This window comes from Limosilactobacillus reuteri subsp. porcinus, from assembly GCF_036621895.1.
Taxonomy (GTDB): Bacteria; Bacillota; Bacilli; order Lactobacillales; family Lactobacillaceae; genus Limosilactobacillus; species Limosilactobacillus reuteri_J.
In genome coordinates this window covers 1-48,567 of sequence record NZ_LN887416.1, presented here as the reverse complement: position 1 = coordinate 48,567, position 48,567 = coordinate 1, and the positions used below count along the sequence as shown (strand labels likewise).

General features: G+C 38.6%; 49 protein-coding genes, 2 pseudogenes and 1 other annotated feature. Of the genes and pseudogenes, 27 read left to right on the top strand and 24 right to left on the bottom strand.

Annotated features, from left to right (window positions below):
• Positions 1 to 239: 239 nt before the first annotated feature.
• Entirely contained in the window at positions 240 to 1,157 is a 918-nt protein-coding gene (locus tag AACL61_RS05835; protein ID WP_003669776.1) for a magnesium transporter CorA family protein, read from the bottom strand.
• 146 nt (positions 1,158 to 1,303) lie between these two features.
• On the opposite strand from AACL61_RS05835, the gene AACL61_RS05830 reads away from it, so the two are divergent.
• The 3 genes from AACL61_RS05830 to trxA are packed head-to-tail and all read left to right on the top strand — an operon-like array spanning position 1,304 to position 3,317.
• Positions 1,304 to 2,224, top strand: coding sequence for an RluA family pseudouridine synthase (locus tag AACL61_RS05830; RefSeq protein ID WP_102816347.1), 921 nt, complete (start codon positions 1,304 to 1,306; stop codon positions 2,222 to 2,224).
• 18 nt (positions 2,225 to 2,242) lie between these two features.
• Complete coding sequence (locus tag AACL61_RS05825; protein WP_102816346.1) at positions 2,243 to 2,998, top strand: TerC family protein; 756 nt, start codon at positions 2,243 to 2,245, stop codon at positions 2,996 to 2,998.
• Between the two features lies 1 nt (position 2,999).
• Positions 3,000 to 3,317: a thioredoxin gene (gene trxA / locus AACL61_RS05820; protein WP_003669309.1), complete on the top strand. Its 318-nt coding sequence runs from the start codon at positions 3,000 to 3,002 to the stop codon at positions 3,315 to 3,317.
• A gap of 70 nt (positions 3,318 to 3,387) precedes the next feature.
• On the opposite strand, the gene AACL61_RS05815 is transcribed toward trxA, so the two are convergent.
• From AACL61_RS05815 to AACL61_RS05770, 10 genes are all read right to left on the bottom strand, one after another.
• On the bottom strand, positions 3,388 to 4,710 hold the full coding sequence (locus tag AACL61_RS05815; protein WP_102816345.1) for an MATE family efflux transporter: 1,323 nt from the start codon (positions 4,708 to 4,710) through the stop codon (positions 3,388 to 3,390).
• Positions 4,711 to 4,880: 170 nt separating this feature from the next.
• Positions 4,881 to 5,213 (bottom strand): ArsR/SmtB family transcription factor, encoded by a 333-nt coding sequence (locus tag AACL61_RS05810; RefSeq protein ID WP_102816344.1) that lies wholly within the window; start codon positions 5,211 to 5,213, stop codon positions 4,881 to 4,883.
• 47 nt (positions 5,214 to 5,260) lie between these two features.
• Complete coding sequence (locus AACL61_RS05805) at positions 5,261 to 5,824, bottom strand: cadmium resistance transporter (RefSeq protein WP_003669784.1); 564 nt, start codon at positions 5,822 to 5,824, stop codon at positions 5,261 to 5,263.
• A 65-nt stretch (positions 5,825 to 5,889) separates the two neighbouring features.
• Positions 5,890 to 6,654: an ABC transporter ATP-binding protein gene (locus tag AACL61_RS05800; protein WP_003669785.1), complete on the bottom strand. Its 765-nt coding sequence runs from the start codon at positions 6,652 to 6,654 to the stop codon at positions 5,890 to 5,892.
• Entirely contained in the window at positions 6,647 to 7,546 is a 900-nt protein-coding gene (locus AACL61_RS05795; RefSeq protein ID WP_003665032.1) for an ABC transporter permease, read from the bottom strand. Before AACL61_RS05795 ends, AACL61_RS05800 begins: the two co-directional genes overlap by 8 nt.
• Complete coding sequence (gene trpX, locus AACL61_RS05790) at positions 7,543 to 8,538, bottom strand: tryptophan ABC transporter substrate-binding protein (RefSeq protein ID WP_102816343.1); 996 nt, start codon at positions 8,536 to 8,538, stop codon at positions 7,543 to 7,545. Before trpX ends, AACL61_RS05795 begins: the two co-directional genes overlap by 4 nt.
• A 524-nt stretch (positions 8,539 to 9,062) precedes the next feature.
• A complete protein-coding gene (locus AACL61_RS05785) occupies positions 9,063 to 10,091 on the bottom strand; it encodes a C40 family peptidase (RefSeq protein WP_019252924.1) in 1,029 nt (342 codons plus the stop codon).
• A gap of 817 nt (positions 10,092 to 10,908) precedes the next feature.
• Positions 10,909 to 11,532, bottom strand: a complete 624-nt coding sequence (locus AACL61_RS05780; protein WP_102816341.1) for a DUF3278 domain-containing protein — start codon at positions 11,530 to 11,532, stop codon at positions 10,909 to 10,911.
• The gene (locus AACL61_RS05775; protein WP_020843384.1) at positions 11,501 to 11,725 is read right to left on the bottom strand and encodes a helix-turn-helix transcriptional regulator; all 225 of its coding nucleotides are present in this window, start codon (positions 11,723 to 11,725) and stop codon (positions 11,501 to 11,503) included. The genes AACL61_RS05780 and AACL61_RS05775 overlap by 32 nt, the downstream gene beginning before the upstream one ends.
• Positions 11,726 to 12,533: 808 nt before the next feature.
• Complete coding sequence (locus AACL61_RS05770; RefSeq protein ID WP_339111118.1) at positions 12,534 to 13,046, bottom strand: helix-turn-helix domain-containing protein; 513 nt, start codon at positions 13,044 to 13,046, stop codon at positions 12,534 to 12,536.
• A gap of 199 nt (positions 13,047 to 13,245) precedes the next feature.
• Here AACL61_RS05770 and AACL61_RS05765 point away from each other — a divergent pair, with 199 nt between their 5' ends.
• The 3 genes from AACL61_RS05765 (at position 13,246) to AACL61_RS05755 (ending at position 16,277) form a co-directional block, all read left to right on the top strand.
• The gene (locus AACL61_RS05765) at positions 13,246 to 14,787 is read left to right on the top strand and encodes an ABC-F family ATP-binding cassette domain-containing protein (RefSeq protein WP_020843382.1); all 1,542 of its coding nucleotides are present in this window, start codon (positions 13,246 to 13,248) and stop codon (positions 14,785 to 14,787) included.
• A gap of 40 nt (positions 14,788 to 14,827) precedes the next feature.
• Positions 14,828 to 15,607, top strand: coding sequence for a putative ABC transporter permease (locus AACL61_RS05760; protein WP_102816338.1), 780 nt, complete (start codon positions 14,828 to 14,830; stop codon positions 15,605 to 15,607).
• A 76-nt stretch (positions 15,608 to 15,683) separates the two neighbouring features.
• A complete protein-coding gene (locus AACL61_RS05755; protein WP_102816337.1) occupies positions 15,684 to 16,277 on the top strand; it encodes a glycoside hydrolase family 73 protein in 594 nt (197 codons plus the stop codon).
• Positions 16,278 to 16,349: 72 nt separating this feature from the next.
• On the opposite strand, the gene brnQ is transcribed toward AACL61_RS05755, so the two are convergent.
• Positions 16,350 to 17,723, bottom strand: coding sequence for a branched-chain amino acid transport system II carrier protein (gene brnQ / locus AACL61_RS05750; protein ID WP_339111117.1), 1,374 nt, complete (start codon positions 17,721 to 17,723; stop codon positions 16,350 to 16,352).
• Between the two features lie 51 nt (positions 17,724 to 17,774).
• Positions 17,775 to 18,014 (bottom strand) — a binding site (T-box leader).
• Positions 18,015 to 18,077: 63 nt separating this feature from the next.
• Complete coding sequence (locus tag AACL61_RS05745; protein ID WP_339111116.1) at positions 18,078 to 19,313, bottom strand: DUF2325 domain-containing protein; 1,236 nt, start codon at positions 19,311 to 19,313, stop codon at positions 18,078 to 18,080.
• A 135-nt stretch (positions 19,314 to 19,448) separates the two neighbouring features.
• Here AACL61_RS05745 and AACL61_RS05740 point away from each other — a divergent pair, with 135 nt between their 5' ends.
• The 6 genes from AACL61_RS05740 (at position 19,449) to AACL61_RS05715 (ending at position 23,813) form a co-directional block, all read left to right on the top strand.
• Positions 19,449 to 20,528, top strand: a complete 1,080-nt coding sequence (locus AACL61_RS05740) for a DHHA1 domain-containing protein (RefSeq protein WP_102816335.1) — start codon at positions 19,449 to 19,451, stop codon at positions 20,526 to 20,528.
• Between the two features lie 177 nt (positions 20,529 to 20,705).
• Positions 20,706 to 21,533, top strand: coding sequence for an Rpn family recombination-promoting nuclease/putative transposase (locus AACL61_RS05735; RefSeq protein ID WP_331232055.1), 828 nt, complete (start codon positions 20,706 to 20,708; stop codon positions 21,531 to 21,533).
• 104 nt (positions 21,534 to 21,637) lie between these two features.
• Positions 21,638 to 22,597 carry an Lreu_0056 family protein gene (locus AACL61_RS05730; RefSeq protein ID WP_339111115.1) on the top strand — a complete coding sequence of 320 codons (960 nt, stop codon included), beginning with the start codon at positions 21,638 to 21,640 and terminating at the stop codon, positions 22,595 to 22,597.
• Between the two features lie 30 nt (positions 22,598 to 22,627).
• Positions 22,628 to 22,948: a DUF7671 family protein gene (locus AACL61_RS05725; RefSeq protein ID WP_102816333.1), complete on the top strand. Its 321-nt coding sequence runs from the start codon at positions 22,628 to 22,630 to the stop codon at positions 22,946 to 22,948.
• Between the two features lie 5 nt (positions 22,949 to 22,953).
• Positions 22,954 to 23,637 carry an NAD(P)H-dependent oxidoreductase gene (locus AACL61_RS05720; RefSeq protein ID WP_339111114.1) on the top strand — a complete coding sequence of 228 codons (684 nt, stop codon included), beginning with the start codon at positions 22,954 to 22,956 and terminating at the stop codon, positions 23,635 to 23,637.
• A 2-nt stretch (positions 23,638 to 23,639) separates the two neighbouring features.
• Positions 23,640 to 23,813: a hypothetical protein gene (locus tag AACL61_RS05715; RefSeq protein ID WP_003669277.1), complete on the top strand. Its 174-nt coding sequence runs from the start codon at positions 23,640 to 23,642 to the stop codon at positions 23,811 to 23,813.
• A 294-nt stretch (positions 23,814 to 24,107) separates the two neighbouring features.
• Here AACL61_RS05715 and AACL61_RS05710 read toward each other — a convergent pair whose 3' ends face one another.
• Positions 24,108 to 24,485 (bottom strand): DUF488 domain-containing protein, encoded by a 378-nt coding sequence (locus AACL61_RS05710; RefSeq protein WP_019251962.1) that lies wholly within the window; start codon positions 24,483 to 24,485, stop codon positions 24,108 to 24,110.
• A 62-nt stretch (positions 24,486 to 24,547) separates the two neighbouring features.
• On the opposite strand from AACL61_RS05710, the gene AACL61_RS05705 reads away from it, so the two are divergent.
• From AACL61_RS05705 to cls, 9 genes are all read left to right on the top strand, one after another.
• Positions 24,548 to 25,180 carry a DNA-3-methyladenine glycosylase gene (locus tag AACL61_RS05705; RefSeq protein ID WP_102816331.1) on the top strand — a complete coding sequence of 211 codons (633 nt, stop codon included), beginning with the start codon at positions 24,548 to 24,550 and terminating at the stop codon, positions 25,178 to 25,180.
• Between the two features lie 3 nt (positions 25,181 to 25,183).
• Positions 25,184 to 26,329 carry an AAA family ATPase gene (locus AACL61_RS05700; protein WP_102816330.1) on the top strand — a complete coding sequence of 382 codons (1,146 nt, stop codon included), beginning with the start codon at positions 25,184 to 25,186 and terminating at the stop codon, positions 26,327 to 26,329.
• Entirely contained in the window at positions 26,326 to 27,618 is a 1,293-nt protein-coding gene (locus tag AACL61_RS05695) for a vWA domain-containing protein (protein WP_102816329.1), read from the top strand. Before AACL61_RS05700 ends, AACL61_RS05695 begins: the two co-directional genes overlap by 4 nt.
• A gap of 3 nt (positions 27,619 to 27,621) precedes the next feature.
• Positions 27,622 to 27,915 carry a hypothetical protein gene (locus AACL61_RS05690; protein WP_019251966.1) on the top strand — a complete coding sequence of 98 codons (294 nt, stop codon included), beginning with the start codon at positions 27,622 to 27,624 and terminating at the stop codon, positions 27,913 to 27,915.
• A 73-nt stretch (positions 27,916 to 27,988) separates the two neighbouring features.
• Positions 27,989 to 29,893, top strand: a complete 1,905-nt coding sequence (locus tag AACL61_RS05685; protein WP_339111113.1) for a M13 family metallopeptidase — start codon at positions 27,989 to 27,991, stop codon at positions 29,891 to 29,893.
• 144 nt (positions 29,894 to 30,037) lie between these two features.
• Positions 30,038 to 30,658 carry a helix-turn-helix domain-containing protein gene (locus AACL61_RS05680; RefSeq protein WP_339111112.1) on the top strand — a complete coding sequence of 207 codons (621 nt, stop codon included), beginning with the start codon at positions 30,038 to 30,040 and terminating at the stop codon, positions 30,656 to 30,658.
• Positions 30,659 to 30,663: 5 nt separating this feature from the next.
• The gene (locus tag AACL61_RS05675) at positions 30,664 to 31,167 is read left to right on the top strand and encodes an O-acetyl-ADP-ribose deacetylase (RefSeq protein WP_102816515.1); all 504 of its coding nucleotides are present in this window, start codon (positions 30,664 to 30,666) and stop codon (positions 31,165 to 31,167) included.
• A 101-nt stretch (positions 31,168 to 31,268) separates the two neighbouring features.
• Positions 31,269 to 32,429 carry an MFS transporter gene (locus AACL61_RS05670; protein WP_339111111.1) on the top strand — a complete coding sequence of 387 codons (1,161 nt, stop codon included), beginning with the start codon at positions 31,269 to 31,271 and terminating at the stop codon, positions 32,427 to 32,429.
• Positions 32,430 to 32,504: 75 nt separating this feature from the next.
• Positions 32,505 to 33,998, top strand: a complete 1,494-nt coding sequence (gene cls, locus AACL61_RS05665) for a cardiolipin synthase (protein WP_339111110.1) — start codon at positions 32,505 to 32,507, stop codon at positions 33,996 to 33,998.
• A gap of 54 nt (positions 33,999 to 34,052) precedes the next feature.
• Here the strand turns inward: cls and AACL61_RS05660 are convergent, their stop codons facing one another.
• From AACL61_RS05660 to AACL61_RS09930, 4 genes and pseudogenes are all read right to left on the bottom strand, one after another.
• The gene (locus AACL61_RS05660) at positions 34,053 to 34,757 is read right to left on the bottom strand and encodes a MerR family transcriptional regulator (protein WP_231125385.1); all 705 of its coding nucleotides are present in this window, start codon (positions 34,755 to 34,757) and stop codon (positions 34,053 to 34,055) included.
• A gap of 114 nt (positions 34,758 to 34,871) precedes the next feature.
• On the bottom strand, positions 34,872 to 35,795 hold the full coding sequence (gene cysK, locus AACL61_RS05655; RefSeq protein ID WP_102816511.1) for a cysteine synthase A: 924 nt from the start codon (positions 35,793 to 35,795) through the stop codon (positions 34,872 to 34,874).
• 5 nt (positions 35,796 to 35,800) lie between these two features.
• Positions 35,801 to 36,628, bottom strand: a complete 828-nt coding sequence (locus AACL61_RS05650) for a homoserine O-acetyltransferase/O-succinyltransferase family protein (protein WP_102816510.1) — start codon at positions 36,626 to 36,628, stop codon at positions 35,801 to 35,803.
• Positions 36,629 to 36,867: 239 nt separating this feature from the next.
• Positions 36,868 to 38,224: pseudogene (locus tag AACL61_RS09930) on the bottom strand (ABC transporter permease); the annotation flags it as partial.
• Between AACL61_RS09930 and AACL61_RS05635 the strand changes: the two are divergent.
• A pseudogene (locus tag AACL61_RS05635) lies at positions 38,201 to 38,854 on the top strand (aldo/keto reductase); the annotation flags it as partial. The pseudogenes AACL61_RS09930 and AACL61_RS05635 sit on opposite strands and share 24 nt — an antisense overlap.
• Before the next feature lie 51 nt (positions 38,855 to 38,905).
• Here the strand turns inward: AACL61_RS05635 and pnuC are convergent.
• Positions 38,906 to 39,658 carry a nicotinamide riboside transporter PnuC gene (gene pnuC / locus AACL61_RS05630; RefSeq protein WP_102816509.1) on the bottom strand — a complete coding sequence of 251 codons (753 nt, stop codon included), beginning with the start codon at positions 39,656 to 39,658 and terminating at the stop codon, positions 38,906 to 38,908.
• A gap of 251 nt (positions 39,659 to 39,909) precedes the next feature.
• Positions 39,910 to 40,407 carry a transcription elongation factor GreA gene (greA, locus tag AACL61_RS05625; RefSeq protein ID WP_102816508.1) on the bottom strand — a complete coding sequence of 166 codons (498 nt, stop codon included), beginning with the start codon at positions 40,405 to 40,407 and terminating at the stop codon, positions 39,910 to 39,912.
• 106 nt (positions 40,408 to 40,513) lie between these two features.
• Here greA and AACL61_RS05620 point away from each other — a divergent pair, with 106 nt between their 5' ends.
• Together AACL61_RS05620 and AACL61_RS05615 are read left to right on the top strand one after the other, a co-directional pair.
• Positions 40,514 to 41,635: a hypothetical protein gene (locus AACL61_RS05620; RefSeq protein WP_339111109.1), complete on the top strand. Its 1,122-nt coding sequence runs from the start codon at positions 40,514 to 40,516 to the stop codon at positions 41,633 to 41,635.
• A gap of 22 nt (positions 41,636 to 41,657) precedes the next feature.
• Entirely contained in the window at positions 41,658 to 41,984 is a 327-nt protein-coding gene (locus AACL61_RS05615; protein ID WP_066036003.1) for a hypothetical protein, read from the top strand.
• 56 nt (positions 41,985 to 42,040) lie between these two features.
• On the opposite strand, the gene AACL61_RS05610 is transcribed toward AACL61_RS05615, so the two are convergent.
• Genes AACL61_RS05610 through AACL61_RS05595 form a run of 4 tightly spaced genes read right to left on the bottom strand, consistent with a single transcriptional unit; the run spans position 42,041 to position 44,601 of the window.
• Complete coding sequence (locus tag AACL61_RS05610; protein ID WP_003664967.1) at positions 42,041 to 42,265, bottom strand: hypothetical protein; 225 nt, start codon at positions 42,263 to 42,265, stop codon at positions 42,041 to 42,043.
• A gap of 13 nt (positions 42,266 to 42,278) precedes the next feature.
• Positions 42,279 to 42,785, bottom strand: a complete 507-nt coding sequence (locus tag AACL61_RS05605) for a YbhB/YbcL family Raf kinase inhibitor-like protein (RefSeq protein ID WP_085678563.1) — start codon at positions 42,783 to 42,785, stop codon at positions 42,279 to 42,281.
• A 35-nt stretch (positions 42,786 to 42,820) separates the two neighbouring features.
• Positions 42,821 to 43,603: a tyrosine-protein phosphatase gene (locus AACL61_RS05600; protein ID WP_085678565.1), complete on the bottom strand. Its 783-nt coding sequence runs from the start codon at positions 43,601 to 43,603 to the stop codon at positions 42,821 to 42,823.
• Positions 43,604 to 43,632: 29 nt separating this feature from the next.
• Positions 43,633 to 44,601, bottom strand: coding sequence for an SGNH/GDSL hydrolase family protein (locus AACL61_RS05595; RefSeq protein ID WP_102816934.1), 969 nt, complete (start codon positions 44,599 to 44,601; stop codon positions 43,633 to 43,635).
• 194 nt (positions 44,602 to 44,795) lie between these two features.
• Here AACL61_RS05595 and AACL61_RS05590 point away from each other — a divergent pair, with 194 nt between their 5' ends.
• Genes AACL61_RS05590 through AACL61_RS05580 form a run of 3 tightly spaced genes read left to right on the top strand, consistent with a single transcriptional unit; the run spans position 44,796 to position 48,482 of the window.
• Positions 44,796 to 45,974 (top strand): galactokinase, encoded by a 1,179-nt coding sequence (locus AACL61_RS05590; protein ID WP_102816933.1) that lies wholly within the window; start codon positions 44,796 to 44,798, stop codon positions 45,972 to 45,974.
• Positions 45,975 to 46,000: 26 nt separating this feature from the next.
• The gene (locus tag AACL61_RS05585; RefSeq protein ID WP_339111108.1) at positions 46,001 to 47,452 is read left to right on the top strand and encodes a UDP-glucose--hexose-1-phosphate uridylyltransferase; all 1,452 of its coding nucleotides are present in this window, start codon (positions 46,001 to 46,003) and stop codon (positions 47,450 to 47,452) included.
• Positions 47,453 to 47,489: 37 nt separating this feature from the next.
• Entirely contained in the window at positions 47,490 to 48,482 is a 993-nt protein-coding gene (locus tag AACL61_RS05580) for a LacI family DNA-binding transcriptional regulator (protein ID WP_152697189.1), read from the top strand.
• Positions 48,483 to 48,567 lie beyond the last annotated feature (85 nt).

Genomic DNA, 48,567 nt, shown 5'->3' with positions numbered 1-48,567 from the left:
TTAAAATCCGGACTACGATTTTTGATCGATCAAAAATCATAGTCCGGATTTTACTGTTAGAGAACCAAGAATTAATAGTTAATTCCCAGCCCCTCTTTCCTACGATTAGACAAGATATCGTGGGAATTAACCACAAGGCTCGAGACTAAGTCCGAACGATAATCAGCCCGTACCGTGCTAATCACCGTTCTATCCTTAGCCCACCGCCTTGTCGAGAAGGTTAATTTTCACTCACTATTTTATTTCCACCAATGACGATTAATAAGAAAGATGACACATGCCAACATTAAGACAATAGTAATGAAAATTGTAAAAACCCATGAATAGGTCCCGTTCGCAAGGGGTAGTTTGACGTTTTCACCGTAAAAGCCAGATACAATTGTTGGAATTGAGAGAACAATTGAATAAATGGTTAGGTATTTCATTGTTTGGTTTAGATCACTATCAAGAACCTTGCTATAAGCATTAGAGACACGGGCAGAAACATCTGAAGTCATCTGTGCCATTTCTAGCCCTTGCTGTGCTTCGACAATTACATCGTCAAGATCATTATATTGCTTAGTAGTAATGTGGTTACCAAAGCGGCGTTTAAATTCTTCAAGTAGGGAAACATTCCCTTTGAGCGAAGTAAGAATATAAACTAGGCCAGTTTCAATTTCCATAAATTGAGTAATGGCTTGGCGGCCCGTTCGTCGTTGAAGATTTCGTTGAATTTCTTGTCGCTGTTGATCTGCACGACGAAGGGGACCAAAATAATCAGTCGAAAGGCGATAAAGAACTGGGAACACTAAGTTTAATTTGTCGTCATTTTCCCCGTGTTTCTTTAATAATTGTAGCTGATTAGCGATGATTCCATTTACAAAGTTAGTTTTTGCATTTGTAAAAGTAATGATATTATTAGCGGTGAGCATGATGCCAATTGGTGCAGTCTGTGGAGCAGTCACAGCATGAGTTGGTACATAGACATCGAAAATTAATAATGTAACTCCTGCATCTGGATCAATTTCAACCCGGGCTTTTTCGTAAGGGTCAATTGCATAATCAAGTAATTCTTGAGTAACCTCATATTTTTCAATTAAATCTAATCGTTCATGGGGGAGAGGTTCGAATATACTTATCCATTTGCTATGATCATTAATTTGTTCTGTTGTTAACATCAGTACCCATCCCCTTAAATTTACTCTTACTCTATTCAACGCTATTATCGGATAAAAGTAAACCGACTTAAAAATATTCTAAATATTTCCTGGGAAATACAGTAAAATAATCTTATCAGAATTTAGGCGAAAGAGAGGTGAGTAAAATGAAGTATCGATGGCAAATTAATGAAAAATTAACTGATGACCAGGTGGCGAAACCATTGCGCAAGTTGTTGCATGATCAATGGCTGCTTCCTAGTCGGTTAATTCACTATTTACGAATTAGGCGGACAGTGCTTGTTAATGGTGAATATCGGTCAATGAATGAACTGGTGGGAAGAAATGATAATATTCAGTTGCTATTTTGTGGTGATGAAATTCGTACCCCCACCGCAAATGATTATATTCCGTCTTCACAATCACACTTAGAGGTCCTCTATGAGAATCGCGATTTATTAGTGGTAAATAAACCGCGGGGACAAAAAACACACCCTAATTACCATGGCGAAACAGGGACATTAATGAATGATGTCGCAGGCTATTTAGCGCATAGTCAAAATAATGCTTATATGGTCCATCGGATAGACTTACAAACGAGTGGAGCAGTAATTGTTGCTAAGAATCCAATTGTTGTCCCAATCCTTAACCGATTAATTAGTGATGGGCAAATTCACCGACAATATTTGGCGGTAGTGGAGGGTGAAATGGCCCAGAGTGGAAAACTAGATTGGGCAATTGGGCGTAATCCAGAGAATCCCCATCTTCATCAAGTAAACGGGCAAAACGCACAGCCGGCCTTGACCTATTATGATACACTGGCAAGTAATCGTGAACGTTCCTTGGTGAAACTTCGCTTAGTAACCGGCCGTACACACCAACTTAGGGTTCATTTGGCGCATAGTGGTCATCCGATTGTTGGCGATCCGCTTTATAATCCTTCTTCAAAAGAGGGGATGCTGCTTCATGGAGTGGCGCAAAAACTCATATTACCCTTCGTAATGAAATCTTTAAATATTAGTGCGCCATTACCGTCGTATTTCGAAAATTATTTGGTAAAATATAACTTAGCTAAAAAGCAAATTTAAATTAAGGGAGGACATTAATTGTCACTTTTAGAGAAGTTGTATGGACCATTTTTTGATCCACATAACTGGACAACAGTCGTTACATCAGGACAGGATTGGTTAATCATCTTTTCGTTGGTTATGATCGAATGTTTACTGTCAGTTGATAATGCTGTTGTGTTAGCGGCTCAGACACGTGTATTACCAACGTTAAAAGAACAAGAAGAATCACTTTTCTATGGTATTTGGGGTTCTTATGTTTTTCGGTTCTTAATTATTGGAATCGGAGTATATCTCATTAACTTTTGGGAAATCAAAGTTATTGGAGCTGCTTACTTAATTTACCTTGTCTATCGTTACTTTCATAATAAGTTCTTTGGCAAGCGAGCAATGCGAAAGACCCGTGAAGGCAAAACGCGTTTAACTGGACGAAAGCTTTTTTGGACAGTTGTTTTACAGATCGAATTTATGGATATTATTTTCTCCATTGATTCTGTTTTGGCATCATTAGCTGTCTCCAATAATCCGGTTATTGTCTTAATCGGTGGCCTGATTGGGATTGCATGTATGCGAGGAATTGCTGAAGTTATTATGAAACTGATGCGCAAAGTTCCTGAGTTAGAACCGATGGCATACATCTTAATCTTTGTGATTGCTATTAAACTCTTCTTAACGATTCCTGCGATTGACGTCGAGATTCCATCAGGGATTTTCGGTAGTTTTATCTTGCTTGTTTTTGCGGTAACGATTATTATTCACTTTATACGTAGATCACAGAAAAAGAAGGTAGAATAAAATGGCAATTGATGCAACAGCTGAGACCTTTGATAAGGATGTTCAAGGCTCAATGACGGTTGTTGATTTTTGGGCACCATGGTGTGGTCCATGTAAAATGATGGAACCAGCTATGCAAAATCTAGAAAAGCAATACGGTGATAAAATCAAGTTTGTGCGGATGAATGTTGATGGAAATCAAGAAATTGCACAACGGTATAAAGTAATGAGCGTCCCAAGTCTGGTCCTTTTTAAGGATGGACAGGCGAAAGAAAAGGTAACTGGATATTATCCAGAGGCTAAACTGGCTCATTACTTTGAACGAAAAATAACCGAATAAACTAATAAGAGGCTTCTAACGTTTGAAAAATTTAAACGGGAGAGGCCTTTTTTGTATGTCTAAATCTATTTTATTTAAAACGCGGACGATAGCAATAAAAGAAAATAAGTGCCAGGATAAAGGTTAAACAATCGGAAATAGCCTGAGCAGCAATGATTCCAGTATAACCAAATAATTTTGCGGAAATACTAATCACTACCCCGAAAATCAACCCCTGACGACAGAATGAGAGCCAAAATGCAGGCGTTGCTTTTCCCATTGATTGGAACATGGTTGTAAAAACGAGAATGATACCAGCAAGGGTAGTCGAAACTGACAGCCAGCGAAGCATCAAGGCACCTTCTTTTACTATTTGGGGATCACTCATGAAAATGCGAATAACCTGGGGAGCGAAAATGAAAAGAATAATAGTGAGCATAAAGGCAAGACTAGCAACAACTTGAATATCAAATTTAACAACTTTATTAAACCGTTGCTCATCTTTAGCGCCGTATACGTATCCGATCAAGGGTTGCGCGCCAAATGCAAAACCAACTATTACCATATTGATGATCATATTTGCTTTCATCGCAATTCCCATGGCAGCTACACTATCCGCACCATAAACAATCAAGTAACGATTAGTTACCGCAACCGCAAACGTTGCCATGATGTTAGTGACCGAGGCCGGGATTCCGATAGCGTAGATTTCAAATTGAAGCTTCCAGCCGATTTTCGTTTCATGAATTGAAGTCGTCAACTTTTTACTCTTTGTTCGCAAATAATAAATCATTAAAATATCGCCAATAACAGTACTTGTTACAGTAGCCAACGCTGAACCAGCTGCACCGAGTCCACATGTAAAAATAAAAATTGGATTTAAAACGATATTAATTCCGGTCCCCACCATACTAGCGATCATCGACTGAATGGCTAGACCTTCTGTTCGCAAAATATTAGTTGGTGAAAGTCCAAAGATAATGAAAACCGCGCCCCAAGCAATCACTAAGTAATATTCTCGTGCATATTGCCAAGTAGCTGGCGAGGCACCTAATAAATGTAAAATTGGTGTTTGAAAGATAATCATTATTGCAGTTACGATGATTCCACAAATAATCGGTGCATAGAAGCAATAGCCACTGACAAAACGTGCTAATTTATCACGGTGTTCACCGAATAAGCGGGAAATAACTGAGCTTCCGCCAAGGCCAAAGATATCCCCAAGAGCAATCATTAACGTAAAAATTGGTGCTCCCTGAGAAACACCGGCAACTAAATTGGGATTCCCAGTTTTGGCCACGAAAAAAGTATCAACCATGTTATAAATCAAAGTTACAGCCATGCTTAATACAACAGGTAAGGCCAGCGTAAAGTATGCCCGCTTGATTGAAGAATGTTCAAATAATTCGTCCATTTTGAGTCTCCTTTTGACAATCTGCTAACCATTTTACGCTACTCAGAATACAAAGTGAAAGACTGATTATTTTATTAATTCAATTCTTTTATCCACAAGAGCGAAAAATAATCAACAACAAAAAGAGTGAATAGAGAATACCCTTTTGATGGTTGTTTCCTGTTCACTCTTTATTTATATAAATTACGGGGATGAGGTTCACCCTTAATTTCATGTTTAACGTGCTTTAACATATCATCGATCATTTCAATGACATGAGGATCATCTAAAGCATAGTAAACGCGGGTCCCTTCTTTATGGCGACTGACTAACTGATAGCGATACAAAATACCGAGTTGCTTTGAGACGATCGGTTGCGCAAGGTGAAGGTCATTAACGATTGTTTTAACATCCGTTTCACCGTTATAGTGCCGGAGATAATATAAGATATTTAAGCGCGTACTATTACTTAAAACTTTATAGATTTTAGCAGCTTCATCAATAAAGGCTTGTATGGAAGACAATGGTTGCTGCTCCTCCTTTTAATCGGTTTAGTAATTATTATACCAAACTAAAGAAGGTGAATAAGGTGGGTAATTAATCCACTATCCCAAAAAACATAACAACCAACACCGATATAAATAACTTTCATTAAGGTTTCACTATAACGTTGCATTGCTTGCTTAATTAGTGTAATATTACCAATTCCCTTAATGAGAATCACGATCGCAATTGAAAGGACTGCGATAAAAAGAAGTGCCTGAGTAAATTGCTGGAAGGTAAGATTCGTTAAAATTGGTAAGAAAATTGAGAGGTTACAACCAGCGCAAACTGCCAGATAGGTTATTAAGGTGGTAATAATTGGGCCGTGCTTTTCTGCATGAGTTGGGTCTTCATCGTTGTCATGCAGAGCCATGTAAATAGGGAGGATCCCTAGTATTCCTAAAATCCATTCAGGGAGGAAAATGGCGAGAGTTTTTCCTAGTAAAAAGCTGATGGTAACCAGAACAAGAAGGGCACCAAGATAGCCAATGATTACATCACGAAGGTTATACCTTTCGAGTAAAAAGATTAAGATGAAAAAGAAATCGAGGTTTACGGCAAGAAATGTGATAAAAATGATCCACCAATTCATAATTAAATCTCCTATATATCAAATTCGATATACTTAATATATATCGAATTTGATATATAGTCAAACTATCCTTCAAAATAAGTATAAAGTTTCTCAGGGGTAAGAGATTTTCGTTGCTCTGCGTTAAAATCTGCTTTGATTTCACCATCTTTAAGCACGATTAGACGATTCCCATACTCCAAGGCATCTTCAAGGTTATGGGTAATCATTAAGGCAGTTAAGTGATCTTTAGTGATCCGTTCATTAGTAGCGTGTAATAAATTTAGACTTGTATGCGGATCAAGAGCAGCAGTGTGTTCATCCAGCAAAATAATGTCAGGTCGTTTGATTGTTGCCATTAAAAAGCTTAATGCTTGCCGTTGCCCCCCGGAAAGGGCGCCAGTAGCTGTATTCATGCGATTCTCAAGACCGTTATTCATTGTTGCAGCTAGCTTGGTGAAACGGTCCATATTGCTTTTGAGCTTCCGGGGAATAAGATGGCGACGTTCACCACGTTTAGTTGCTAATAGCATGTTTTCAGCAACTGTCATTCGTGCAGCCGTTCCCAGTTTCGGATCCTGAAAAACACGGGATAAGAAAGCTGTTCGCTGTTCTTCTGTCGTATTGGTAATATCTTGTCCATTATGCAAAATTTTTCCTTCGTCAGCGTGTAGGTTTCCACCAATGACATTAAAAAGGGTCGATTTACCAGCACCATTTGTTCCAACGATCGTAATGAAGTCTCCCTCGTTGATTTTAAGGTTTAAGCCCTTAAGAATAGTGGTTTCACTAGATGTGCCCTTATTAACGATGGTTTTGACGCCCTGTAATTCCAAAATAGGTTTATTCATGAGGCCGGACTCCTTTCAAAATTGGCTTTTTAAGGTGAATGCGTTCTTCAAGTTGTGGCAACATCATGCAGATTGCAAGAACAACTGAGGAGATAAGGTTGAGGTCGTTTGCTGAGAAACCAAGTTGTAGCACGGCAAGTAAGATGATTCGGTAAATGATACTACCAAGAGTAACGGCGACAAGTCGCTGGTTAAGCGTTAATTCACCAAAGGCTACTTCACCAATAATGATTGAGGCAAGGGCGATAACAATCGTTCCAATTCCCATATTAATATCAGCGTATCCATTGTTTTGAGCAATCAACGCACCACAAAGGCCAACGATTCCGTTTGACACCATTAGGCCGATGATGACCATTGTGTCGGTATGAATCCCAAATGATTTTGCCATTACAGGGTTATCACCAGTTGCGATAAAAGCTTGTCCATAGTCAGTTGAAAGGAAGAAAACCAGGATTACGGTAATAATCGCAATCGTAACTATTCCCAAGAAGACACTATCAAAGTATTGGGGCAGACTTCGCATGAATTCGCCGCTAAAGAGAGTCTTTTGACCAAGCAACGAAACATTTGATTTACCCATAATACGGAGATTAACGGAGTAGGCGGCGGTCATAGTTAGAATTCCGGCTAATAAACTTGGGATTTTTCCTTTAGTGTAGAGCAATCCAGTGATCAAACCAGCGAGCATTCCCGCCCCAATCGCAATTAAAGTTGCCAGAAAGGGATTAATGCCATGTGTGATTGCAGCGACAGCACTGGCAGCACCAAGAGGGAAAGTCCCTTCAACAGTCATATCAGCAAAATCAAGAATTCTAAAAGTCAGGTAAAGACCAAGACCAAGTAAAGCCCATAATAGTCCTTGACCGATTGATGATACGATTAGATTCATTTGTAAGCCTCTCCTTTCGTTTCTGCATCCTTTTCAAATTGAGCGGGAATTTGTAAATTAAGTTTTCGAGCCTGCTTAATGTTGAGAACAGGAGTCCCATGCTTCATGTACTCAATCGGAGTATCAGCTGGTTTTGACTTGCCTTTGAGGATTGCAACCGTCATCTTTGCACCTTGGACACCTAAAGCACGTTGGTTAACACTGTAAGTTGCAACGCCACCTTGCTTAACCATTGTGTCAGTTGCCGGGAAGACTGGTTTGTTAGCGGCATCGGCATTCTTAACTAAGGTTTGCATTGCTCCAGCGATCGTATTATCTGTTGGTACAATTACTGCATCAACCTGGCTAAGCATTTGTTCGGAAACCTGATTTAAGTCGTTACTGTTGGCAATTGAATAAGCCTTTAAGTTAATATTCATCTTGCGACATTCACGCTTGATTTGGTGGTAACCGGCTACTGCTGAAGCATCACTTGAAGTGTAGATGATCCCCAGTGTTTTCATTCGCGGCATGAATTGCTTGATCAAATTGAGTTGCTCGCGAATTGGTGCTTGGTCAGATACTCCGGTGATATTGCCGCCAGGGTGTTGATTATTTTTAACTAGTCCCGCTGCTTTTGGATCAGTAACAGCGCCAAGTACAATTGGTGTTTTGGTAGTAGAATTAGCTAATGCTTGAGCAGCAGGGGTCGTAATTCCAAAAAGAACAGTTGAGTTATCATCAACAAGTTTTGAAGCCATTGTTTTAAGATTACTTTGGTCACCATTCGCATTTTGATACTCAATCTTGATATTCTTACCGTTGTGGTAACCTTCCTTTGCCAATTCATCAACATATCCTTTGTAAATCTCATCTAACGCTGGGTGGTGCATCAAGGTTAATACACCAACTTTTGGAATTCGTTGCTTAGTTACGAATCCATTGTTTTCTCTAAAGAATGCGAAACAAAGGAAAGCGATAATAATTGCAATTAAACTATACATTCTTTTCATCTAAAATCTCACCTCACAAAATAATAAAAAAACGAGAGCCCACATGACGGACCCTCGCTTTTTGAAAGGCAAAATAAAAGTCCGCATGTGGATCCATGCGGACTGAAATGAACATCAAACTCAGCCGGCACAGATGCAATCTGTTCTTCAGGTCGCATCCATGACGAAACAACCTGAATTACCGGCTTTGCCAACGAGTATTAACGTTGATAGTTTGATATACGTTCATTATACTTACTCCCTACATAATTGATTGTTGTTAAGTATAACCAATGATAATAAAGCTGTCAATATAATTATTAAAATTTGCTAAGAAAAAAGGAGGCTGGGAGAAAACTTTTGTTTCTCTCAGCCTCAACTGCTTTTATGAACACATAATAAGATAACGTGGAAAATAACCACAAGGCTCGAGTCTAAGTACGAACGATAATCAGCCCGTGCCGTGCTAATCATCGTCCTAGCTTAGCCAACCGCCTTGTCGAGGAGGTTATTTCCCACTCTCCAGTAATTGTACTACTCGTATCCTAGTTCATGCTGATGTAGAAACTAGGAGTGTAGTAGTTGATGTTACCAGTTTGAACGTTTTGACCTGGTGTAGGAGCTTGGATGTAACCACCATTACCAGTAGCGATTGCAACGTGGTAAGGAGCACTATCTGGACCCCAGAAGTAAAGATCACCACTTTGAGCGTTTTGGATATCACTGTGGTGGGCACCAAGGTTAGTTTGTTGGTAAGTAGTCCGGTAGTTTGAACCAAGACCATATGCATATTGAACTAATCCTGAGCAGTCAAATCCGCCTGGTTGGTTACCACCCCAAACGTATGGAGTACCAATTTGTGCTTGAGCAACGGCAACCGCATTAGCAGTAGAACCATTACCTTGGCCAGCAGCAGTTGAAGTTGCTGGAGTAGCAGTTACAGCAGCAGTACTTTGAACAGTAGTGTTGCTTTGTGGAGTAGCAACTGCTTCAGTAGCAGCGTATGTAGTTTGTGTTGGAGCTGCAGTGTTAGTAGTAGCCGCTAAAGTAGTAACGTTGTTGTTAGTATTTGCAGCACTAGTTTGAGCAACGTTAATAGTAGCAGAAGCAGCACTTACTTGGGCTGGAGCTTGGGATGCAACACTAACTTGAGCAGCAGTATTGTTATCAGAAGCAGCAGATACGACTGTTGTTGGTTGTGCTTGGTCGGCTACATTGCTTGCGTTTGTGGTAGAAACAGCTGGCGTAGTTGATGCAGCGGTTGTTTCAGTAGTTTCAACGGCTGCTTGACTAGCAGTAGCGTTATCAGTTGCAGTAGGTGCAGCAACTGTTGCGGCAGCAGAAGCAGCACTGATAGCAGAAGATGGGATAACTAATTGTTGACCAACGTAAATTACGTTAGGGTCAGCTAATTGGTTAGCAGTAGAAATTGAATCAACAGTAGTAGCGTATTGTTGAGCGAATCCCCATACTGTATCTCCTGATTGTACTTGAACTTGTGTGTCAGCACTTGCAGTGTTAGCAACAGCTAATGCACCAGCAGCACCTAAGGCAGCAGCAAGGACTTTTGACATTGTTTTTTTCTTAGCGATAATTATTCACTCCTGAATTATTGTTTGTTTTTCTTTTATGCATGCAACTAATTTGTGCACTCTTTTACTATATGATGATATTGTGAAGAAGATATGAAAAATCTCTTAAGGGTGGCGGTTGTTACATAATTGTTAAATTGCTGCAATAATTTAAAGAGAAAAGTATTGGAATAAAAATTCTCTATACTTGAGAAATCGCTGAGACTACGGCGTATAGCAGAAAAGGTTAGAAATTAATCTTAGGTTGTTTTTCTGTAACTAAAATCAATCCAATCAAGTTTTTTCTTCCTAATAAATTAAGGAGATATTGTTAAGGTATCTACATTGGCATATGGTATTATGACTAGATACAATTATTCTTCCCGAGAAAGGAACTATTATGATGAAATATAATGATAAGATTCAAAAGGAAATAAAAGAGCTTAGAAGCGATTTTTGCATTTATTCATCTTTGATAATACTAACAATTGCTGGATTGTGTTTAAGAAATATCATTCCGTGGAGCTGGTTAAACGCAATTGTTAATTTTTTGTTTATAGGCTCTGTGTTTGAATTAGGGCGCTCAATTGATAAGTATTTAAAATTGAGAAAACAACTAAAATAAAATCGAGAAATGTGTTAGTCAAAATCAATATCAAGTTGAAATTGACGGTTAAAACTAAATTTTCAATTATTATTTGTCATTGAAAAGCTCCCTCATTGTGTCGTCAGTAGTATCAAAGGTTTTTGCAGTATCTGGAATAATTCCTTTTTCTTCAGCATACGCACGAACTACTATCTTCCTTTTTTGTAAATATGATTACTTATGCATTAACAGAAGACTAGTAATAATGATAATAATAAATAAAATTAACCAATACTTTTGATGTAAATGATTTTGAGTTGCCTTTTTATCATTAGGATCACTTTTAATTTGATGTATTTCCCAAGTACCCATTAATAGTCCGTAGATAAGGCCACTGAAAATAGCACTACTAATTGTAGAAGGTTCTGTAAGTAATGGAATTAAGGCCCCTTTATTAGGCAGCCAATCGATAAGGATTGTTAATCCATACATTACAATTGCAAAGTAAATTCCTAAGCCAATTGCTCTTTTAATAAATTTTTGTTTAGTCTTGCCCTCCTGTTTGGCTTCAACATCAATTTCTGTTAAATGATGTCGTTTAGTTTCATATAGAATATAGCCTGAAGAAGCGAAAACAGTTAATAGTAGGACGCTTACTACGATATCAAGAGTAAGTTCAGAATTATTAGTATTAAGCATTAAAAGGCTAGCAATAAAACTTAATAATAGATTTATTGATAATAAAAATATGGCAATATTATTACCGATTCGATTGAGTTCATTGCGGCGATATTCATCTAATGGTCCATGAATATCGTAAAACCACTTAATGATTTTGGTGCTGATTGTTTCTTTCATCCGTATGTTCCTCCCAAAATAGTGAATTAAGATCAGTATTTAATGCTTTAGCTAAATTAATACAAAGTTCTAACGAGGGATTATACTTATTATTTTCGATTAAGTTGATAGTTTGACGAGCTACTCCAATTTTTTGAGCTAGCTTTAACTGGGATAATCCTTGATCTTTTCGAAATTGTTTAACACGGTTCAAATATTTGGTCCCTCCTTATGACATATATATATGACATCTATATTAGAGATTTTATCATTACTTAAATTTAGTGTCAATTATATATGACAAAAATAAATAGACATAGAAGTGCATTGTTGCTTCCATGTCCAATAAATATGATTAATCCATTAGTAAGTTAACTGAAGGAATCTATATTCATAGAAGATTTTCTTAACCTGTAAATACAGCTAAAAATAATCCTTGAATTTTAGATTATTTATTTTTAAGTCTATGTTTTTCATAGTTATATCCATCTATAAAACTTATGACTTCTTGCATTCTATTTCCAGAAATTAAGTTTAAAAGTACAAATGGTAATTTCGGATAAAATCTAAATTTTTTGCTAATTTGATAATCTTCGTATGCTTGATGTTTTCCCATTTGAAAGTCAGATAAGTTCTTTAAATCCTTAATTTTAGAGGGGTTGGAATTGTTCGATTTAAAAGTGTAATCTTGAGAGTATAAGCCGTGTTCATAATTATGCTTAATCATATCGTGGAGTTGGAATAGTAACATTTTGAATTCTTCTTAATCTCTGTTTAATAGAATGAGCTCTATTTAAATATGTATTTCTGAAAAATATTCATTAGTCTGAATACTAAGGCTCCTAAGTAGTCGCTAATACTATTCGAGTGAGAAGCTTACTTAGTAAGTTTTAGATGCTTTTGTTTATTAAGTATATGAGATTTATCAAAATAAAACTAGCAAAGGTTTGTTGCATAGTTATTGTATCAAGAACTTTAGAAAATAAGTTACTTGCTGGAATTGTTCTAATAAATTGAAGCTCCTATTTTGGATCCTTATCTTTATCGATTTTATTAATTGTTAGCGGATATTTTTCATCAAGTTTTGGGTCAATTATATTAATAATAAGCCATCTTTTTAACGGTCTCATGATTGCTAATACGATTACCCAGCTACCTCCAATTAGTAATGATAAGTTATCATTGTCATCAACTATGTTTAATAAGAGGGCACAAATGATCATGAGGGTCACATAACAAGCTGAATAGAATTGGATATATGTCTTGAACTCTTTTCGACGTTCATGAAGTTGATATTGTAATTGACTATTAGCGGATTGGATTTTTGCTTGTTGTTGTGAAGAAGTTTCTTCATTAAAGAGCTCACTCACCTTAATCCCTAAGGCATTTGCAATGAGATTAAGAGTGGCAATACTACCATCGTTTCCTGCTTCTAATCGTTGAACAGTTCGAACAGAAATATTGGCTTTTTCAGCTAACTGCTCCTGTGATAATCCTTTTTCAATTCTTAGCTTTTTGATTTGATTGTTAATCATGGATTTTCCCTGCCTTAGTAATTTTTATCATAGAATACTTATTTTTAGTGACGATGACAACGACAATTTTATGACAAAGAGACGACAGACACGTGACATTATTGTAATTATCCCAATAAATTGAAGCTCGGGCCTAAAATATGATAGTATGGATAGCAGTTTTAGCTCGTAATAAGTAAGAAAAAGAGGAGAGAATAGAATGGCAGTATTAGATGTTGAAGGCTTGACAATGAGCTATGCCGATAAAAAGCTCTATGAAGATGCCAGCTTTCAACTAGAAAAGCACGAACACATGGGGATTGTCGGGCAAAATGGTGCCGGGAAGAGTACCTTGATTAAAATCTTGATCGGGAAAACTCTCCCGGTCGATGGCACTATCAAATGGCAAAAAGGGGTCAAGATTGGATACTTAGACCAGTATGTAGATATTCCGGCGGGGATGACATTGATTGACTTCCTCCATACTGCTTTCACGGAACTTTATCAACTTAACGACCAGATGAATAAGCTTTATGCGGATTATGCAGAAAAGATGGATGATGAGCTCCTCACCAAAGCAGGCCGAATCCAAGAAAAACTTGATGCTAATAACTTCTATGAAATTGAAACGGAAGTAGAGCGGGTAATGAATGGTTTGGGATTAACTGATATCGGTAAGGATCATGTTGTCTCTGAGATGAGTGGGGGACAACGGTCAAAGATTATCCTTGCGAAGATGCTATTGGAGAACCCAGATGTCATCTTACTAGACGAACCGACAAACTACCTTGATACGGCTCACATTGAATGGTTAATCGACTATCTTAATGATTTTGATGGTGCCGCAATGATTATCTCGCATGACTATGACTTCCTTGAACAAGTTACGAATACCATTTGTGATGTGTCATTTGGTAAAATTACCAAATACCGCGGAAGCTTCCAACAAGCAATGCGGCAAAAGGAAGAGCGCAAGGAGGCCCAAGAGCGGGAATATGAGAAGCAGCAAGTAGTGATTGAAAAGGCGCAACGGTTTATTCGGAAAAACAAGGCCGGTTCAAAGTCGACTATGGCTAAATCGCGTGAAAAGATGCTTGCGCGAATGAAGAAAATTGATCCCCCCGAAGATAATCTAAAAGCAACTTTCCATTTTCCGTATGAAAATACCGGATCAGCGAATGCGCTACGGGTAGAAAAATTGTCAGTTGGCTATAATCGACCATTACTGGCACCGGTAACTTTCTCGATGACAATGGGTGAAAAATTATTGTTCACTGGATTTAACGGGGTTGGTAAGTCGACTTTGATTAAATCAATTTTAAAGAAAATTCCAGCATTAGGCGGAACAGCAACCTTCTCCCCATCAGCCCGGATAAATTACTTTGACCAAGATTTGGAGTGGGATGACCCAACCCTTACACCATTGCAAACAATTCAAAATATGTTCCCAACAATGCAGCCACGGACGATTCGGACAAAACTTGCGCGTGCCGGAATCAACGCCGCCAACACGATGAAGGAAATGAACCTTTTGTCTGGGGGCGAGCAGACGAAAGTTAAGTTGGCAATCCTTGAATTAACCCCATGTAATTTTCTTATCATGGACGAACCGACAAATCACCTAGATGACGAGACTAAGGAAGGGTTGAAGAAAGCCCTGCAAGATTTCCCGGGAAATTTAATTTTAGTTAGTCACGAACAAGGATTCTTTGAAGGATGGCTTGATAAGATCCTTAACGTTGAAAAACTTAGCTTGAAATAGAAATATATGAGACAATGAATTCAAAAAGGAGGGGAAACGAGTGCCCTATTCACTTTCTGAAATCATTGTCTTATTTTTTACCTATTCATTTATTGGCTGGCTATGGGAAACTTGCTACTGCTCGATTAAGGACCATCATTTTGCTTATCGTGGTTTTTTGTTTGGTCCCTACTGCCCAGTTTATGGCTTTGCAGTTACAACTATTTTAATCACAACATATCCTTTTCAAAATAGTATTTTGCTATTATTTATAGTCGGCTTTATTGTAGCTTCTATTTTTGAATATGTAGCAAGTTGGTTTCTTGAAAAGGTTTTTCATATGAAACTATGGGACTATTCGCATCTAAAAGGAAACATTCAAGGAAGAGTTGCTCCCCAAATTTCATTTTTCTGGGGGATTGGCGTTGTTTTGCTGGTTAAGTTTGTTCAGCCATTTATTCAGCGGATTATTAATTGGGAAGAATCATGGACTCACGGGATACTTGCCTTAATTATTGTCCTCGTGATGGGAACTGACACTATCCTCAGCGTTATTAGTGTGGAAAAATTCCATATTACAACTCAGCAATGGGATGAACGAGCAGCCGCGTACAGAAAGAAACTGCTGGATCGACTTGAAAAAGCAGCTCCTAAGGATAAATTGGCAATTAAAGATCGCCTTCAAGATTGGCAACGGCACTTTGCTCAACATCTAAACAAAGAGGGAGCTGGCAAGCAACTAAGCTGGAATCATCGCCGGCTAATCAAGAGCTTCCCTAAATTGAAGATGACTGATAGTAAATACTTTAATAACTATAAAAATGATCTTAAAAGTAAATAAGATTATTGTAAATTCTCGCTTTCTCATGGTGAAGTGGTTATAATAGCGTCAAATTCATAAAAAGGAAAGACACATCTTGAAAAAAGAAACAAAAATCATTTGTGGAAGTGTGCTTGCGTTTTTGATTATTTTATTTGGGATTGTGGCGATTATTATCCACGAATCTCCCCAAATTCAACGTGAGACCCACCCAACAGATATAACCGTCAATGAATTTGTTCGTCAGATTGCACCAGCTGCTCAACGTGAACAGGAGAAATATCATATCCCGGCTAGCATTACGATTGCGCAAGCAGGACTTGAATCGAACTGGGGTCGGAGCCGGTTAGCGAATAAATACAATAACTTATTTGGAATTAAGGCTAATAGTGACGACGAAAAGGTGCAAATGTATACTACCGAAAATATTCGTGGTAAAAATGTTCAAGTAAAACAATACTTTACGGTTTACAATAGCTGGGCTGATTCAATTAATGCGCACACATTGCTCATTGTAAATGGAATTGCTGATAATCATGCACGTTTCCATGGAGTACAAACAGCAAAAACTTATCAACAGGCAGCTTACGAATTACAGCGGAATGGTTACGCAACCGATCCAGATTATGCCAGCAAGCTGATCTATGCGATTAAGAAGTTTAATCTTGCCCAATACGATAATGTTAAATAATAATTTAAAAGCGTGAGAAACGACTCTTGTAATGAGCTATTTCTCACGCTTTTTTAACCTATAAAACACTTATTAATGTACTTCGCTTGAAGCAACCCGTTGATGACGGTACCAGTGAACTAAGAGACCAAGGACTAAGCCGACAAGTGCTGGAACAAGCCAGGATAATCCCATACTTGCAAGTGGTAAGTTATTTCGCAAAGCGGCAACAGATAAACCAAATGAACTTTGGCTAACAACCGCTGGGAAGGCAACAACCATATCACCGAGAGCTGGTACAACGGTGAAAAGGACCACGAAGAAGTAGACAACGCCATCACGGTTAAAGAGTGGTGATGTCACAGATAAAAGGATAAGCACCATTGATAATGGGTAAAGGAACATTAACATTGGTGTTGACCAAGCGATGATTTGGTCTAAGCCAAAATTAGCAGTAAGGAAAGAGGCGAGACAACTGAGGGCAAGCCATGTATGGTAGCTAACTTTTGGAAAGTGCTTATGGAAGTCTTGAGCAAAAGCAGCAACTAAACCAACAGCCGTCGTTAAACAAGTAACAGTTAACAAGAATGCTAGTACAACTTGTCCGAATGCACCGGCATAAGCATTAACTAATTGGTTAAAGGCAACTCCACCATCTGGGGAAACTTTGAAACGACCAAGAGACATTGCGCCAAGAAGGATTAGTAATAAGTAGATAAAAGCAACGGCACCCATTGAGAGGACACCAGCTTTTGCAACAACTTTGGATACATCTTTTGCTGACCGTTGTCCCATAGAACGAACGGCGGTTACCACTGTTACCCCAAATGCAAGACCGGCAAGAGCATCCATAGTGTTGTACCCTTCAAGGAACCCGTTAGTGAGCGCACCGTGAACATAAGCACTAGTTGTCGGTGCGGTAGCAGGATTACCAAGCGGACGAGCGAAACCAACGACAAAGACAAGGAATAAAAGGGCTAAGAAGACGGGATTTAATACTTTTCCGATGTTAGCCAGGATATCATTTTCCCGGTATGAGAAGAGGAAGGCCGCCCCGAAGAATAATGCTGAGAATAATAGCAAGGCAAGGGATTGATATTGTTTATCAACGAATGGGGCAAGCCCAACTGTGAATGAAACAGTAGCAGTTCGGGGTGTACCGAATAATGGACCGATCGTAGCGTGGATAAGAACCATGAATACTAAGGCGAAACCAACGCCAAGCGGACGACCGATATCAAAGACCCCTTCTGCACGCGTAACAGCAACGGCGAGAACTGATAGAAGTGGTAAAAGAACTCCAGTAATCAGAAAGCCAACTGCAGCTGGTCCCCAATGACTACCAGCTAATTGACCAAGGTGTAACGGGAAAATCAAGTTTCCGGCCCCAAAGAATAAACCGAAAAGCAATGATGCAACAACTAAATAGTTTTTGAATGTTAACTTGCGCGATGTTAAATCTTGCATGTTTTCTCCTCCTAATCTGATCCCAACAAAAAAGTCCCTTAGCCAAACTGGCTAAGGGACGCTGAGCGTGGTACCACCCTATCATTGTACTGCTATTGCTAACAATACCTCACACGTACGGCCATAATGGCGATACGCTGACACGATAATGGGTGTAACCACTACAGCTTACTGGTATTTAAGCTGTAGACTCGAAAGTGATTTTCAGTTAGAGTTAAAACTGTCTCCTCACACCAAACGAGACTCGCTGAAGCTATCGTCTAACATACTCTTCTTTCTCATTGCGATCGAATAATTAAATTGTTGTCATTAATATTAACCTGTTTCTCATAAAAGTCAACAGTAAATTAAAAATTATTTATAATTTTTCAAATCTTCGCTGCTTTCGGCGTATGCAGGATCACCATTTAATGCCCGGGCAATGGCTCGCTCAACAGCAGTATTAGAAGTAACATTTGCAATGGCGAGTGGCTTCTCATAACGTTTAGCGTGATGGTTGGCGAGTTGACTAATCCGATGGTGAATTGCATCGATGCAGACAATCACAAAGTCCGCATCCCGAATTTTGCGTTTTAATTTACTGCTAGAGACTTTTTCTTCTGCAGACGCATCTAATCCGCGGAACAGACCGTGGTGTTTGTCAATGACTGGTTTAAGACCCTTAACCTTGCTACGGATTCCGGTAATAACAAGTACCTTTCGTTGATGGAGGTCATAATCAAGTTTCTTTTCATAATCATGACGAGGATTAGCAGGCTTTTTAACAACTTTTGGTTTAGCTGGTTGCTTAGTTGTATCATAATCTTGCTTTTCATGAATCCAGCGAATCGCGCCATCTTTGGCATCAGTTAGGCCATTTCCTCGATCATAGTAGGCAAAATCAATAACCATTCCTGGCTTAATATCACGACCAGGGTATTTAAAAGGATCAATTACGATGGTATTTTCTGGCGCTTCGTCAACGATTGAGTTACCCTTAATTGTTTTACTCAGTTGAAGGACATCAGAACCGGGTACGCGCTTTAATTCACCATATTCAATCACATTGACTTTTTCAGGAGTGTAATCGCTAAGATGGTCGCCGGTGATCCGCCGAATAACTGGAAGGCCACGGACCTTTTGTTCATAGTCTAGTTGGGCGATATCCCCATCCTCAACGGAAAATGGTAATGCATGCAAAATTGCTTCCGGATAATAACGGTGGTTAATCTCGGCACCGCTTAATTTTCGATGTACTAAGTAGCGATTGTCAGCTGCTAGGCGTTCTTCTTCAGTAATTTCTTTTGGTGCTTCAACTGAAGAAGATGTAGCGGGGCTTGTTATTGATGTTGATTTTTCTTCATCATTAGCAGGCCCAGTAAGCAGTGACTTCAATGTTTTGCGTGCTTGCGGAGGCAACTCGTTTGATGATTGAATTTTGCGTTGAACAAACCGTGGTGCATTTTGTTTAACGGGTTTGCTTTCTTGATAATAATTTAAAATATTAAGAATGGTGGCAAGACTCCGCTGTGTCTGCAGTAAGCTTTGTGGATCACCAGCGGTATTATTTAAGAGGTCAATCAATTCTTGACGATAATCATAAACTTCCATATTGTTTTCCTTTCTTAAAATAAGTTACTAATTTTAATAATAGCAGTTCGTTAGCGTGATGTCAGTAATTAAGTGTGGTTTAGCCGATTTTCTACGGTATAATAAGAAACAAAATCAGAATTGCGAGGATTGAAAATGGCACAACGGTTAATAAAATTATTTTCCCACAATGATTTAGATGGATTCGGGGCTCCATTATTATTAAAAACACTACAACCAGTAATGTTTGAAGATACAGAGTTTGATATGACAAACTGTGGCGCTGGACGAATCGATGAAGAATTAAGTCGATGGATGCAAACAGCAGAAGTAGGGCGCTTTACAGATGTTTACATCATGGATATGACGCCAGATAGTGATTATTCATTTAAGTTATTGAATGAACGGTTCGCTAATCATTGGCTTGTCTTTGATCATCATGAAAGCGAAGCGGAACTACGACAAAAGTATGCGGCCAATAGTGTTGTACCTGCTGATCCAGCAGTTAACCCAAGTGCTACAAGCTTAGTATGGGATTGGTTAAAACAACAGCCATCTTTTGCAAAGGTTGATGAGCAACGGCAAAAAGACCTTGCTTATCTTGTGGAATTGATTCGGGCATATGATACTTGGGATTGGCAAAATGATCCAGAAATGAATGAGCAGGAGCGAATTGATGCTGATAATTTTGATCAGCTCTTTTGGTTTTACCCCCTCCAAGATTCGGAAGAGTTTGTCCAAAATGTTTTTAATTCCAGTTGGCAACAATATCAGGAAGAAAATCGGCTGTTGATTCGGACACTAAACGAACGGCGGGCAAAGTACCTTAAGAGCCATTTGAAAGATATTTTAATTACAGATATCGATGATCATAAATTTGGTGTCGTATATGCAAGTGACTATAAATCTGAAATTGCCCACGAATTATTAGTACAACATCCAGAAGTCGATGCGGCCTTGGTAGTCAGTCCGGTTAGCGTGTCGCTTCGAAGCAACGGAAAGTTAGATGTGGCTAAATTTGCTGAAAAATACTTTAATGGTGGCGGTCATGCTGATGCTGCAGGTGGCCGGTTAACGGTTAATCCGATTGAAGTTGGTGAGCAAGCAGTTATTGATGACCTTAAGCAAACGATCACTAATCAGCAAAATGAACAAAAATCAAATGAAAGTACGCTTGCCGATAATCTTGATCCCGAAGTAGCAGCAAAGATGGCAGCTTTGTTTGGGAAGAAGTAAGTGTATTTTCAGTGCATAGTAATAAATTGCTTTTATATGTTTTAGAATTTAAATAGTTCAAGTCATCAATATGAAAAATTGAAAAGAGAGTGTGGAAAAATTTTAGTTTTTCCATACTCTCTTCTTTTTACAAAAAAAGAACCATGACCCCAAGCCATAGTTCTAGTTGAAAAGTAAATCAATCATATTGATATCTATACGACCGACGAACAAGGCAACCATTATGATATTGAGATGCAAGTAGCTGATCACCACAATATCGCTAAACGAATTCGTTATTATCAAACTGCCAGCTCAATGGAAGCCCATGATAAAGGGCAGCCATATGAACAAGCTGACGATTCCTATGTGATTTTCTTCTGCAATTTTGACCCATTCCAACTTGGTCAGCAACGCTATGTGTTACATAAGCATATAGATGAAATTCCTGAACAAATTATAGAAGATGGTCAAACCGATATCTTATTTAACGTCCCTTCCTTGCGTCACGATGTTGATCCTAAGATGCAGGCGTTTTTAGATATGATTGCCCAGCGAGAAGTTGAAGCGACCGATCCGCTTGTCGTAAAATTAAAGGAGAGAATAGCAGTTGTAAAGCGGAACCGGAAATGGAGGTCGGAATACATGCGACGTTCAGTATATGAAATGGATCAAGAAATGCGTGAGAAAAAGATTCGTGAGGGTGAACGTAGGATACGGGATGGCAAACGTGAACTCCTAGAAGGAAAACGTGAACTTCTAGAAGGCAAACGAGAGCTTCAAAAGGGAAAACGAGAGCTCCAGAAAGGTAAACGTGAAATTAAAGAAGGTCAGGATCGACTTAAAGAAAAAGAACAGCTAATTCAAGAAAGAGAACAAAAACTACACGAAAATCAGCAGACAATAATTAAAACATCTATTTTGGCAATGAGAGAGCTGAATATTGATGAAACAACAATCAGAAAAGAAATAAAAGAAAAGTTTAACTTGTCAGACAAGAAAATTAAGGATTATTTTGCTGAATAAAATGAGAAGGAAGTCTCCAAATCAATCATGGAGGCTTTTTAGGTAACTCCTAAAGATTAAGGTATAATAAGGCTCTAAGTATAAGATCTGTGGGGAGTATCTTTATGAGAAAAATAGCACTAATTTTGATGCTTTCATTGACGATGATGGTCATGGTAGCTTGTGGAAGAACATCCTCAAGTACTAATGGATCAACAAGCAGTGTGACTAGTTCTTTATCGAGTACACAACAAACAAGGGATGATGCAGCACTAAACGCTGAACGATTAACGCCTGAGCAGATTGCTGCGCTTGTGTTGTATTATCGGGATGCGCATATGCCAGGAGCGAATGATTACGACTATTCTGCTGATATGGAAAATAACAATCAGGGAGCAACGGTTAAGATTTATGATAAGGAGGCAGTGCCTTGGGGAGAGGGACCTTCTACTAAGACTTATCCTAAGGACGCCAAAGTTTTATACACGATTAAATTAACTTCCCAAAGTGATGAAGATGGCGATCGTTTAAATTCAACCTACTATACAATCGTCGGGAATAAGGTTTACTATGCGAACAGTAGTAACGGTATTCGCAAAACAGGAGTAACACTCGCTGAAATGGTGACGTATGCCAAAACTCATGGGGAAGTTAACCGTGTTTTGAAAGTGGCAAAAAATACCCAAATTATTGATATGCGTGGTAAAGTTACAATTACGGATAAGGATGGATTAACTACTCAGCAGGTAGGAACATTAGTTGCATTGTTAAAGAACCCTGATTGGTTTAAGGCAGGAGTTCAAAATGGTGAAATGTATTATGGAACACATTATGGTTATGGTGAAGTTGCGGATTATCAATATGTAACAACACAAGGGGATCCGACTAGCTATATTTGGTTTAAACGTAAAGGCAATGATGTCACAATTAAAATGATTGAACCAACTGAAAATCAAAGTGTGGCAGGGGCACCAATGACTACTACGCATACCACTGTTACGAATTTGATAAATAATTACTACACAAGTGAAGACCAACAGGATGAGGTTAATACCTATGCGGACCAATTAAAAGCGGAACTGTAAAATTAGATTAATTACTAAGAAGGATATATTATGAGTAAAAAAGATAAGTATGATGTTCAAAAGTTTACCGGAATTCCCGTGGAAACAGATGCTAGTGGAAAGTACCAGTTAAAGTTTGACCAAAATGGCGAGGCAAAATTACATACTTGGCGGACTGGAAAACATACTAAGGGGAAATTTAAACATCCGGGTCAGTTAATGCTGACGGAAAATAACTTGACTGTTGTAATTCTAAAAGCAGAACCAATGGCTTTTAAGGATCGTCATAGCGAAACGCCGCTGCAACGATTTTTAACTGTCGATGTTACAGAAGATGTTCTGAAACAAGGTCTTGCAGAATTAAAGGAGTGAAATTGATGAAAACACTGGTGATAGTGGCTCACCCTCAACTTGCAAATTCATCGACTGAATCGTTTTTAAAGGCAGCCGCTGATAATGAAAATAACGTTATGTGGCATGAATTAAAAACACCTTTTGATATTTCTCAAGATCAGGAATTACTTAAATCGGCAACCCGAATTATTTTTCAATTTCCGCTGTATTGGTATAGTGCGCCAGCGATCTTAAAGCAATGGCTTGATGCGGTATGGAATTCACAACTTACAAGTAGCTATTTGCTAAAAGGCCGTGAATTGGGGATTGTTACGACGGTTGCTCATTCAGCCTCTGCCTTTCAACCAGGCGCCAGTCAAGGATATACAATTGCTGAAATTTTACGACCATATCAGGCTTTAGCGCACGCAATGGGGATGAAGTATTTGCCACCATTGCCGATCTATCAATTTGCCCAACAGAGTGAAGAAGAGCAGCAGTTATTATTTATCCACTATCAGCAATATTTGACCTTAGATAAATTCTTGCATTTTAGCGATCAGACGCAATGGTTTATTGACCACCTTAACGTTAAAATTGCTCAAGAGTCAGATCTTCTTCAACAAGCTAAATTAGAACAATTATTGGCACTTTTACAAGACCAACAAGAAGAGCTAGATGATTTACACACTTCTATCGGCTGGCTACGAGAAAAAGAGGATGACTAAAAATGAATGAGAATCAACAATGGGCACATGAAGAACTAACAAAATTAATGAAAAATAGCCCAACATATGAAGATCAAGCTTTTTACCGGGCATTAGATCAGTTAATGCTTAAACAAGCACAACGCCTGGTCAATGCCGCCGGTGAGCTCGATGGTCGTAGTTGGGCTGACAAATAATTGATTTAAAAATATAAAGCAGAAGTCTACCTACCACTTCAATAATAGACTTCCAACTTATCAGATAATTGTTTCAAAATGAAACTAGGGGGTTATTGGTACCCGCGATTCTAATTGCACGATTAGAAAAACTCACTAAAAAGTTTGTAAAAATCCTTTGTGGTATGATACCTTCAAAAGGATTTTATATAACTAAGTCAGTGAAATAATGGGTATTAGAGAATTATGAATAAAATCCTCATATATTATTATAAAACAAATTATTCCTAAAAAATACGAAATTATTGATTTATATTATTTTATGGCGAGTTGCAAATCTTTTCGAAGCTTGTCAGCAAGAATAACTGCTTGATTATGTTCTTCATCTTTTGCCCCGTAAAGGAGAATAACGTTTTGGCTTGGTAACTGACTTTGGACAATTGCCTTTAATGAATTATAGTAAACAGGATTGTTGGTTAATTCTGCTAGATAACGCTCTTTGAATTCTGGATAGCGAGCGACATCATGACCAAACCATTTTCGCAACTCGGTACTGGGTCCGACTTCTTTGAGCCACTTATCAAGATGTGCATTTTCTTTTGAAATTCCGCGTGGCCAAATGCGGTCAACGAGGATACGATAACCATCTAAATCAACAGGTTTAGTATAAATTCGTTCAATTTTTAGTTCCATCATGCCGATCTCCTTTAATTAGTGTTATGTTTAGGATAGTTCTTTTTAGGAGGAAAATAAATATGCTAACAAAATATCAACAATTTTTTACTGGACGGCCCACAGTCGAAATTGCGAAGGATCTTTTAGGGAAACTAGTAAAATACCAAACTAAAAGTGGAATCATTGGTGGTTATATTGTTGAAACAGAAGCATATTTAGGAGAAAAAGATTCTGCATCACATGCTTTTAACGGACGACGCACTGGCTACTCGGAATCTTTGTATGGGATGCCCGGGAATATTTACCTATACCAAATCCGTGGACATTATTGTTTTGATATTGTGGTTCAGGATGCAGAGGAACCTCAAGGAATTTTACTTCGCGGAATAGAACCGGCGCTAAACATCGATAAAATGATCGAAAATCGGCACATGTCAGGGGTAAATATTACTAACGGTCCCGGTAAATTAGTACAAGCTCTCGGAATTCATTCACGGGATTTAGATGGGCAGCCTATGGAAACAAGTCCACTAACGGTTGATTTACATAATTATAAAATTCCTGGAGAAATAGCTATTTCTACGCGGATTGGAGTTAACTTGAAGGGAAAAGATGGGTTAAGTCCACGCCGCTTTTATGTAAAAGGCAATCCCTATGTATCAAACGTGAAAAAACAAGACATGGATCTGGAATGTCATGGTTGGAAGGGGTAAATAATGGCGCTAACTTATCAACAACTATTAACGGCAGTTCCCGTTGTTCTCGATGCGGGTAATGTTCCGAATATTGTCGGGGATGCGGGGATCGGTAAATCTGCTTTAGTTCGTGAAATTGCTGCTAATCTGAATGCGGCATTATTTACTACGGTTGTCAGCTTAAGCGAAAAAGGAGACCTTGCAATTCCGGTTCCCCCCTTGACCAGTGAATCTTTTGTTGAAACGAAGAATTATGGTCGTCTTGCAAATGTACAATTCGGTTACTCTGAAACTTTAATTAGCATTATTAAGTATGCCGAAGCCCATCCTAATCAATCAATTATTTGGTTTTTAGATGAATTTAATCGTGGAACGCAAGCTGTTCAAAGTGAACTAATGAACCTTGTCCTTCAACGAAAGATTAATTCTTTGCAGTTGCCTTCCACAGTGCGGATCATTATTGCGGAGAATCCTGATTCTACGATGACAGGCTTTACTGATCGTGAATATGGTGTCGCGACTGGGGATGCTGCAATTAAAGATCGGACAGTTCGTTTAGTAATGACGAGTTCGACGGCTGAATGGTTAAAATGGGCCAAGACTGCTGGAATTAATGACCTTGTTTCCGCCTATCTTACGCAATACCCTGAACAATTATTAGTTATTGATCCGAATAATGAAGATTTAGCGCCCACGCCACGTGCTTGGGAAAGGGTTTCCCGCAATCTTGACCAATTACAGGCGTTAGATCAGAAAATGCAAAAAGAACTTGCTGCTGATATATTTAGTGGTGACTTAGGTGACGAAGTAGGGGTGGCCTTTGCTCAGTTTGTCCTTGCACAGGGTCAAGAGCTTACAGTGGAAACCTTGAAAGACGCCGAAGATGGCAAGGAGCAGTTTGAAAATGCTGATGAAGCAACCAAAATGCAAGTATTACGGTCATGGCTAAGTCCTAAGTTGGCATCTGAAGAAGAGGCAGCTCTATTTATTAAGTATCTCCAATTAGTTAGTGAGGATGGACAGTATGCGATTGTTCAAACAGTTGGTGAAGATTTCGTTGACCTCTTGCAAGTAATGTATGAGCAAGCCATCAAACATCCTCAAGGCTCTGTAGCACAACTTTATCAATACTTTGCGGAGGTTGCGACGCGTGGTGATAATCGATGAGTTTAGGTGACTTCCTAGCACGTTTACATCAAAATGACGGAAGCAATAGTCATGTAACGTCTGCGCAACGGATTAGGGAGGCAATTATTAGCATCCTCCAAAAACAACGCCTTTTTGGTGAGGTGTTGTTACAACTTTCACGAGAGACTGATTTACAGTTACCCGCAATGATGGGATTGAGGTGGGAAGACAATCGGCTTGTACTGGTTATTAACCCAGAAAAGTTAGCGCACGTTCGTAATGATGAACTTCAAAGCTTATTAGAACATGAAGCTCTTCATCTTATCTGGATGCATCCATTACGTTATGCTTCTTACCCTCATCGAGATTTAGTCCAGATTGCAACCGATGTAGCGGTAAACCAGTATTTAACTGAGCCGCCTCAGGGAACAGTAACCCTTAGCCAATTGGAAAAAGTTCTTCGTCAAAAGCTAATGCCAAAATTAGATTCGCAGGATTATCTCAATATATTAGAACAGCTGCCTGCTGAACAACAAGAAAAACTACATAAGCCAGGCCTTAAATTGAATGGTAGCAAACAAAAAGGAAATGCAACGGCAGATGAGGTTAAAACAGCCGATACTCATAACGGTTGGCAGGAATCTAAGACAAGTCAGCAGGTCAGCAATCAGGTCGTGCGCTTAGCGAATATTAAGCAGATTTTGAATCGTTCCTGGAAGCAAACCCCGCAACGAGATCGCGGTTTATTGCCAGAAAATGTAAAATCACAGTTGCAAAAAGCTCACCAAACCAAAATAGTTGATTGGCGGCAGGTTCTTAGGCATCAGTTTGGGTTGATTGCACGAGGACAAGTTAATTCGCATGCTCGCTTTAATCGCCGGCAACCATTGCGAATGGATTTGCCTGGCAAAGTTACGAGATTGAATCCGGCTGTTGACATTTTTGTTGATAATTCCGGATCAGTCACCGATCAAGAAATAGTTCAAACACTAATGACACTTGAAAAGATGCTTAAGAAAACGAAGCTGACAGCTAACGTTTATTCGTTTGATGCCCGGGTGACCACCAAACAAAAACTACATGATGGTAAAAAACTTGATTTTAGACGAACTGGTGGCGGGGGTACAAGTTTTCAGTGTATTTTTGACTATCTCCATCAGCACCACCTAACTAAACGAAATCGCATAATTATCATAATTACTGATGGGTGGGGAGAGGAAAAAATCAATAATTATCATTATCAAAATGTTTATTGGCTAATGATGACAAAGGCTAATCAATTATCAGTAAAAGAGCCACCGGGAAGAGTATTAGAAATGAGGGGATAATTGATGACGACAATTTTAAATCCACAGGCCATGCAAAAGGTACTTACCCATAGTAAGGAATATGAGCGAGCAATTGGTCTTCTTAATAAACGGTGGGATCCAGATGAGCAGCCGATCTTTCGAAATGTTCTCCAGTCCGCAGATGTTCAATTTGCTCGGCAGCTCCAAATTGCTGGATTGATTAAGGGCAAGGTTGACTTAAGTAGTTACCAGGAAGTAAATCAATTAATGATGCAACATGACTCATGGTTTTCAGAAAGTGCTCGGAAAACTTTATTAAGTCCTTTTATAGATTGAAGCAAATTCACATGAATTCCTAGTAAGCATAGTATAATAGTAAGTAATGTAACCTTTTAAGGAGGCCCTGCACATGGCAGTGAATAACGAATTAATTAAAGACGACTTATACGAAGCAGTAAACGGGGAATGGCTAAAGACGGCGAAGATTCCTGATGATAAACCAGCTACTGGGGGCTTCAATGACCTTGTTGATGAGATTGACAAGCAACTGATGGATGACTTTGATGCCTATGCAGAAGGGAAGGAAAAGTCTGAGGATTCGCGTTTTAACGAAATGATTAAACTATATCGCCTCGCCAAAAAGTTTGATTGGCGTAAGAAAGTTGGCCCGCAACCGCTTAAACGGATGTTGGCAAGCGTAGAGAATCTTAATTCATATGAAGATTACCAATCTCAATGGAAAAACTGGATTTTAGCGGGAATGCCTTCACCGATTAGTTTTGATATTGACGCTAATATGAAGAATGCGACTGTTTATGCTTTGTTTGCCTCATCACCGTCGCTTATTTTGCCTGACAAGAGCTACTATGAAGCAGAAAAGAAGGCTCAGCACGATCAATTACTCCAATTATGGTCTTCAATGGTGGAAGCCTTGATGGATAAGTTGGGGTATAGCAAAGAAGAAGCAAAAAAGATCATTGATGATGCAATCAAATTCGATGCCCTTCTTGCGCCAAATGTAAAGAGTGCTGAAGAAGCGGCTGATTACAGTAAGATGTATAATCCACAAACGGTTGCAGAACTAGCTAGTGCCACTGATCAACTTGATATTGCGGCAATAATTAAGCAGTTAGTTGGGGAAGAACCGAAAAAAGTAATTGTGACAGAACCGAGATACTTTAAGGCTCTGAATAAGATCTTACAAGATAACTTTGAGCTCTTTAAAAACTGGGCATTAGTTCGTGTCATCCGCGAAAATGCTAGTTACCTTGATGATGAAATGCGTGAAATCAATGGACGTTATGGTCGAGCACTTTCTGGTAGCAAGAAACCAGTTAGTCAGCGTAAATTTGCGTTTTATCTTGCCCGCGACATGTTTAGTCAAGTAGCTGGTGATTATTATGGGAAGAAGTACTTTGGACCACAAGCTAAGGCAGACGTTCACCACATGGTTGAGCAAATGATTAAAGTCTATAAGGGACGTTTGACCAATAATCAATGGCTTAGTAAGGATACCCGTGATAAGGCTATTCTTAAGCTTGATAAACTGGGTATTCAAGTCGGATATCCAGATAAGATCCCTGCTCTTTATGATCAATTTAAGGTTGATGAAGAAGAATCATTGATTGCAAACTTAAATCAATTAACAGTGACGGCTAATAAAGAATTATTCAGTCGTTGGAATAAACCTGTTGATCGGATGCGGTGGGAAATGAGTGCGGCCACAGTCAATGCTTACTACCACCCATTTAAGAATATCATTGTATTCCCAGCGGCAATCCTACAGGCACCGTTCTACTCGTTGAAACAAAGCAGCAGCCAAAATTATGGTGGAATTGGTGCAGTAATCGCTCATGAAATTTCCCACGCCTTTGACAATAACGGGTCATTATTTGATGAGTTTGGAAATCTTAATAACTGGTGGACAGATGAAGATTCTGCACACTTTAAGCAATTAGCCCAAAAGATGATTGAAGAATTTGGTGGGATCCCATTTGCTGGGCAAAAGGTAAACGGGAAGCTCACGGTTTCTGAAAATATTGCCGATGCAGGAGGCCTTAGTTGTGCACTTGAAGCAGCAAAAACTGAAGCTGACTTCAATGCCCAAGAATTCTTTATTAACTGGGCAACTATTTGGCGAATGAAAGCAACGGAACAATACATGCAATTACTGCTTTCAATTGATGTCCATGCACCGCAAAAATTACGTGCTAATATTCAAGCAGAAAATCTCGATGACTTCTACACAGCATTTGAAATTAAACCTGGTGATGAAATGTACCGGGCGCCAGAAGATCGGGTTCATATTTGGTAATTTAAGATTTACAGAAGGTTGGAAGTTGCTCCAGCCTTTTTTGTTTGCTATGATTCTTAGCGTGACAAATATCGCCTTCTTCGGTAAAGTTTAAGCATGGTTAATTTCCCGGGAAATAAATTGAATTGAAGGTAGGAGAACTTATTGAAATTTGCCGATAAAATGAAATTATATCGTCGTCAAAAAGAATGGACTCAGCAGGATGTAGCGGAACGATTGTTGATCTCACGTAAAACAATTTCTAGTTGGAAAAATGGTCGAAGTTATCCTGATATTTTTATGTTAGTTCAAATAAGTGATCTCTACCATGTTAGTTTGGATGATTTATTACGGGAGGATCATGAGATGATAAATAATTATAAAGAAGAGCACAGAATGAATAAACGAGTGGACAAAGTTTTTGTACTTTGCTATTTTTTGAATGTTATCGGTGCTGTAGTTATAATGCTAAAACCAATTTTACCCTTTTTGAGTCATTACTCACTAAAACCGCTATTTACGATTATTTCTTTTATTATTGTTTCTAGTCTTATAATATTAGTCAGTTATGCTGATTGGTCTAAAATAAAAAATAAGCTTGGAATTTGGATAACGTGGCTGATAATAACATTATTAGAAGTAAGGTTAACATTTCCAATCAATGTCCCAATAAATGACAATGGAATTGGATATATCTGTGGTGCATTAACAGGGAATGTATTGGTAGCATTATGTTTAACTTGCACTGTCTGGCTATATCCGCAGTTTAAAAAGCGAAAGGGTTGATTTTATTGTCAGTAATCAACGTAATCAAGGGAGATATTACCAAAATAAAAGTTGATGCAATTGTTAATGCCGCTAATACAACTTTAATGGGTGGCGGTGGTGTCGATGGTGCGATTCATCAAGTAGCGGGTCCAGCGTTATATGGCGCCTGTGAGAAATTTCATGGATGTCCAACGGGAGAAGCACGGATAACTGGCGGCTTTAACTTACCAGCCAAGTTTATTATTCACACGCCTGGACCGATTTGGCATGGTGGTGATAATGGGGAAGATCAATTGTTAGCCAATTCTTATCACAATAGCTTGCGGTTGGCTGATAAACATTTATGTCGGACGGTTGCTTTTCCTTCTATCAGTACAGGGGTATATGCTTTCCCGCTTGAAAGGGCAGCAAAAATTGCGATTAAGACGATTAAAGATTTTCTCCCTACTGCTAATTATGTTGATCAAGTAACGATGGTTTGCTTTGATGATAAAACCTTTGCTGCTTATCAATCACAACTTTATTAAGCTAAATAGTTCAAAACTATTGGAAATTAATTGTTAAACGTTTATAATTTTCTGGATTGACTTTTTCCGGAAAATTTTTTGTTTTAAAAAGGAGGTTTATTGTGAAGCACGCTAAATTGCGATCGTTCACTTTTATTCTTGTTGCATTTATGCTGGGATGTAATGAGTTTATGGTTGTGGGCGTTTTATCAGATATTGCACGGAGTTATCATGTTCCACTTTCCACAGTTGGCTTTTTGGTGACAGCTTTTGCAGGAGTCTATGCGATTAGTACGCCAATTATTACTACCTTAACTAGCAATTGGAATCGATATAAGCTTCTTATGCTATTAATGACCGTCTTTTTCATTGGTAATACTTTAACTGCGATGGCCCCAACACTTGGCTGGCTCCTATTTGCGCGAATTATTACTGCCGCTGTTGCTGGAACCATTATTTCATTAATTAACTTGTTAGTTAGTATAATTACACCAATGGACAAGCGGCCAATGGTTCTAGCGTGGGTCGGCGCAGGTTTTAGTATTGCATCGGTCATTGGAGTTCCTCTTGGTACAACCATCGCAACGTTACTTTCCTGGCACGATAGTTTTTGGATCATTTCGGGATTAACATTAATTGTGTTTGCATTGTTAGTCTGGCTTACTCCTCCTGATACACCTCAAGTTAAAGGGAGTATTTTAGAACAATTAGCATTATTAAAAGATCACCGTGTTTTATTAGGAATTGGAATCACGGTGGCTGTCTTAAGTCTCCAGTATACTTTCTATACTTATGTCCGGCCGCTAATTACTACTGTGATGGGCTTTAGCTTAACTAGTTTAAATTGGTTGCTGCTTCTTTTAGGGGTAATGAGTATTATTGGTAACGAAATTGCTGGGATCGTTGCGAGTCACAATGGGGTTCAAAAATTACCATTTGTCTTTATTCTCATGACAATATTAAGTCTTATTCTTGGGATTGCATTAGGAAATAAGATCACGGGAATGCTTGTTCTAGCAGCTCTTTGTGTCGTTGTAATTATATATGGAACAACTATTCAACTGGTATTTATTAGTGTAGCAGAGAAAGAATATCCGCAGTCATTAGCTTTAGCAACATCATTAATTTCGATTTTCGCTAATGTTGGAATTTCACTTGGATCTTTCACGGCTTCGACTACTGTTAACTTTGCTAATTTAACGATGCTTGGCTATGTAGGTGCAGTGTACGGACTTTTAGCGATCGGGTTATCTTTTGCTCTTCGTCGTTTTTACCGAAAATAATCTCTGAACCTGCTGAAAAGTAAGCAAAGAATGGCTATAATGAATCAGTAATACTACTAGGGAGATTATTAAATTATGGATATTGTTTGGACATGGGATGTTATTCGCCGCATTATTGAAGTCCTATGGTTAATTAACATCGCTTTTGCAGTATGGACCGTTTTTCGTAGTCGTCGGGATATTGCATCAACTTGGGCATGGCTATTAGTCTTAACTATTTTGCCAGTAGTTGGATTTATCCTGTATCTTTTTGTGGGACGACAATTATCCCACGATGAGATATTTAGTATTCAAGATGAACAAAAACGATTACGGACCAAATATCTTGAAAAGCAACGAAAGCTAAGTGAAGAACATGAATTAATGCCCAAAGGAAGCCGGTTGTCGCGTGATCGCCAGCTGGTTAACCTTTTTTTGAGTTTGAATGATTCAGTAGTAACCTTTAATAATAAAGTTCACGTATTTATTGATGGGAAAAAGAAGTTTGATAAGTTAATTGACGATATAAATCATGCAACTGATCATGTATATATTGAATACTATTCCTTTTATGCTGATAATCTAGGGAAGCGGGTGTTGGCAGCCTTAGAAGATGCAGCTGCACGGGGAGTAAAAGTCCGTGTTCTCTATGATTTAAGTGGGTCTCATGGGACTACTTTCAAATTTTTTAAGCATTTAGAAGAGTTGGGTGGAGAAGCGCAAGCATTTATTGCCGCTGCCAAAGCTTATTTTCAAACGCCACGGTTAAACTATCATCTTCACCGTAAACTAGCTATTATCGATGGCAAGATTGGTTACATTGGTGGATTCAATATCGGTGATCAATACCTTGGCGAAGATCCTAAGTTTGGTTATTGGCGTGATACCCATCTCCGTGTCGTCGGGCAAGCAACGATGATGATGACAGTGCGGTTTGCGATGGACTGGAATACAACCTGTCGGAAAACTCATAAAAAGAAAATTGACCTTGAAAAAGAATTTAAGAATTTTGAACTGGTTGCACCGGATGGCGATCCAGATGAGGTTCCAATGCAAATCGTATCTTCTGGACCAGATAATGAAAATTATTCAATTCGACGGGGATATGAATCAATTATTAGCTCGGCACGAAAATATGTTTATATTCAATCGCCATACCTTATTCCAGAAGATTCAGTGCTGGAAGCATTAGTAATTGCTGCAAGAAGTGGAATTGACGTCCGAATTATGATTCCATGTATGCCTGATCATCCATTTGTTTATCGGGCAACGGAATATTATGCTAAATACTTAGTGAACAACGGGGTAAAAGTTTACAAGTACGATAATGGCTTTATTCATTCAAAGACGATGGTTAGTGGGAGCAACATTGCTTCTGTTGGTTCGGCAAATATGGATTACCGTAGCTTTAGACTTAATTTTGAAGTCAATGCATTTGCGTACAATGAAAAACTAACAGCGCAGTTAAAGCAAGACTTTGAAAATGACATGAAAAAGAGTACGTTACTTACGCCTGAATATTTTGCGAATCAATCAAAATGGCGGAAATTCAAGCAATACTTTTCTCGCTTGCTTTCACCAATTTTATAAAGAATCGAAAAATGACCAAGAAGCAGAATTTTATGTGCTCTTGGTCATTTTTCATTAATAATATTCTTCAATACAATAATTTTTTTGATGGCACTTATTGCATGTAAGATACCTTGTGTTAGGGGTATGACGGGCAAAAAGCCACTTACTAAACGAAACTCTAAATTGGTGAGAACAATGAGGAAAAATATAGCAAGTATGATGGTAATAATTTATAGCAATATACCAAGTTAAAGCAACTGTAATAAGAATTCCTAATAATAACCATATCAAATTTCCTTGATAAAAAAGAAAGTAAAGAATGCTACCCCAGAGAATGAAATCGATAATGCTACCAATAAGCAATAATTTAATTCGTAACAGTTTTAACTTCTTTGTTTTCTTGATCTTGTCAAAAATACTTTGACTGATATTTCCTGGGAAATCATAATGTTTATTCAAAAAAGTTTCTAATTGAGATAGACTTGCTAATTGTTTTGAAGCGTCTTTAATTTCCTGCTTGAGTTTTCTTCGTTGGTTAACAATTAGGCTTTTTAGAATATTATTGTCAGTGTCATTAATAATCTGTTGAATATCTTTTAAGCTGAATCCTAGTTGTTTATAAATTAGAATTTCTTGAAGTTGTTTAAGGTCTTGATCATTATAATGGCGCAATCCGTTCTCAGTTCGTTTAGCATGAAGCAACCCACGGCGGTCATAGTATTGGATTGTCCTGATTGAAACATTACATTTTTTTGCTAATTGACCAGTCGTATACATATTGACCACTCCTTTCATACTATTAAGTGTAGCCAATGACGTAAGGTCGCGGTCAATAGGAAAAAGAAAAGAGATTAGATTAAAAATATCTTAGTCTCTTTCCTTTTTAAATTTTTAGTAATTAAATAATTCTGTTGAAAGGTAACGGTCACCGCCATCAGGAGCAACAGTAATAACTTGCTTACCCTTACCAAGCTTTTTGGCAACTTCAATCGCACCTTTGATATTAGCACCAGCTGAGATACCAACAAGGATTCCTTCTTGATGACCGACTTCACGTGCCATCGCAATTGCGTCATCACTCTTAACTTCGAGGATTCCGTCATAAACATCAGTATCAAGAACTTTCGGGATAAAGCCAGCACTGATCCCTTGAATTTTGTGCTTGCCACCTTTTCCTTCTTTTAATACTGGAGATTCTGCTGGTTCAAGAGCATAAACCTGAACATTAGGATTAGCTTTTTTCAATGCATGACCAACCCCAGTAAGTGTTCCTCCAGTACCAACCCCAGCAACAAATGTGTCAGGAATATCATCGCCAAATGCTTCAAGAATTTCTTTTCCTGTAGTTTTTTCGTGAATTGCTGGATTTGCTGGATTGTCAAATTGCATTGGCATAAAGTAGCCTTTTTCTTTAACTAGTTCTTCTGCTTTTGCAATTGCACCCTTCATTCCGTCGGCACCGGGAGTAAGAATAAGTTCGGCTCCATAACCTTGCATGAGTTTCCGGCGTTCAACACTCATTGTTTCTGGCATGGTGATGACAAGATGGTATCCCTTAGCAGCGGCAACCATGGCTAAACCAACCCCAGTGTTTCCAGAGGTTGGTTCGACAATTGTACCACCTGCTTGTAATTTACCGGCTTTTTCTGCTTCCTCAATCATGGCAAGAGCAATCCGATCCTTAATTGAACCACCAGGATTAAAGAATTCAAGTTTTACATAGACGTCTGCTGCATCTTCAGGAACAACGCGATTTAACTTAACAATCGGAGTGTTACCGATTAAATTTACGATTGAATTTGTGATTTTCGTCATATTAATTACTCCTTTACAAATTGTTGTGTAGCTATGTGGTCCGCAACTGAATGAAGCCAATTATCAAAGAACACTCGTTGGGTAGTTGCCCAGCTGAATTCGGGATCTTTCATATGAAGCGGATCGCGAAAGTAGTTTTGCGGCTTGATATACTCAACGCCGGGATTAGCATTCCGTTCTCGCAAATATTCCTTTAGAAGGGCATCCTTTCCGTATTCAAGATGAGAGAAAAGAAAGTATTGGTTCTTTTCTCGAGCGCGGAACGAGAATAGGAAGTTGTTTTTGGTCACAGCATTAATAACTAATCGTGGATCTTTCATAATCTTGTCAATATCAAGTTCGGCATAACGAGCGTGGGGAGCAAGAAAGCCATCAGGTAATCCTTTTAAGAGGGGGTCTGGCGCGCGCAAATAATTATGGAAGACTCCAAAAATTTTTTCAGGTAATTGAAATTTGGGAATATCATAAAGGTAGTTAGCAGCCGCCATCGCTCCCCAGCACACGTAAAGTTGCGGAATGTTATTGGCAACTAATACGTCAATCAGTTGATGAATTTCATCAAGATACGTAATTTCTTCAAATGTAAGTTGTTCGATTGGCGCGCCGGTGATAATAAAAGCATCCATTGTGGCAACTTGCTTTAAATCTAAAGGCTGGGAAATCTCTTGAACAAGGTCAGGGACAGGGCGAGAAGTATAGTGTGTTTGCGGGTAAAAGTATTGTACATCAACATTGTAGGGTCCCTCAGAAAGTACTTTTGTAAATCGCAGTTGAGTATCTACTTTGTCATGCATTAAGTTAAGAATTCCTATTCTTAATGGATCGGCCGTCATGAAATCACCTCGATATAATCTAAATTAAACTAAAAACTGTCACTAAACATACCGTAGATTAATCACGCCTAAATAAGGGCAGTTTAATCTGTCGTGAATAGTTTAGCAACAGCTTGTAAGTTTTTCTATGATGGTGGTGTTAATAAGAATCATGAACGACATCTCCTTATTTATCGGCCGTACTTATTTATAGTAATTAAAGTGTAACCGTTAAAATAAGAAATGTCAATTTATAGTATTTAACCTTGCTCAACAATTTTACGGTACATTCTGGTAGTAAGTCCATAAATAGCAAAGTAAAGGCATAGAAGGACAAGAGTGATTGATACGGCAATTATCGCCATCAATCGAACATTATAGAAATTAAATTGAATTAGAATTTGTCGAATTGCAGGGATCGCAAAGCAAAGATTAATTATTGCACCAACTACTGGCAACATGAAGACCATCAGTACTTGACTATGAATACTCTTGGTTGTTTCTTTCTCACTTAAACCAACTTGTTGCATAGTCTTAAAGCGATATTGATCTTCATAACCTTCAGTAATTTGTTTAAAGTAAATTACAACAGTTGTCGTGATTCCTAGGGCAAAGCTAATGAGAATTCCTAAAAAGACGATTCCGCCATAGAGACTGGTCAATTGACTACGAAGGTTTGTCCGGGAAGAATATGCTTGGTTTGGCAAGTGAAGCTGGGCTTGAAGATCATTTTCAAAGTTAAGATGAGCTTTCTTACTGCCGTTTAAGTGATAATTAATTCCTGTGAAGTTAATTGTGGTAGTGTTTGCCGGAAGCATATTTGTGATTATAAAAATTGGCGAATAAATCGCGTGACTTGGATTGAAATAGTAGTGAAAGTCATAGATAGGAGTAGCTTGGTATTTTTGTGTACCAATCTGTAAAGCACCGCGATGCTGCTTTAGCAAGGGAATAAATTAAGGCCTTATTTGCTGCTAATTTAACATGTTTATCCGTAATCCGATTATAAGTTGCTGTCGACATGGTAATGACCGTATTGGTAGTTTGATTAGTCATATTCTGTAAATCACCTTGGTTGATGAAATGATTATTTTCCCAGTAGCCGTATTGCGGAGCGCTCGTTGTAAAGGTAACAGGCTTATTAAGTTGAGCATGGTGTTTTTTGGCAACAGAATTGATAGTTGATTCTTGTTGTGATGTGAGTTTCTGCGAGGTGATAATTGTAAGGTCGCGTGGGGCATAAGAATTGACCGTATCATTAATGCCGGCATACATAGTTAAAGATGTAAATAAAATTACAAGGACAGAGCTACAGAGTAAACAAATCGTTGCAAGACTAGCACCATTTTGTTCCATCCGTTGTAACATTCCGGAAACCGCGATAAAGTGGCGAGGGCGATAGTAATATCCTTTGTTTTTTTGCAGGAGTTTAAGGACAATGATGCTACCAGCAATAAAAATGAGGTATGTTCCAATCACAACTAAGAAGACGGCAGTCATGAATGTTGTTAAAGCAGATATCCGCGGTTTAACTGTAATTGTAAGATAATAGGCGTAGGCAAGGACTGCAACACCCACAAGGCCAGCAAAAGTAAAGAACTTACCATTCCGCGCGATAATATTTTTGTGACAACTAAAGTGGCAGAAGAAAATCAAGGTTACGATAAGGCCATTGAATCTGTCAAAGAATCCTTACGTAAATTACAAATGGATTACGTTGATTTGTTGCTTGTTCACTGGCCAATTGAACGATCATTTTTTGACACCTGGCGAGCTTTTGAAGAAATGAAAAAAGAAGGGCTGACTAGGTCAATTGGTGTAAGCAACTGCCAAATGATTCATCTTCAATATTTAGCAACCCAAGCAAATGAAATGCCAGTTGTTGATCAAATTGAGTTGCATCCGCTATTAACACAAAAACCACTATTAGAATTTAATCGTCAACATCAAATAGTAACGCAAGCCTGGAGTCCATTAGGGCGAGGAGCAGTTCTCAATGAACCAGTATTAAAAGATATTGCTGCTGCTCATAATAAATCCACCGCGCAAATTATACTGCGGTGGCATTTCCAGAATGGTGTTTCTTTTATTCCCAAGTCAGTTCATGAAGAGCGAATTGCCCAAAACGCTGATATTTATGATTTTGAACTTAACGCCCAAGAAATGGCACAGATAGATGCATTAAATGCTTATCATCGTACTGGTCGTGAACCAGAATTAGTTTATGAATACAATAAACAATATTAAACAAAAAACAGCAAATTGACTGAATTTTCAATCTCTTTGCTGTTTTTAGATTTATTCTAAGCCCAATTCTTTGGCATAGGCTGCTTCTTCCTTACTGAGGCGTTGACGTTCACGTTCGTTGTACCATGGTGAAATGGTAAAGGCGAGAACATCATTAATAAGGTAAATTGAGCTGTTAACGGCCATTGCTAAAGTGGCAGATCCTTGCTTGTAAGAAACAAACCAGAGTACTAGTTGTGCAAGACCAGATGCAAGCCACCAGAAATATTGGTTGTTAAAACGCAAGAAGCAAATAACACCAGCGGAAAGACTGATGGAAAAGCTGATTGCATCAATCCATGGTCGTGGATCGTCAGTAAGATGACCGATTAAATAACCAGAAACAAAATAAACAATAATTGTTGCAATGACGGCAACCGTCCATGAACGAGCATTGAATTTACGGATCTTTGATGCCATGTTAACATTCCAATTTGCGGAAAGTAATACTGGTAAATCGAGGGTAATAACATAGGCGATTTGTTCGGCAATACTTAAATAATTTTTAGCACTAAAACCAGCAATGATGAAACATAATGCTGATAAAATACCTAAGAAACCATTTACCGACTTAGCAGCATTGATTGCTAAAACGCAAAGTACTCCAAGCGTGGTTCCAATAAATGTAATGATAGTTACCCACGTTATTGGAGCACTAACTAAAGTTATTACCTGACAGCCGAGACTGAAAAAGAATAGGTAATAATTTTGTTGTGGCCAGCCCTTTAATTGGTGGGCAAGAAATTTAAAATAATCGCTAATCATTAATATAACTCCCTCTACTATATGTTGTGCAATATCGTGGTTGCCGCCGGCTAGTAACACAAGATATTGTGGATGCAAAAAAAGCAACGTTTAATAGTATACCGGGTCAAAATCAGGGATGCAATACCCAAAAGTTTATTTAATCAGTCGCTTAGATTAATTAAAGGGCGGAAAATTAACCCTATCGTTGAAAATAATAAATTTAAAAATTTCCTTTAGCGGATTACGGAACATCGAATGACTTATCAACACTATAATTCAACTTTAACAATTTTAACTTTATATGAAGATTGTGGAACTTCAACAGTTACAGTTGTCCCAGCTGTTTTGTGAAGAAGGGCTTGACCGAGGGGAGAATCAAAGGAGATTTTTTGTTTGGCAAGATCAGCTTCCTGCTTTCCCACAATATGATAAGTTTCTTGTTCATGGTCATCCTCAAATTCAATTGTCACGGTTGTCCCTAAATCAATAGTGTGATCATTCTTGGGAGTTACAATTTCAGCATATTGAAGCTGTTTATTGAGGTACCGAAGCCTGCTCTCAAGGTGGCGTAATTCACGCTTAGCAGTACTATATTCCGTATTTTCGGATAAGTCACCAAGTGCACGGGCAGCTTTTAATTGTTCAATTTTTGCAGGTCTTTGCTGTTGTAATTTTGCAATTTGTTCTTCAATTTCATGATAGCCATTTGCAGTCATTTTTTGAAAATAGACATTTTTCATTGCTTCTTGGATCTTTTTTCGTTGCATTGGTATAGTTTCTCCTTGTATATTAGCAATCTTGTTATATTTACTAGATATAATTATGATATGATAGAAAGGAAAATTCAATTTGGAGACGGAGGATATATAGATAATGAACGAACAAGAACAACATATTGACCAGTTTCTTACTTCGTCCAACTATCATCAGTTATCTGCTAATCAGCAAAAGCATGCACAGGATATTTTGACGCGTTTTAATAACCAGATGGCAAATGATCAGCATTTGACCGACACTACTTGGACACCAGAAGCAGTAAAAGCGGTCATGGTCGGGGAATTCATCGCTGATCCAGCACTAACTAATCAATTTGGAATTGCGGTTGTTCCAGTTTTGCGAGCTTATCAAGAATTTTTGAAAGTTGAAAATCTTGCGGAAGTTGTAAAAGCAATGGAAGAACAACGGACAAAGATGAACGAGTGTCGGAAAGCACATAAGGCATGGGCCCAATTACATGGGGATGCGGAAAATGACGAAGCAGAAGCAACCTCAGTTCAAGCAAGTCCTGCTAAAAAAGAAATTACATGGACACCTGAGAAGTTCAAGGATTTATTAGCAAATGTGCAACAAGCTATTAAGTCTGCTTTCCAATTCAATAATCTTGAATTAGATGATGTTGAGTTGAACTATGTTGTGCAAGAGTTCTTGGAATTAATGGTACAAGAATGCAATGAATATCCAGGTCAATGGACTTTCAGCAACTTGCAACGCGTATTAGGCATGATGATGCCATTAGATCCACATATTTCAATTAAGCAAATTCACAACATCGTACCGAGCGCGCAGGCCTTGTTTGAGTACTTGAAGCAAAATGATTATATCAATATGGATCAATACAAGTTGGGCTTAAAGGCAATTGCTAATATGCAACCATCAGAAGACATGCTTGCCTCATTAAATCGTGATGAGCGGGAAACACAATTAGTTTTATCATTCATCAATAGTAATGGTATCGATACTGATGATGTAGATGTGGCAGAAGCGTGGATGGACGAACATAAGCAGGAAGTTGCTGACTTTATGCGTGGCCTCCTGAATCCATGGGGCGAATATGAACGTAAGCGCCTGCTCAAGCGTCAACGCGAAATGCAACAAAAGCAACAAGTGGCTAAGAGTAACGATAACCAAGTTGATTCACAATTAAAGCGGAAAAAGAAGTCCCTTCAAGGAATCAAGTTTAGTAAAAAGGCTCGACGAAAATTACGTCGCCATTAATTTTTTAGAGGAGGAATCCATAATGAGCGTTGAAATTCCAGAAAATATGGAAGAAGTAGCAATGCAGCTGGCTCAACATCAAGTACGTGGTGAGCAAGTTGACGAAAAGGCTGTTATTCAAAATGCTGTTCGGGATATACTCCAAGCATTTTTTGATGAAGCTCTTGAAGGCCATTACGATGATGTTAAGTGGGATGGGGATGACCTAGTCGTTACGGATATTATGGGTGATGAAGCAGGACGTATTCAACCACAATCGAGCTCATTTATTGATGACTTTAAGAACGATGCTGATTCATTAATTGAACGGCTTGAAAATGCGACAGCCAAAATTGTGGGTGGTCGTTAAGATTTTTATCGAAATAGAAAATGACCCGTGGAAAATTCCGCGAGTCATTTTCTATTTTAAAGACGATTTTTAATTTCGTAGGGCTTTGACTTCTCGTGTTCAGCTGGTAAGGCATCCTTAGCGTAAAAAATTGCGTATTCTTTATCGTTAGGATCTTTAGCGATGACAAGTTCGTCATTATGACGTGCTTGTTTAAAAATTTGTCCTTTCCGAACAGCTTCATTATAGTCATGAATATTAGCGACTGAATCGCCTGGATTAAAGAAAATTCTTGTTTCCATTATAAGTTCCTCCTCATGAACGACTTGGCAAATCAATTTGTGCTTTTGCTAGAATATGACCTTTGGCCGCATGGATAAAGTCATTAAGCCAGTATTTATTTTCTAAGGGTAAAGTGTCATCTAATGCAAACACCATTAAAGTATAATCATGAGTTTTGTCGGGAGGTTGTGGACCCACATAACCACTAGTTATCAATGGGTTTCCATTAACCAACGAGCTGGCATTGCTATTATTCCCCTGCACAAATTTATCTGCTAATTCTCGACTAGCATTTGCAGGGATATCTGTTAACGTTGCTGGAATGTTGGCGGCTAACCAGTGGATCCAAGTAAAGCCACAGACAGGTGTTGAGTCATAATCAATAAAGACGAGTGCAAATGTCTTTGTATCTGCTGGTGCGTCGGTAATTTTAATTGGAAATGACTTAATTGGATGGTCAGCTAGCATATCAGCTGCTGGCGCATATTTACCATATTCATCTGCTAACATCCCATTAATTAATGGTACTGAGATTTGCATAAAAATTCCTCCTTATAAGACAATTATAATCGAGCTTAATCTAAATACAATTTTCGTAAATCTTTTATTTCGGTAGGCGTAATATCAAGATAATTATTAAGATATTGATTAACGTTTCCGTAATTTTGAGTAATGATTTTGATTGCTGTATTTAGGTAATCAGGAGCTACTGAGGCAAGGGCAGCCCGATTTGTCACTAGTGCCTCGCTGGCTCCATGATTCCGCATGTCTTGCAACCAGTGATTACGAAACTCCTGAGTAACAGTATTTGTTAACAGGTAATCTTCCATAATAATCTTTTGCTCAACCCCGAGGGCACTAAGAATAAGATAAGCAGCCATCCCTGTCCGATCTTTACCAGCAGTACAATGAAATAGCAAGGCACCGCGTTCATTATTCAATAAGAGATTAAGTAATTTCTGGTAAGCTTGCTTGGCTGAAGCAGCTGTGGTCATTCGGTGATAAACATCAATCATATGGTGATAACCGTTTCCTGGCTGTTGCATCTGCGCGGCGATTTCTTCATCACTATGCGAGGCGTCTGTTTCGTCGGCTTCGAAAACAGGTAAATGATAATACTTTGCTTGGGAAGGCACTCGATCAGGGTCTTTCTTTACTTCATCGGGAGCGCGAAGGTCGATATCTAGAGAAATGGGAATATTATCTAAAACAGTGAGATCATTTCGATCTAAATGAGCAAGTGAGCCTGTGCGAATAAGCCGATGCCATTTAATTTGATGCCCATCTGCTGTTGGATAACCTCCAAGATCACGAAAATTATAGCCATTTTTTATTGGAAGTAAGCGTTGGTTAGCCATGAAAATCCTCCTCGTATTAACTCTTATTACTATTGTACACTGAATTGAGATAAAAGAGGTTGTAAAGCTTGCGTAAGCATTTTTCCTTCCGCGATAGCGCCAGCTTGATCAGGATGGAGCCCATCAGTGAAACTATGGGACCAAGTTTTGGTTTCAATTATCGAACAGTTATGTTTAGTGGCAATTTTTCGAATTTCAGAAGCAAAAGTCTGACTAAAAGGAATTATGATCGCTAAAGGAGTACGTGGAAAGGTTAGCTTAACTTGCTGGATAAAAAGGTCGAAAGCGGCAGTAAATTGGGCTAAGGGGAAACGACGGTCATTAACGCCTAAATTAATCACGGTGAGATCAGGATGATTAGGCGTCCATAATGTTTGATCATCGATTTTTCCTAAAAAGACATCGGCAGTTGGTACCCCGCCAGTAGCAGGTCTTAGCACTCCCCCAGCAGAGTAGGCTATTCGAACACTATCGACGTTAAGCAGGTCTGCACAGATTCCTGCATAGTTAGTTTCTGGTCGGTAGTCAGCAGCAGGATGATTGCCAACTACCCAACAACCGGCCGTGATTGAATCACCGATAAAGTTGACCACAGGACGCTGCGGGGCTGCCATAATTGCGCCGTTATCGAGATAAATGTTTTTAATTGCAAAGCCTTCATTACCTTGCCACACTTCGTCAATGTCGGAATTACCGGCTGCCATTATTTCGATGGTATGTAATATCGAATCAAGTGGAATATCAATTTTTTCTAAGCTAGCTTGTGCCCGTTGCCACTTTCCGCCATCAATTCGAAATGCAAACACTTGGCTAGGAGATAGGGAATCTTGATTTGGCAAAACAGTAATTTGACATTTTTTAGCATTTGAAACCTTAAAACGAAGGTAGCTTCCAAGGTTAGTGGTGTATAAGGTGGGCATATTATTAATCTTTTTAACGGTCCAGCGTCCAGTACGTGAAGCAAATTTAATTAGATCAGTTGGTTGGTAGTTCTTCATTTAAATCCTCCAATTATTTATGACTAGTGTAGCATTAAAGAAGAAATTGTGTATATCAGCCCTTACCCTTTGTAACCGTTTTCTTAGTTGTGTTGGATTATTTGTAAGCGCTTATTGACGAGATGGTTAAAAAGTAGTAAATTATATTTAGTAAAAGTTTACTAATGTTTGTTTGATGTATGGAGGTTATTCTGATGGATAAGCAACAATTTTTAGCTGAATACCAAGATGTATTTAAGGAACCGGGGAAGGATGTATTTTTCTCACCAGGACGGATTAATGTGATCGGGGAACATACTGATTATAATGGTGGTCATGTTTTTCCATGTGCAATCAGTATTGGGACCTATGGGGTATATGGACCGCGTGAGGACACAACAGTCGCCATTTACTCAGCTAATTCAGCAAAAGAAGAAGACAGTAAGATTATTACTTTTGACATTAATGATACAGAACCGCAAAGTGCTAAAGATGAAAAGTGGGTTAACTACTTTAAGGGGATGCTGGTTTATCTAAAGCAACGGGGCTTCAAGATTGATCACGGATTTAACTTATACATCCACGGTTTTCTTCCTTATGGTTCAGGCTTATCATCATCAGCATCAATTGAAATGTTGATGGGTAATATTTTGAAAGATGAATTTAATCTTGATATCGATGAAATTGAATTAGTAAAACTCGGACAAAAGACTGAAAATGACTTTGTTGGTCTTAATTCCGGAATCATGGACCAGTTTGCTGTCGGAATGGGTAAAGAAAATAATGCAATTTATCTTGACTGTAATACCCTTGAATATAAGTATCTGCCACTTGAACTTGGTGACTATGAAATAGTTATCATGAGTACTAATAAGAATCACTCCTTAGCTGGTTCTAAATACAACGAACGGGTTCAAGAATGTGAAGAAGCAGTTAAACGCCTTAACAAGAAACTAGATATTAATAAGTTGGGTGAATTAGATTCCGATACATTTGATCAATATACTTCTCTAATTGATGATGACACACTAATCCGTCGAGCACGGCATGCTGTAAGTGAAAATGAACGGACGAAAAAAGCTATTGATGCAATGGGAAAGGGCGACCTTGAAGAACTGGGGCGGCTAATCAATGCTTCCCATGTTTCTCTAAAATATGACTATGAAGTAACTGGTAAAGAGCTTGATACCCTAGCAGAAAACGCATGGGATCAACCGGGCTGCCTTGGTGCTCGAATGGTCGGCGGTGGATTTGCCGGCAGTGCGATTGCTATTGTTAAGAAGTCAGAAGCAGAAAACTTTAAGAAAAACGTTGGCAAGATTTATCGTGACAAGATTGGTTACGATGCCAGTTTCTATGATGCTGAAGTTGTTGATGGACCACATAAGCTTTAATAGTATTTTAGTGGGGGAATGAGAAAATGAAGTTAATGGAAAAGTTTGCTGACCAAGTGATTGCTAGTGGAACTTATGAACCACTCGACCGGATCTATGTCTTAAACAAGATTCGGGGCTTTGTTGGTGATGAAGATGTTGAAGCTAAAGATGATGAATCTGTTGTTAGTCAACTTGTTGATTTAGCTGTTAAACGCGGCAAAATTGATGATGGTCAAACTGCTAAGGAAATTTTAAACGATCAGCTTTATGATTTGATGACCCCAACGCCATCAGTAGTTAATCATAAATTCTGGGAAAAGTACCAACAATCTCCATCAAGTGCGACTGATTGGTTCTATAACTTATGTACTAGCAACGACTATGTTAAAGTAGCTGCTATCAAGAAGAATGTTGTCTTTGATAAACCAACTAAGTATGGCAATCTTGAAATTACCATCAATCTTTCAAAGCCAGAAAAAGATCCCAAAGCAATTGCAGCGGCTGCTCATGATACCGCTAAGAAGTATCCACAATGTGCCCTTTGCATGGAAAATGAGGGTTACAAGGGACGTCTTGGACAGGCAGCACGAAGCAACCACCGTATTATTCGAATTACAGTAGGTGAGCAACAATGGGGATTCCAGTATTCTCCATACGCTTACTTTCACGAACACTGTATCTTCCTTGATAGTAAGCATGAGCCAATGGAGATTAATCGGCAAACTTTAATTAACTTAGTTGAAATTGAAAAACAATTCCCAGCTTATTTCGTTGGAAGCAATGCGGATTTACCAATCGTTGGTGGATCAATGCTTGCTCATGAACACTACCAAGGTGGTAAGCATATTTTCCCAATGATGAAAGCCTCTATTAAGAAAGAATTGTACTTTGATGAATATCCAGCTGTTAATGCAGGAATCGTTAACTGGCCAATGTGTGATATTCGTTTAACTAGTACCGATACTGAGCAACTAATTGATCTTGGTACACATATTATTAAGGTATGGGATCAATACAGTGATGAAAGTCTTGATATTAAGGCTTTTGATGGTGAACTTCGTCATCATACTGTTACCCCAATTATGCATCGGGAAGGCGATAAGTTTGTTCTTGATTTAGTTTTGCGGGATAATAATACTAATGATGAATATCCACTCGGAATCTTCCATCCACATGAAAAGCTATGGCACATTAAAAAGGAAAATATCGGTTTGATTGAAGTGATGGGTCGTGCTATCTTACCAGCGCGGCTTAAGGATGAGTTAAATGAAGTCAAGAAGTTTTGGCTTGGTGCTGAAAATAAGATTGCAGATAGTCATCTTCCATGGGCAAAAGAAGTTCAGTCAAGGATTAATATCACCGAGGATAATGTCGATGAGGTTATGGAACAAGAACTTGCTAATGTCTTTGCTAATGTTTTGGAAAATGCGGGAGTCTTTAAGGATAACACAGCTGGAAATGAAGGTTGGCAACGATTCATTGATGCTTTAAAATAGTTTTAACCTAAGATGAAGAAAGGGGCGCTGAAGCAGTATGGCAGTAACATTACATGATATCGCGGATAAAGCAGGGGTATCTATTGCGACTGTATCGCGAATTTTAAATAATGATGTGACGCTTTCTGTAAATGAAAAGACACGTCAGCGAGTGTTAGCCACTGCCGAAGAGTTTAACTATACTAAGCATAAGCGGGCACGTAATAACCAAGTACAACGAGTAGCTGTTGTTCAATGGTATTCTCTTACACAAGAATTAGATGACCTGTATTACATGGCAATTCGGATGGAAATCGAACGAGCAGCGCAACAACAGGGACTACAGACTGTTCCCGTTTACCAAAACAATATGGAAGAGATTCCTCGTGACGTTACGGGCATCATCGCGATTGGAAAATTTAGTGATTCGCAAGTTCAAGCATTGCGGTTAGTAACTTCTAATATTGTGTTTGTTGATTACGATAGTTTGGCTGCCGGTTACGATTGCTTAGTACCGGACTTTGAAAATGCAGTGCGGTCAGTTATTTCAGAATTTGTTAGCGAAGGAATTAACGATATTGGTATGTTGGCAGGAACTGAAAAGACAACGGATCAACAAATTGTTCCTGATTTGCGGCGATTCTATTTTGAAAGTAACTTACGTCAACAAAACCTTTATCATCCAGAATTTATATTTGCTGGCGACTACACCTCGATGTCAGGATATAACGCGATGAAAAAGGCAATTGCGACGCTTGGTGACCGTATGCCGCATGGAATCTTTGTTGCCAATGATCCGATGGCAGTTGGCGCGCTTAAAGCGATTCAAGAAGCCAAAATTAACGTTCCAAATCGAATCGCCTTGATTAGTTTTAACGATACGGCAATCGTTAAGTACGTTTATCCAAGTATGTCAGCAGTACACATTGCCACTGATGAAATGGCACATGCCGCAGTTGATATGATGATTAAACGGCTGCAAAATCCGAATAATGACCCATGCAAGACAGTTGTCGGAACTCACTTGATCAAACGGCAAACAACCCGATAGCATATGAAAAATGATTCAGTTTTGATAGTAATGGCGTTATTGCTTTTACTAATTGAAACTGAATCATTTTATCCATAAATTTGCG

Excerpts from the sequence above, each read along its gene's own strand:
- AACL61_RS05690 (WP_019251966.1), top strand. The coding sequence starts at position 27,622 with ATGACGACAATTTTAAATCCACAGGCCATGCAAAAGGTACTTACCCAT.
- AACL61_RS05595 (WP_102816934.1), bottom strand. The coding sequence starts at position 44,601 with ATGAAGAACTACCAACCAACTGATCTAATTAAATTTGCTTCACGTACT.
- trxA (WP_003669309.1), top strand. The coding sequence starts at position 3,000 with ATGGCAATTGATGCAACAGCTGAGACCTTTGATAAGGATGTTCAAGGC.
- AACL61_RS05650 (WP_102816510.1), bottom strand. The coding sequence starts at position 36,628 with ATGACGGCCGATCCATTAAGAATAGGAATTCTTAACTTAATGCATGAC.
- AACL61_RS05610 (WP_003664967.1), bottom strand. The coding sequence starts at position 42,265 with ATGGAAACAAGAATTTTCTTTAATCCAGGCGATTCAGTCGCTAATATT.
- AACL61_RS05745 (WP_339111116.1), bottom strand. The coding sequence starts at position 19,313 with ATGGAAGTTTATGATTATCGTCAAGAATTGATTGACCTCTTAAATAAT.
- AACL61_RS05660 (WP_231125385.1), bottom strand. The coding sequence starts at position 34,757 with ATGTATACGACTGGTCAATTAGCAAAAAAATGTAATGTTTCAATCAGG.
- AACL61_RS05620 (WP_339111109.1), top strand. The coding sequence starts at position 40,514 with ATGAACGAACAAGAACAACATATTGACCAGTTTCTTACTTCGTCCAAC.
- AACL61_RS05770 (WP_339111118.1), bottom strand. The coding sequence starts at position 13,046 with ATGATTAACAATCAAATCAAAAAGCTAAGAATTGAAAAAGGATTATCA.
- AACL61_RS05710 (WP_019251962.1), bottom strand. The coding sequence starts at position 24,485 with ATGGAACTAAAAATTGAACGAATTTATACTAAACCTGTTGATTTAGAT.
- AACL61_RS05780 (WP_102816341.1), bottom strand. The coding sequence starts at position 11,532 with ATGAAAGAAACAATCAGCACCAAAATCATTAAGTGGTTTTACGATATT.
- AACL61_RS05580 (WP_152697189.1), top strand. The coding sequence starts at position 47,490 with ATGGCAGTAACATTACATGATATCGCGGATAAAGCAGGGGTATCTATT.
- AACL61_RS05830 (WP_102816347.1), top strand. The coding sequence starts at position 1,304 with ATGAAGTATCGATGGCAAATTAATGAAAAATTAACTGATGACCAGGTG.
- pnuC (WP_102816509.1), bottom strand. The coding sequence starts at position 39,658 with ATGATTAGCGATTATTTTAAATTTCTTGCCCACCAATTAAAGGGCTGG.
- AACL61_RS05805 (WP_003669784.1), bottom strand. The coding sequence starts at position 5,824 with ATGAATTGGTGGATCATTTTTATCACATTTCTTGCCGTAAACCTCGAT.
- AACL61_RS05815 (WP_102816345.1), bottom strand. The coding sequence starts at position 4,710 with ATGGACGAATTATTTGAACATTCTTCAATCAAGCGGGCATACTTTACG.
- AACL61_RS05685 (WP_339111113.1), top strand. The coding sequence starts at position 27,989 with ATGGCAGTGAATAACGAATTAATTAAAGACGACTTATACGAAGCAGTA.
- AACL61_RS05800 (WP_003669785.1), bottom strand. The coding sequence starts at position 6,654 with ATGAATAAACCTATTTTGGAATTACAGGGCGTCAAAACCATCGTTAAT.
- AACL61_RS05730 (WP_339111115.1), top strand. The coding sequence starts at position 21,638 with ATGAGAAAAATAGCACTAATTTTGATGCTTTCATTGACGATGATGGTC.
- AACL61_RS05715 (WP_003669277.1), top strand. The coding sequence starts at position 23,640 with ATGAATGAGAATCAACAATGGGCACATGAAGAACTAACAAAATTAATG.
- AACL61_RS05695 (WP_102816329.1), top strand. The coding sequence starts at position 26,326 with ATGAGTTTAGGTGACTTCCTAGCACGTTTACATCAAAATGACGGAAGC.
- AACL61_RS05720 (WP_339111114.1), top strand. The coding sequence starts at position 22,954 with ATGAAAACACTGGTGATAGTGGCTCACCCTCAACTTGCAAATTCATCG.
- trpX (WP_102816343.1), bottom strand. The coding sequence starts at position 8,538 with ATGAAAAGAATGTATAGTTTAATTGCAATTATTATCGCTTTCCTTTGT.
- AACL61_RS05705 (WP_102816331.1), top strand. The coding sequence starts at position 24,548 with ATGCTAACAAAATATCAACAATTTTTTACTGGACGGCCCACAGTCGAA.
- AACL61_RS05785 (WP_019252924.1), bottom strand. The coding sequence starts at position 10,091 with ATGTCAAAAGTCCTTGCTGCTGCCTTAGGTGCTGCTGGTGCATTAGCT.
- cls (WP_339111110.1), top strand. The coding sequence starts at position 32,505 with ATGGATATTGTTTGGACATGGGATGTTATTCGCCGCATTATTGAAGTC.
- AACL61_RS05590 (WP_102816933.1), top strand. The coding sequence starts at position 44,796 with ATGGATAAGCAACAATTTTTAGCTGAATACCAAGATGTATTTAAGGAA.
- AACL61_RS05835 (WP_003669776.1), bottom strand. The coding sequence starts at position 1,157 with ATGTTAACAACAGAACAAATTAATGATCATAGCAAATGGATAAGTATA.
- AACL61_RS05585 (WP_339111108.1), top strand. The coding sequence starts at position 46,001 with ATGAAGTTAATGGAAAAGTTTGCTGACCAAGTGATTGCTAGTGGAACT.
- AACL61_RS05795 (WP_003665032.1), bottom strand. The coding sequence starts at position 7,546 with ATGAATCTAATCGTATCATCAATCGGTCAAGGACTATTATGGGCTTTA.
- AACL61_RS05765 (WP_020843382.1), top strand. The coding sequence starts at position 13,246 with ATGGCAGTATTAGATGTTGAAGGCTTGACAATGAGCTATGCCGATAAA.
- AACL61_RS05725 (WP_102816333.1), top strand. The coding sequence starts at position 22,628 with ATGAGTAAAAAAGATAAGTATGATGTTCAAAAGTTTACCGGAATTCCC.
- AACL61_RS05700 (WP_102816330.1), top strand. The coding sequence starts at position 25,184 with ATGGCGCTAACTTATCAACAACTATTAACGGCAGTTCCCGTTGTTCTC.
- greA (WP_102816508.1), bottom strand. The coding sequence starts at position 40,407 with ATGCAACGAAAAAAGATCCAAGAAGCAATGAAAAATGTCTATTTTCAA.
- AACL61_RS05605 (WP_085678563.1), bottom strand. The coding sequence starts at position 42,785 with ATGCAAATCTCAGTACCATTAATTAATGGGATGTTAGCAGATGAATAT.
- cysK (WP_102816511.1), bottom strand. The coding sequence starts at position 35,795 with ATGACGAAAATCACAAATTCAATCGTAAATTTAATCGGTAACACTCCG.
- brnQ (WP_339111117.1), bottom strand. The coding sequence starts at position 17,723 with ATGCAAGATTTAACATCGCGCAAGTTAACATTCAAAAACTATTTAGTT.
- AACL61_RS05600 (WP_085678565.1), bottom strand. The coding sequence starts at position 43,603 with ATGGCTAACCAACGCTTACTTCCAATAAAAAATGGCTATAATTTTCGT.
- AACL61_RS05740 (WP_102816335.1), top strand. The coding sequence starts at position 19,449 with ATGGCACAACGGTTAATAAAATTATTTTCCCACAATGATTTAGATGGA.
- AACL61_RS05615 (WP_066036003.1), top strand. The coding sequence starts at position 41,658 with ATGAGCGTTGAAATTCCAGAAAATATGGAAGAAGTAGCAATGCAGCTG.